The sequence below is a fragment of the Flavihumibacter solisilvae genome (genome assembly GCF_000814475.1).
Taxonomy (GTDB): domain Bacteria; phylum Bacteroidota; class Bacteroidia; order Chitinophagales; family Chitinophagaceae; genus Flavihumibacter; species Flavihumibacter solisilvae.
This window is the reverse complement of record NZ_JSVC01000045.1, coordinates 57,672-115,342: the sequence shown is the minus strand read 5'-3', so window position 1 is coordinate 115,342 and position 57,671 is coordinate 57,672. Positions and strand designations below refer to the sequence as shown.

The window sequence follows — 57,671 nt, the reverse complement described above, 5'->3', positions numbered from 1 at the left end:
AAAATGACATTTGCCTCGAGGTATTGCACCACACTGAAAACGATGATCACGCCTGCCGGGTACCATAACGAGTCCTTGGTTACCCAGGCGATGGTTATGGGCACAAATGCGGCTACAATGATACCTACATACGGGATGATGGTCATTATTGCAGTGAGGAAGCCAAACAGGATGGCATACCTTATACCTAGAGCAAGCAAGCCCAAGCTGTTCAATATCCCCACGATAATGTATACCAGGATCATTCCTTTAATGAAATGAAAGTAGGTGTGGATCGTTTCGTGCAAAATTGTGTGAAGGCGGTGCCGGAACCTTTCACCGGTAACCTTCTCTAGGAAAAGGACCAGGTTTCGCCTTCCATTCAAAAACAGAGCAGTAAAAACCGGGGTGATCAACAGCATGAGTACTCCGGATGTGGTTTTCCCAAATACTTCCGTGATCATACTGCCGGCATTAGTCGACACATTCGTCAGTGCGTTTCGCCACCAGCGGTTTTGCGCCGGTACTGTAATACCCAGGCTGTCCTGGATCCATTGCTGCAAGTCCGGAAGTGATTCATCGAATTTACGTTGCAGTTCCGGCCAGTCCCGGTGAAGAGTGCCGGCCTGAAGGATAAGCAGCCAGACCAAAAGCGCAAACAACAGGACTACAATCGAAATAGATAAGGTTATGGCAATCGTCCGGTGCACATGCCGCTTTTCCAGCCAGTGGCAGATCGGGTATAAAACGATGGCGATAAAAAGTCCGAAGAATAGAGGAATGAACAGCGTTTTCCCAAAATAGAGGATAACGGCAGAAAAGAAGATGATCTGCAGGTATCGAAGACTGTTCAGGACAAATTTCGTGGTGATAAGCAGGAGGTTTAGGCTTATCCCAATTTAATAAGAAAAGCTGTACTTCAGAGAAATACAGCTTTTGTAAACGCTTATTCCTTTTAGTATTCGTCGCATCTTTTGGATTCCGACGGTTTGTTAAAGGAAATCACCGTTTTCTTACTGCTGTATATTCCAATTCTGTGCCAACCAGCTGATAGCGGTCTTCCCGCTTGAGCCGGGCCACAGTGGGCAATTATTACCGCTGCAGTGTGGAGCAAATCCGTCAACTGCGCCGCAGACTGAGCGCCCGGGTCAGCCAGAATCCGACCAGAAGTCCCACTGCGGCAGAAGCTGCCAGGGTCTTCGAGGGTTTCGGGATGTTCCCATTGTTGCCATGTGTGCTCATTCCGAATTCCACCGTGTCAAACACATTGCCGCTCGTTTCAGCGATGAGGTTTGCCTTGTCCAGGTATTTTCGGATGATCCTGCCTGTAAAATAACTCATGAACGCTGGGCAGATGATATGTATCCACTTAAGCGGACGCGCAGTAAAACCAATATAAGTGACCGGCTTCGGAACCAGTGCCACGCGTACGCAGGCGCGGGCAACATGAACAGGATCAAAAACAGGAGGTGCGGGCTTGATCACCTTGCCCGTATAGTTCGCAGCGTGGTGGATGCCCGGTGTATTGAGAAATGCCGGGAACAGGTCACACACATGTATATGTGGCCAGTCGGCCAGTTCACCTTTCAATGCCTCAAAAAAACCCAGAACTCCGAATTTACTTGCAGAATAGCAGCTGCCATAAGGAACCGGCAGGTAGCCACCAACGGATATATTGTTTATCAGTGTTCCATATCCCTGGTCTTTAAAAATGCGCAAAACGGCGTGCGCGCCGTGCATGTAACCCAGCAGGTTTGTCCTGATCACTTTTTCATGCAATTCCATAGGGACAGCGTCAAAAACGCCAGCAGCCAGAACGCCGGCATTGTTGACCCAGACATGGATCGATCCTTTCCAGTTTTTTGCTGCCCGCGCCAGGCTCTTCACCATTTCGTAATCGCCTGTGTCAGTTCGCTGAACCAGGGTTTCAGCGCCTGCATTCCGGCATTGCTCAGCTGTTTCATTCAATGCCACCATATTGCGGCCGGCGAGAACGAGGCAGGTCTTATAACGGGCAAATTGAAGGGCAGTCATCCGGCCGGCTCCACTGGAAGCGCCTGTTATTACAATGGTTTTGCCATTTAATGGATGGTTTTGCATATACCAGTGTTTAAAGTATAGACGGCAAATGGCGTTCCGATATGGCCGTTCCTCCACACCACGTACATGTTTTTTGTTAATTCTGCTTCACCGAAGTGCTTCTGAGCCATGAATTTTTTAGTCGCTCATACGCTGTGGCAAGTCTGCTGATGTTTTCCTGGTATTGATGCAGGTCTTCATTTCCAAGGAAAGCATTCATTGAAGGAAGGTTGAGCGCATTAACTCCTTTTATCCAATCCTGCCACTCAGGCAGGTCGGCAAGCTTTCCCCCGTAGAGTGCATTGAACTGATCGATAAGGTACCAGGCAGACCTGCTTTCAACCGGCGACTTGTCGTTGCCGGTAACAAAGATGGCGAAAGGAACGATCATTTCATTGGTAAAGGAAGTATCGATGGTCTTTCTTTCACCAAACCAGACACGGGCTTCCAGCCAGTCATTGATCCCGATGACGCCAATAGAAGGGTCGGCAGGTTCCCAGTTATTGCTCTTTGAATTATAAATTTCAACCCAACGATGATCATTATGCTGGAGGCCGAACACACTGTACCTGTTTCCTTTTTCCTTCACCAATGACGCTGCGGTTTCCTGCCGCCGCGGAGTAAACGTGTGGATGTTGATCTCGGCTATACCTCTGTGCGGAATCCCGGCGGCATTGATCATGGCCATATACACTTTGGCCAGTTCAAAGCAATTTCCTCCCTGGCGGAAAATGATCTCATTTACGGTACGTGATTTATAATCAGTGGCTGTCCATTTGAAATTGCTGCTCAGCCAATATAAAAGTTTCCGGGCCTGCTCAAACGAATCGTTTTCATCGCCGTATATGGAAGCGGCAAATTTTTTCAGGTCAAGTGAAGTAGTGTCGATCGGTTTCGGGTTCGTATTCCGCGATGCGGGTTGTTGTGCATCACAGTAAGTAGCTATTGACAGCAGGCAAATTCCGCACAGGATCTTCATTGATTTCATATTCCCTTATGACGTACAAAATGGGGAATTGTTACAACTTGTTACATGCGATATTTTCCATAAGCGTATGTGTTCAGGTGTCAGTTTGTAAAGCGCCTAAAACCCGCGATGCTACTAAGTTTTGGCCGATTTTACCCTGGAGTGGCCGGGAAAAAAAAGCAACGTTAAATCGTGTACGCTTTAACGAAAAGGGGCGGACGATTTTTGCTTTCTGAAAAATTAATGAAACAACTTATTCACATTACTCATACCCTCACCTGTTGTATTACAATCGTTTATCCATGCAGAGCAGGCCCAGACAAGCTTTCAGATAAATAATATCAAGGAGATTTCTTGCTGCATTTAATTTAACATATTACATTAGCGACTGAAACTGCCAGGATCCAATCTCCACCTTGTAAGCCATTCCAATCCTTCCAAAAAGACCGCCAATTCATTTCCTAAGTAGGCCGTTTTGTTTACCCTTTAATCACTCATTATGAAAATGGCATTAACTACCCTTGTGCTGTTCGGTGGTATCGTATCCTTCTCCAGCTGTTCAAAAACAGATTACACCGAACCAACGATTACTTCCCTCGCCAAAGTAAACAGGGATCACAAAAAAAACAGGATCGCAGCTAAGTGTGTTGACATTGATGGTAACGAGTACAAGACCATCAAGATCGGGAACCAGGTGTGGATGGCCGAAAACCTGCGCGTGACGCGGTATAGAAACGGTCAACCTATTGCAAATGTCAGTTCAACGGCCGATTGGGCTAGCCTGGCAGAGAAGACTGATAAAGCAGCCTGGTGTTTTTATGGAAACAATGCTAAGAATGAAAGCATCTATGGAAAGCTGTACAATTTTTATGCAGCTAAAGATTCACGCAACATCGCTCCTCAGGGCTGGCATGTTCCAACAAATGAAGAATGGATCCAATTGGGAGACTACCTGAGAGGCGTTGCGACTGCAGCAGGTAAACTCAAGGCTACAGGAACCACACAGTGGGCAGCACCAAATACAGGGGCAACCAACAGCAGCGGATTCACTGCGTTACCAGCAGGTGAAAGACTTGCAGATGGTACATTTGGCGGTTTGAAGTTACGTACGCATTACTGGTCAACCGACCTCTATGGCGGAGATCCGTTCACCCAGTATTCACTTGCAGTATCCCTGTTCTATAATCAGCAGCTCCTTTACAACAGTGCGGATGGCAGCTTCAATGGCCTCAATGCACTGGCTGCATTGTCTGTACGTTGCGTCAAGGACAATTAATACATCGCTCTTTTCCCAACAGAAATTACCGGTTTGATAACCACCATTGATTCGTGGAGGGTGTGGTAACGTCTATGTTTACCCGCTCTCCGATCAATGGGGTAAGTATCGTGGCAGTATGATGAATGCCAGCCGCAGATAGCCTGATGATGGGATCGTCCCAGTCGTGATTGGCAAGGGCAAATTTCGACCAGTGAACCGGCAGCAATTTGCCAGCCTTCAGATCCTGTGCAGCTTTCAAAACCTCTTCAGGCATCATGTGGATGTACTTCCAGTTTTTATCATATTGGCCGTTTTCAAGTATGGCCAGGTCGAACGGTCCATACTTGTTCCCTATGTTCGCAAAATGCGAATCGTAACCCGAATCGCCGCCGAAGTAAATGCGGTGATTCGGTGTTATTAAAATGAAAGACAGCCACAAAGTTCCGTTCCGGCGAAATCCCCTTCCTGAAAAATGCCGGGTAGGAGCAGTGTGTACTACGAATCCGTCATCCAGTACCACCGTTTCGTCCCAGTCTTTTTCGATGATTGTTTCCGGTGCGAAACCCCAATGCTCCAGGTGTGCTCCCACACCTAAACCAGTTATTATCCTGCCGATCCGCGGCTTAAGTTTCATTACAGTTGTATAGTCAAGGTGATCCCAGTGGTCGTGCGTGATGAACAGGTAATCAATTGCAGGTATGTCATCGGCAGTGTACACATCGCTGCCGCCAAAACTCCTTGTCGTGAATTTTACCGGTGAGGCATGACCGCTGAGAACAGGGTCAACCAGGATTTTTTTTCCTTCCAGTTGAAGGAAGTAAGACGAGTGCCCGAACCAGACAAGTGAATTTTCATTTGGCTGGAGTCCATTCAGGTCCGTTTTCTGTGTAGGGACCAATACCTGGGGTTTTTTTCTTTTCGAAGGGGAGAAGAAGAACTCACGGAATGCCTGGTAAAAGCTTACACCTTCCGTGAGGGTGGGAGTATTGCTCAGGTTGTGGAACTGTCCCTCTTTGTAATTCGCCGACCGCTTCATCTGCTCCAGTCTTTTCCCCGTTGGCGCCCTGCCAAATTTCGGCTGCCTCAAAAAAAGGTATACTGCCAATACCGCCAGTAACACAAACAATACTATTATTACTGTCATAACAATTCCAATTTATAGTATTTTACCTGCCGAATCAGAATAAAACTGCATATGAAAAAAAGTACCGGTGCCATGCTTTCGCTTATGATGTTCCTTGAATACTTTATCTGGAGCTCCTGGTATGTGACCATGGGTACCTATATGAAGGAACAGCTGAATGCAACGGATGTTCAGATCGGCGCTGCGTTCAGTGCATTGGCCCTGGCAACGATCCTGTCCCCGATTTTTGTGGGACTGGTGGCCGACAGGTACTTTGCGGCACAACGCATTATGGGAGTGCTGCATGTTGTAGGTGGTGCTTTACTTTTCCTTGCAACAACAATTGGAAACAATACGGCATTTTATTGGGTGATCCTGGTTTATTCACTGGTGTACATGCCAACGATCGCGCTTTCGAATAACATTGCATTCAACCAGATGACCGATCCTGGCAGGCAATTCCCGTGGATCAGGGTTTTTGGAACGGCGGGGTGGATTGTTGCAGGAACGATTGTCGGCAACCTGGGTATCGAAAAATCACCCGCAACTTTTCATATTGCAGCAGCAGTTTCCGTTTTTCTCGGGTTGTATAGTTTCCTGTTACCCAATACACCGCCGAAAGGGAAAGCTGCGGAAGGCTCCGCTGCATCAGCTATCGGTGCCGAGGCTCTCGTCCTTTTTAAAAGCCGTCCGTACCTGATCTTCTTTATTTCAGCGATCCTCATCTGCATCCCTCTGGCATTTTATTACAGCTTTGCCAACCCGTTTCTTAATGAAGTAGGTATGACAAACGCAGCAGGTAAGATGATCCTGGGACAAGTATCAGAAGGTCTTTTCATCCTTGCCATTCCATTCCTGTTCAACCGGATTGGCGTAAAGAAAATGTTGTTGCTTGGAATGAGTGCCTGGGTACTCCGGTATATTCTCTTTGCATATGGCTATGGCGATCCCAACAGCTGGATGTTGTATATGGGTATCATACTGCACGGCATCTGTTATGATTTCTTCTTTGTTACCGGTTATATGTATACGGAGAAAAAAGCAGGCGAGAAGATCAAGAATGCGGCACAGGGGCTGTTCACTACGGCCACATACGGACTGGGAATGCTTATCGGAACCTGGTTCTCGGGAATCATTGCCGAAAGCTACAAGATTGAAGGCGGCCACAACTGGCAGGGCGTTTGGATAGTACCGGCGATGATCGCAGGTGCGGTACTGGTTTACTTTACCATCTTCTTTCGTGAACGAAAAGAGATCGCGGTTGCTGAAAGTCCGACTTTGTCTCAACGCTGATTACTGTTAATATTAGTGTCATGAACGAACTGGATGCACTGAAAACTTTGGTTGAAATGAGTAGACATTAATGGGAAAAATATACTTATCAGTTGATGCCTGGATGGGGTTGCAGTACTAATTTGGCGCCGCAAAACCTTATTCAATGCGATTATCGAAAATGTTCCTGGCGTTTTGTCTTGCCATCACTGTGTACTCTTGTTCAAAGGAAAGTGAAACAACACCTAAACCCCAACCAGAACCGAATCCAGAACCTCAGCTTACAGGCAAAATAGTTTTCTCAAAATCCTTCGGGGATACTGTGGGTGTTGGGATTTATGATGTGGATAAAGACAGCCTTTCTATCCATAATCTGGTTGAGCCAGCATTAAATCCTTACTACGTTGACCCAAAGTTGTTGTTTGACAAGTCGGGTTATTTTGTAACTGTACAGACAGGTAACAATCAGTTTGGACTTTTTTATGCAAGTGCAGATGCGAAAGAGAAGAAGGCTATTCAAAACACCGAGCTGTTTACGGTCGTTTCTCCCTCGCCCGATGGAAAGAAATTGGCAATCGCTCATCCTGATGCAAATGGCAATTACCAGTTGTTTCAGGCTGATATTTCCGGGTTAAACAAAAAACAACTAACGAGTTTTACCCGCCCAATAGGGAAGGTTAATGTGGCTAACCTTTGCTGGTCAAATGATGGAACTATTTTCTTTATGTCCAATGTAGATACACCGCGGGCAAATGCCTACTCCATTAATCCTGCAACCGGGCACTTGAAAAAAATTCCAAACAGTACCGGAAAAAGCATGTTTTTCACTTCAGTATCAAAGGATGGTAAAAAGATACTCTATTATCATTCGACAGGAACTGGTGCTTCAGAAGTGTTCTCCATGAATGTAGATGGATCTGGTACCCGGCAGCTTACAAACTTTGGCAGGCTAACCGGTGATGCTGCGTGGTCACCTGATGGTAATTATGTCGTTTTTTCTTCTGATTTTGAAAGTCCTAAAGAATCAGGATATGACAATCTATATATTATTACGTCTGATGGAACTCCAGTAAGAAAGATCACAAACAATACATCTGGATATTTGTGGTATGCGGACTGGAAATAATTACGCATTCTTCAGCAAGATGATCACTACCGAACCAGCCAGCATAATGACAGCGCCCACCAGCTTTTTACGGATGTCCTTTTCACCGAAATAGCGATGGCCGAAAAAAACACTCACTATTACGGACAGTTGAAATAACGCCAATGCGTAGCCGACATCCATGTATTTGAAAACATAATTAGTGCTGAACTGCATGATGCCGATGCAGGCTACCAGCCAGGCAAATTTCTTAATATCATAGGGCCGGATCTGTCTGATGCCTGGCCCTATCTTTTGCCCGTACAGGAATGCCAGCCAGAAAGAGAAGAAAGCGCCGGTCCAGCACCAGCTGAGAAACCCCACTTCGGGCGACGACAACTGGATGACGCGCTTTATAAAGATCGCTTCGATCGCGGTCAGGATCAGCGCCCATAACCTGTACTGTATCTCCTTCCTGCCGAAAAGACCCCAGGAAAATCTTTCTCCCATAGTGTCGAGTACGAAATAACTCCCGGCAATGATCAGCAGCATTCCCAGCATGCCCCACGCATTTGGGAACTCACGCAACAAAACAATTCCTACAAGCATTCCTACTACGGATTTGTAAGCATTGATCGGTCCAAGTACCGATAATTCTCCTTTTTCAAGTGCCTTCACAAGGAAACCATTTCCGCAAGCTCCCGCGATTCCTGCCTGCAACGAATACATCCACCATTCTGCAGATAAGTTGGCAAACGGTGTTCTAACGGCAATGGCTATACATACAACGCTCAATAAAAAATACGTAAGGAAATTTACCAGCAGCGGATGGTACCCGCGCGCAGTCAGCTGCTTCTGGAACACATTCGCAGCGGGATTGGAGAAGATTCGGAGTACAACACTGACCAGGAGGATCATAAGAAATGGAAAAGTAGAAATTAATAAGTAAAAACATTTGGTCTTTGGTTTTTACAATAAAAGATTTAATTTTCACTTCGTTTGCTTATTGTGCCATTTAGAAACATGACTGCTCAACTTCAATTACAATCCTATATTGAACGTGTAGCGCTTTTTGGTGACCAGGAAGCTTTTGAAAAACTGTATTATCACTTCTATAAAAAAGTGCGCGGTTTTGCGATGGCCTTGGTAAAAAGCCAGGACATCGCTGAGGAGGTCACTGCAGATCTATTCGTCAATCTCTGGAAGAGCCGCGCCCGGCTGATTGAGGTGGAGAATATTAATCTCTATGTTTATGTTGCTACAAGGAACCTGGCAGTGAAGCACCTTGAAAAAAATAACCGGAGCAGTGAATTCAGTCTCGAGGAACTTGATGCTGATAAGCTTATTTCCGGGTACCAGGATCCGGAGGAAACGCTGCTCAATGGTGAAATGATCCGGCACCTGCACGACGCGATTCAATCCCTTCCGCCACGATGCAGGGTTATTTATAAAATGGTTCGCGAAGACGGCCTGAAGTATAAGGAAATTGCAACTATACTTAATATTTCCGTCAAAACTATCGACGCCCAGATGGCAATCGCAACCCGGCGGATAAGCCAGTCCATTCGCTTCGTTTTCCCGGAACGTACCGTAAAATAAAAATCTTTTCCTCTCTTTAGGGGATTTGCCTGCGTTGTTATCTCCTTAGATAGTAACACCTAACAGCACATGGTATCCGAAAGAATCTGGCATCTCGTAGCAAGAAAACTCTCCGGAGAAGCGTCTTCCGGCGAGATAAAGGAGCTCGAAGACCTTTTAAGGCAGGATCCCGGCACCGCGAGCCAGGTAGAAATACATGAAGCATATTTCCGTCAGCAGTCTCCTGAAATAAATCCCGACGAAACTGACCGTGCTGCCTGGCAGAAACAACTGGTTCAGATGCAAAGGCATTTCCCAGGCGAGTTTGACAATGAAGCCAGCAAGCCATTCCGCCCTGCACTGAAAAAAACAAAAAAGCCCTTATTGCTGATCGTTAGCTGCACCGTAATTACATTGGCTGTTGCAGTCTGGTTTTTTGCAAACAACTATCCACGAAGCAGGCAAATTGCTACACAGGTTGACACCGGGCACGGCAACCTGTATTTCGGCAAAGGACGAAATGTGCTTCCTGACGGCACAATAGTGTGGGTAAACAGCAACAGCAGCATTACATGTAAACCAGGGTACGGGCAATCCAACCGCGATATCTTGTTATCGGGAGAAGCATACTTTGATGTTACGCATCGCGCGCTTCCGCTGGTAGTACATGCAGGCCCGGTAAATATAACTGTTAAAGGGACGGCGTTTAATGTAAGATCTTATCCCGGTGACAGTAAAGTGGAAACCGCGCTGATAAGGGGTGTGGTGGAATTATCGACACATTTTGATGCGGAGAGAAAAATCCTGCTCAAGCCAAACGAAAAGATCGTCATTTACACGAAGGAAGATTGCCGTCCTGCAAAGGCACGTGGAATTGAGTCGATAAGCAGTCAGCCCCTTGTTTACGAAGTGAATAAACTTACCCGTGAATCGCAAAGTAGGCTGATTCCTGAAATCGCCTGGCTCGACAACAAACTGGTTTTTAACAGCGAACCGCTTGCAGACCTGGCGGAAAGGATGGGTCGCTGGTACAACGTCAGCATTCATATTGAAGACGAATCAATCGCCAGGGAAAAATTCACCGGTGTGTTCCAGAACGAAAGCCTGGAAGAAGCTCTCAATGCCATGCAACTCACATACTCATTCCGCTACTCAAGGAAAGGAAACATAATTACCATTCAAAAATGAAATCGCCAATGACATAAATCAAACCAGAATAACAAAAAAGGGAGATGCGTCAACATCCCCCTCAAACCAAAGCTAACTGGGGCCAGGACTGCGAATCTTAAGCCCCTATTGTAAACTTTAATGATTGCAAAATATGCAAAAATGCGCTAAACCCCGGCATTTACCGGGAGGTCAATCCTATTTGAAACTGCTGCTGATTATGAAACTAACCGCTCTGTTTTTAACCGTATTCTGCCTGCAGGTCGCCGCAACAGGTATGGCCCAGGAAACTGTGACGGTTTCTGTCCGGAATACCAGCCTGAAAAAGCTGTTTTCCATTATCCAGCGCCAGACGAACTACCGGTTCCTTTACCACGACGGGCTGGTCAGCGGGGAAACCCGGATTGACCTCGAGGTCAGCGATATGCCCGTGGACCAGGTACTGAACCGCGTGCTGTCAAATACTTCCCTCAGCTACCGGTTGGTCAATAAAAATCTTGTAGTGATAAACCGTTCTGCGGAGATGGACAAAGACATAACGGTGAGAGGAAAGGTCACTAACGAACAGGGACAGCCGCTGGAAGGTGTATCTGTAAACATCAAAGGTTCCAAAAGCGGTACTGTAACTTCTGCAACCGGTGAGTTTGAACTCGAAGTTCCGGAGGGATCCGTGCTTGTTGTTTCCTCAATAGGCTTCGATTCAAAGGAAGTAACGGTGAACGGAAATGAACCTATCAGCCTTAAAATGATTCCATCGAGCAAGGGCCTTGAAGATGTTGTAGTGATTGGTTACGGAACATCAAAGAAGACAACCCTGACTGGTTCAGTAAGTTCAGTAAAGGGACGCGAGCTTATACAGTCTCCGGCAACCAACGTGAGCAACAGCCTGGTTGGTCGTTTACCCGGACTTACAGCGGTAACGGGTAGCGGGGAACCAGGATATGATGGATCTACGCTGCGAATCCGTGGTATGAACACGCTCAATAACAACGACGTACTTGTTGTGGTCGATGGGATTGCAGGCAGAAGCCTTGACCGGATAGATCCTAATAGTATCGAAAGCGTTACGGTACTTAAGGATGCATCAGCAGCGATCTATGGAGCGCAGGCTGCAAACGGGGTGATCCTGGTCACTACAAAAAGGGGAAAGCTTGGTAAACCTGAGATCAGTTTCAACGTGAACTTTGGTTACAACCAGCCGACCAGGATTCCCAAAATGGCTGATGCCGCAACCTACGCGACAATGCTGAATGAAATCGCAGCGTATAATGGTTCACCCGCAAAATATACAGACGAAGAGATCCGAAAGTTTAGTGATGGATCAGACCTCTGGAAATATCCGAATACCGACTGGTTCGACGAAACACTTAAAAAGCGTTCTGCACAGAATGCATACAATGTGACAGTGTCGGGTGGTACAGATGCCATGCGCTATTTTGTTTCCCTGGGAGCAAAGACACAGGAGGGAAACTATTATAATAGTGCGACAAAGTATAACCAGTATGATTTTCGCAGTAATCTCGACGGCAAGATCAATAAGTACATGTCACTTGCAGTGGATGTAGCTGGCCGGCTGGAGGACAGGAACTACCCGGTTCGTGGAGCGGGTTCCATATTCCGCATGGTCATGCGCGGTAAGCCAACTCTTCCTGCCTACTGGCCCGATGGAACTCCAGGTCCGGATATTGAATATGGCGACAACCCTGTTGTGATCAGCACAGATGCGACAGGTTACGACAAGGACAAATACTATGTACTGAATACAAACCTTAAATTGAATATTTCGGTTCCCGGTGTGAAGGGTCTTACCCTTACAGGTAATGCCTCATTCGACAAAGGTTTCGATTTCCGCAAGACCTGGCAAACTCCCTGGTACCTGTATACCTGGGACTATAATACCTACGATGCTGATGGCAATCCCGTACTGGTAAAAGGAAAGAGAGGTTTTGACGATGCGAGGCTGAATGAATACTCTCGCGATGAAATTACCAAGACGTTTTACGGGCTGGCCAATTATGACACTAAAATCGCTGGTGATCACGGCATCAGATTAATGGTTGGATCGGAATTGAGGAAAGGAAATGCCGATTATTTCAATGCATTCAGGAGATACTATGCTTCCACAGCAATTGATCAGCTATTTGCAGGCGGCGCTGCCGAAATAAATAATGGCGGATCAGGATGGGTGAATGCAAGGCTCAATTATTTCGGCCGTGTTAACTATGCATTCAGGGAAAAATACCTGGCGGAGTTCGTATGGCGCTATGATGGATCTTACATCTTCCCGGAACAAAACCGTTGGGGTTTCTTTCCCGGGGTTTCACTTGGATGGCGGGTGTCAGAGGAACCATTCTTTGCGAATAACATCAATTTTATTGATAACCTTAAGATCCGTGGATCATGGGGGCAGACAGGGAACGACAGGATCCTTGAATGGCAGTACATGACTACTTATGCATATGGCAACTTTATCAGTTCTCCATATTTCCCTTTCGTCACAAACGGATCAACAGAAAACCAGACACTTTATGAAACAAGAATACCAAACCTGGATGTTACCTGGGAAAAAGCAGACCAGGCTAATATCGGTTTCGATATGACGATGCTCAGTAACAGGTTGTCGATCGAGGCGGACTATTTCAATTACAAACGTTCCAATATCCTATATCCCCGTAACGCATCGATCCCGGCTTCGGCGGGACTGACCCTGCCTCCTGAGAACATCGGTATCGTGGTGAACAGGGGCTTTGATTTCAATATCACTTACCGTAACGGCACAAGGGACTTCAGCTATTCGGTTGGACTCAATGGCGGATATGCAAAGAATAAGATCCAGTTCTGGGATGAAGCGCCTGGTGCCCCGGAGTACCAGAGATCTACTGGTCATCCAATGAGCACCGGTTTGTATTATGAAGCCATCGGCGTATTTCATGATGCATCGGAACTGGACAAGTATCCCCACTGGTCCGGTGCTAAACCCGGGGACCTGATCTTTGCAGACCTGGATAAAAATGGGGTTATTGATCCTGACGACCGCAAGCGCGTTGATAAATCCACTGTGCCTACGTTTACCGGTGGACTTAACCTGAGCCTTCAATATAAGGGTTTTGACCTGGCCTTATTGTTCCAGGCTGCAACAGGGGCGGTTAATTATATCAACACGGAATCGGGGGAAATTGGAAACTACCTTCAAAGCTTTGCTGATGGCAGGTGGACAACCGGCAATCCGACTTCGGACAAGCCCCGGGCATTTAATCGGGGAAATGAGTACTGGGCGAGCAATAACAATACTTATTTTCTGCTTAAGACAGATTATGTAAGGCTTAAGAACCTTCAGCTCGGTTATACCTTACCGGTATCCCTGACCCAGAAGGCAGGCATGCAGCAAATGAGGCTGTACATCAGCGGGTACAACCTGCTTACTTACAGCCCGGATTACAAAGACTTCGACCCTGAAGCGTCAGCGGGAAGCGGACAAAGCTACCCGCTACAGCGCGTTTTATCAGCTGGTGCCACTTTAACCTTTTAATTGTTAGCTATGAAAAAATCAATCATCAAATACTCCATACTTGCAGTTTTACTATCGGCAACAGGTTGTAAAAAAGAATTGAACCTGACACCCGTTGACCAGTTTTCTGATGCAAGCGTATGGAATGACCCTGCACTGATACAGACCTTTGTCAACAATATATATGGCGGTGTGCCTCATGGATTTGGATGTATCATGATGGCTTCACTTGCAGATGAATCGATGTACAATGCCGATTTTGGTACCAGTAACGTTACTAAAAGCCTGATCACGCCAGGTGATATGTCCATATTCGCATATGATTTCTGGGCTTCCAATATGAAGCAATATAACTGGCGTACGGCTTATAAGTTTGTACGCTCGGCGAATCTTTTCTTTGAGAAAATAGAAACAGCTCCTGTAGAGGCATCTGCCAGGGACGCGATGAAAGGGGAAGTACATTTCCTGCGTGCATACCTATATCATAACCTGGTATCATTTTATGGTGGCGTGCCGATTATTACAAAAGCATACACCCTAAATGATGACTTCGCAGTTCCCCGAAACACATATGAGGAGTGCATTAATTTTATAACTGAAGAATGTGATAAAGCTGCCGCCTTGTTGCCCGTAACCCAGAAAGACAAGGGAAGGGTGACAAAAGGCGCAGCGCTGGCCTTGAAATCCAGGACGCTGCTGTTTGCTGCCGGTGACCTCGCCAACAGTAATGCCTCATGGGCCGGTGCTTATGCCAGCAAGGAACTCGTAGGATATGTCGGTGGTGATCGTACTGCACGTTGGCAGGCGGCAAAGAATGCAGCCAAAGCAATAATGGATATGGCAGGAGAGGCAGGCTATGGACTCTATATGCCGAACCCCGCTAATGCCCAGGAGGCTACAGCCAATTACAGTGATATATTCCTGAAGCATGAAACTTCGGAGGATATCTTCTTCAAACATTTTACAACTAAAGTGGATCAGAACTGGGATGGATACAATCCCGGGTTGTATAACACGCCGAATGGTTATCACGGCTGGGGAAGCAACTGCCCGACGCAACAGTTTGTTGACGCCTTTGAAATGGCCGATGGAAGCAAATTCAATTGGAGTAATCCAGCCCAGGCTTCGGATCCATATTCCGGCAGGGATCCAAGGTTTTATTCTACCGTACAGTATAACGGGGCGAAATGGAGACCTAGGCCTGCAGATGTGGCAACACGTGATCCGCAGGGAGTGATCCAGACTGCGTTTACCGAAAAGTGGACCAATGGAGCTATGGAAGTAATTTCCGGACTTGATACAAGGAAGAGCCCGATCGAAGACTGGAACGGTACTTACACGAGCTATTTTCTCCGCAAGTTTGTTGATCCATCCATTGACGCGCAGTTTTCAAAACAAACGCAGCCATGGCGTTATATCCGATATACTGAAATTGTATTGAACTATGTTGAAGCCTGCCTGGGGCTGGGTGAAGAAGCCGAAGCGAAAACCTACCTGAATATGATCAGGAGAAGATCCTTTATGCCCGACATCACAGAATCGGGAGCGGCCCTTGTTCAGCGTTACCGGAACGAGCGACTGGTTGAACTGGCCTACGAAGGACATCGCTATTTTGATATCCGCCGCTGGATGATTGCCGACCAGGCATATACCAACGTCAAAGGCGTGGAAATCGTTTATAAGCTGAAGCCCGATAATACAACTTCACCTACTCCTACATATACTGTAAAAGATGTGCAGAACCGAGAGTGGAATGCCCGGTTTTATTTTATGCCAATAGAACAGGATGAATTGAACAGGAATATCAACCTAGTGCAAAATCCATTGTATTAATCTATACAGGTTAAAAAATTAAGGGTCTCCCTAATGGAGACCCTTTTTATTTCATTATATCCGCTGGCACAGTTACTGCATCGTTTGACAAAACCTTCCGTAAATGAAGTTCACTGTCATTGCTTACCTGTTACTCCTGACAGGTGGTTCCATAACAATGCAGGCACAGCAACCTGTTAATAATAACAGGCCTTATGCACTTGTTGCAGGTGGTAGTAAGGGAATAGGTTTTGCTATTTCAAAAGCGCTGGCCAAACGGGGATTCAACCTCGTGCTCATCGCCAGGCATGAAGATGGACTGAAGCTTGCCAAACAAAAACTGGAAGCGGAGAACAACATCCATGTAGAGTACCTTGTGCATGATCTTGCTTTTGAATCATCAGCTACAGAAATTTCAAAATGGTGTATTGAACGGGATCTTCCACTAAAGGTGTTGTGCAATGTCGCAGGCCTTGGTGGTGCAAAGGACTACCTGGAGATTCCCCTGGATACAGTTCGTTATATGGTAAGGCTTAATGTGGAATCTGCTATGGCGTTGACTTACTTGTTGCTTCCACTGCTTGAAAAGAATACTCCGGCCTATGTGCTGAATGTTGCCAGCATGGCGGGATATGCCCCTATGCCAACGAAGAATGTTTATTCAGCTACTAAGTCTGCGGTAGTTTTTTTTAGTTATTCACTTCGATACCAGTTAAAGGATAAAGACATCAGTGTAAGTTGCCTGACGCCCGGACCGGTTTTTACTAAGCCAGAGATAGAAAAAGATACAAAAAAGACTCTGGGAGTCTTTGGTGTGTGGATGGCTGTACCACCTGAAAAAGTAGGTGAAATTGCAGTCAGAAAGACTCTCGATGGAAGAATGCTGATCATTCCCGGGTTCCTGCCATCTGTTACATCCTCCGTAATTCGTATTCTGCCACGGAGATGGGTTACTTCACTGTATAGCAAAGTTGACAAGAAAAAATAGTGCTGCTGATCCTGGCGGATAATTATCACCTTTAGGGAAAGCGTCATGTATGTCAAACACCACATTTTCCGAATCATTTCAACTGGGAGTTCATTCTGAATTTCAAAATTATACCGGAAACTGGACAGGCCGATGCCGGGTATGGTTCGGACCTGACCAACTTGCAGATGAAGCCGAGATGACCGGGACCATCCGCATAATCCTCAACGGCAGGTTCCTGGTTCATGAGTATACTGCCAGCTTTCAGGGCAAGCCATTGGAGGGCTTCATGATAATGGGATATGACCTCCATACTGACCGTTTTCAATCTGCCTGGATCGATACTTTTCATATGAATACGGGAATACTATTTTCACAGGGTGGGACTGGTAAAAAATCAAGGCCCGACGTAGTTGGTAGTTATTCAAGCGGAGGGGAGAGTCCCGAGGAATGGGGATGGCAAACTGATATGCAATTGCAGGAAAATGGTGAGCTGATCATTACAGCTTATAATATTTCACCGCAAGGAGAAAGTGTAAAAGCAACTGAAACCATTTATCGCCGGATATAAAAAAGGTTGCCTCCCTGGCAACCTCCTGATACAGATTAAAACAGGCCCTTACTTTTCTTTACCTGATCTGGCCACGAATTGCACCGTCAGGCCAAAGGTTGGTGTGCGCGTTTACATATATCGCCGCTGTTTTGATAGCAGCAAAACCGGCATCGTCAAGTGTAACTACTTTGGGTACGCCAAAATCAGCAGGACCAGCCGCAAGACCGACCAGTACACTGCCATTCGCGCCTGCCGCACCGTTATGTATATGCGCTGCTGTCCATTCATCCCCTGATTCCAAACCGTCCACATTAACTATGTAATAAAGATTTTTATCTGCTGTCATCCTGAGTCGGGCATTCCCTGTTGCAGTAGTGACAACCTGTGGAACTTCATTTTCGCCAGACAATACAACATCCTGCGCAAACTCCATCCTGCTGTTAAGCTGCCCACGGACAAGTCCGCCACCCACCTGAGTGGAATGTACATTAAAATAAAGTTGATTGGCATCGTTCTTCAGGCTGTCTACCAGTGATTGCCGGACGTTTGTAATGGTGCCGGTAGCAGTACCCCCGTTAAAAGATGGAGAGAAATCCTGTATTACGGGACCGTTAATGACCGGATCTCCCGTATGAATATGTGCTGCCTGTAATGCGTCACCACTGGCTACATTATTTACTGTAATTGTATATTTGAGCGAGTTGTCCGCCATCAGCTGAAGTGCCAGGTTCCCGGTTTCTGTTCTGCCAGGTACAGCAGGATTTTCGTTAGCGGTGCTCAGGTCAATATTCCATTCTTTTACAACTGAGGGTTCCGGATTGTTATCGTCATCATTAGAATCACAGGAAACAATAAGTAACGGCAGACTTAACATCAACATCCCTTTTAACAATAGATTTTTCATGATCTAATTTTTAGTGTTGTTAAACTTTGCCATGCTCCTCTACCATCTATCCCAACGACAAAAAGCATGCGCAGGTTGGCCGGTGTTAAAAAACTGCGGGCATGTTTTTTGAATGTCGCAACTTTTTTTGCCCGGAACGAACAGATCGATATACGATGAGTTCTTTTTGAAAAAGAAAAAAATGTTTTGACAGTTCAGAATTTTGTATTTCTTTTGTCTATATAAATAGTAGACTAGTAATTCGTCTACGGCAGAATGGTTGTTAACCACCAGCAACCAGAGGCTGCAAGCCAAAACTTTTATAAATCACCGACATGAAAAAGTTGCAAACCCGTGCTGCACAACGGAGGATGGTGGACGTCAGATACATTTGTTTCATATCCACTTATTGTTGTTAGGACAATCGCTCCCCAGTATTCCTGGTGAAATGATGCTGCCATTTATCGCTTTCCGATCCGGAGCGGCGATCACCTGTAAACATAACTCCTAGGTCAACAGCCTTGCGTAAGCCGGCCTGTCCGGTGGTTGGTCATGTGCCGGCTTACCTGCTGTTATCATAGGTACGGTTATATAACAATCGGTCAATTTCTGTAAACGAACTTTCATGCGAACAACTCTAATATATATACTGTTTTTACTTGCTAACGGTATGGTATACGCGCAGCAGGAACATCGCGATATCAGCGGTACTGTTGCAGATGCCAACAATAACAAACCACTTCCCGGGGTCAGTATCAGCATCCAGGGGATTACCGGTGAGATCATTGCCGATGAATCAGGAAAATTCAATATCCGTGTACCAAAGGGACACCGCGTCCTCACATTCAGCCTGGTTGGTTATCAAAGCAGGGATCTTGTACCGGGAACAGACGGTTTCCTTTCAGTGTCCCTTCAGCGCAGCAACCGCCAACTTGATGAAGTTGTGGTTGTCGGTTATGGCACGCAAAAGAGAAAAGACCTGGTTGGCGCTGTAACCAAAATCAATCCCGCTGATACACGGCATATCCCTGCAGGTAGCTTCGATGCGCAGCTCCAGGGTAAGGCACCTGGTGTACAGATAACAACCAATACCGGGGTTCCGGGAGAGGCAGTGAATGTCCGGCTCCGCGGTGCGACTTCAATTAATGCTGATAATACACCTTTGTACGTCGTTGATGGTGTATTCATCAACAGTAGTAGCCTTCAGACTATCAGTACCGGGGGAAAATCAACATCACCCATTGCTGATATCAATCCAAACGACATCGCTACCATCGAGATACTGAAGGATGCAGAAGCGACAGCCCTGTATGGTTCCCGTGGCGCTAATGGTGTGGTTCTCGTCACAACCAAAAGAGGAAGTTATAACCAGAAGCCAAAGATTACTTTTGATATCAGCGGGGGATCTGCCTGGGCGCCACCATTGTGGGAACTTACTACCGGTCCCGAACACGCGACGCTGGTGAATGAGTGGTGGATCAATACCGGTGTCGATAATCCATCCCTGAACAGAAATTATGCAAACCGTCCTTTCCGGCCGAAATCAGAAGTTATCAACGGTGTAGCAGGGCGTGGCTTACCCGAGGAGCAACAAACTTATGATCGGCTGTCGGAAGTATTCAGAACAGCTACACTTCAACGCTATGACATTTCAGTTGCAGGTGGCAACCAGGGAACGCGCTATTACATAGGTGGCGGTTACGACAAACAGGAATCAATATTAAAGCCCATCAGCTTTGACCGCGCCAGCCTGAAAATAAATCTCGATCAGAAGATCGGATCCCGTGCCCAGGTTGGCGTCAGCAATACCGTTACAAGAAGTTATCGTAACCAGGGACGTGCGGGCGACGGTCCTGCAGGAGGGCTCCTTCAGGCAGCGCTGCATACTCCAACGTACCTTTCTCCATATAATGATGAAGGTGTGCCGGTGGGACGGGCCGGCTTCGATAATGTCTCACTTCTGATAGACCACTATGATGTGAATTCAAGGAGTCTACGTTATATAGGAAATCTATATGCAGAACTGGAAATATTGCCCAAGCTGGTATTGCGGTCGAGCTGGGGACTTGATTATAACAACTATGACGAATCGGAATACTGGAACAACCTGTTGATAGCAGGAAGTCCCAGCGGTCTTGCCACCAGCAGCATCACGCAGAATTCAAACTGGGTAAACGAACAAACCCTGTCATACCGCCGCAGCTTTGGCAGCAAGCACGCATTTGGTGCGATCGTCGGCAATACCTTACAGCAAAGCGTTTATGACCGTACCTACCTGGAAGGACGTGGTTTTGCAAACAATTCATTCACCCAGATCGCTTCGGCATCCGCAGTAAGCGGAACACAGTCATGGAGCAAAAATTCACTCGCTTCTTTCTTCGGTAAAGTCGATTATTCATTCAACGACCGGTACCTGGTTAATTTCAGTCTTCGGGCAGATGGCTCGTCAAAGTTTGGTGATAATCATAAGTGGGGATATTTCCCTTCTGCCGGCATTGCATGGCGAATAATCGAAGAGCCATTGGTGCAGCGCATTAACGCAATCAGTGACCTTAAGTTGCGTGCAAGTTATGGTATAACAGGAAACCAGAACGGCATTGGTGACTTTGCTGCTCAGGGATTATGGAGTGGCGCAGTTTCATATGAAGGCGCAGCAGGTATTTCCCCGCAACAACTGGCAAACCAGGATCTTAAATGGGAACGTACCAGCCAGTTTAATATCGGTCTCGATCTCGGATTGTTCAATGACCGCCTTTCTTTTGAGTTCAATTTCTACAACAAGTACACGCGTGACGGACTTCTGCAATTGGCGCTGCCTTCCACAACAGGTTTTGATACATACTGGAGCAATGCCGCTGAGATCAGCAACAAAGGATTTGAGCTGGGCATAAGATCAGTGAACATTGTTGCAAAGGAATTTCGCTGGACTACGGGGATAAGTCTTGCCCAAAACATCAATAAAATAGAAAAGCTTGCGACTCCCCTGCAATATGGAAGCCGTAATCTCATCCTGCAACAGGAAGGTTCGCCATTGTATTCTTACTGGTTGTACAAGCAACTGTATGTAGATCCTGAGACTGGTAAAGCCGTGTATGAAGATGTGAATAAGGATAATGCTATTACTGCCGCAGACAGGCAGGTGATTGGAAGTGTATGGCCGAAGTTATTTGGTGGCATTTCCAATGATTTCAGCTTCCGCAATTTTGACCTTGGTATCTTCTTCTCTTTCCAGTATGGAAATGATACATACAACCATAATCGCTTCTTTGGTGAAGGGGGTGGCGCAAGGGATGCCGCAAGGGTAATATTTGCAAACAACCTGAAGCGCTGGCAGCAGCCCGGTGACAAGACCGATGTGCCCCGCTCGGATGGTGTGAACGTAAACAATTATCTCGATGGCGGAAGCCGTTGGCTTGAAGATGGCTCGTTTCTCAGATTGCGCAGCCTTTCACTGGGTTATACCATTCCGAAAAAGATTGTCAGCAGGATCCGGTTCGAAAATATCCGTTTGTACTGCCTGGCCAGCAATCTCTTCCTGTTAACCAGCTACTCCGGCCCTGATCCCGAATCAAGCGCCAACAGCAGTCAGAACCAACCGGGTATTGACCTGGGTACACCACCTCAGCCCAGGAGTGTGCAATTCGGAATTAATGTCACCCTGTAATGCAATGAACATGAAAAAATTAGTTAACAGCATATCCTTCTTTTTATTTGCAGCAGCATTATTTTCCTGCAACAAATTCCTCGATGTACAACCAAAGAATTCCGTATCGGACGAAGTGACAATTTTTAACAAAGCTTCATCTGAGCAGGCTCTGCGGGGCGTATACAATGCGCTTGCTTCCTCAAATTATTATGGCACAGGATTTCAGTCCATCGGTTACCTGTCTGGCGACAATGTTCAATGGACAGGCTCGCAGTCGCAGGTTCAGGAATTCATCAATCATGATGTCAGCGCCGAGAATTCAACAATAGCAGGCGCATGGTCTGCCATTTACCAGGTTATTAACCGGGCAAACAATGTAATTGCCAAAGTGCCTTCGGTAGTTGATCCGCAGCTGACCGACGCATTCAGGAATCAATTGATAGGCGAAGCATATTTTATCCGTGCGCTGGCCTATTTCGACCTGGTAAGGACCTGGGGCGGTGTTCCCCTTATCACCTCACCGACAACTTCACCCAAAGAAAATTCCGGAATAGCCCGTAGTACGGCAGACGCGACATATAGCCAGGTGATCAGCGATCTCGAAAATGCAGATGCCTTGCTGCCTGAAACCACAAACCGGTATCGTGCAACCCGCAAAACCGTGTATGCATTGAAGGCCAGGTATTATCTCTATCGTGGTCAATGGGCGGAAGCGGAACAGTTCGCGTCGTTAGTAATCAATGATTCCGCGTCATACCGGCTTGTTGGTCCATACAATAGTTTTTTCGCTGCTGATGCACGCGGAACTGTTGAGTCTGTATTTGAAATATTTTACAATGGAACCACGGAAGTAAATGGGCATCGTAACCAATGGCAACCACAAACAAACGGTGGAACGAGGCAGTGGGCTCCATCGCCGGCATTGCTTGCATTGCTCAGTGACCCGGTGACCGCAGGCAACAGGACATCACTGGTCGGCAAAGACAACCAGGGCCGGTGGTATGGCAATTTATATTACCGGAACCCTGCTTCCGATCCCAGCTGGGTGATACGTGTTGCCGAATTATATCTTATTAGGGCTGAAGCCCGCGCTCAATTGCAGAACACAGCCGGGGCGCTGGAAGATCTAAACCGTATTCGCTACAGGTCTGGATTGCTGCCCGCTTCGGAAAATACGAGCGACCTGTTGTTATTGGCAATCGAGCAGGAACGAAGGCTTGAATTTGCATTTGAGCCTCACCGCTGGTTCGACCTCGTTCGAACAAACAGGGCAATTACAGTACTGGGATTTACTGACGTAAACAAGTTGTTACTTCCTATTCCTTCACAGCAGATTCTTGTCGATAAGGCGCTCGTTCAAAACCCTGGTTACTGAATCAATTAATCAAATTCATATGGCAATTCGTAGAATCGCAATCCTGTTTTGCTTCACCTGGTTCGCCTTCTTATGTGTGCCGGTAACGCCCCAGTTCTGGCAGGAGTTGTTTGCCCTTAACTGGAGTGAGCCGGGTTACAGCAATCTTTTCAGGTTGGCACATTATACTCCGCGCATTTATCCGGGGCCGGACACTTTCCTGAATTGGGCAGCAGTTGCAGTGATTGCATTCGTTATCGGCATCGCCTGGGTATTGATTGGCAGGGAAAAGACGGGACAGGCAGAACTACTATACTATGGAGTCAGGGCGCTGGCCAGATACCGGCTCGCTGTGGCAATTTTCGCCTATGGGTTTTTGATGTACCATCCGTTACTGGCACCTTATCCTTCACTCAGTAACCTGAATACCGCTTACGGCGATTTTACACGATGGAAACTGTTTTCGCTAAGCCTGGGCATTGTACCTGGATACCAGTCGTTCCTCGGGCTTGTACAGGTTATATGCGGACTGCTCCTGTTGTATCGGAAAACAGCAAGTATAGGTGCGTTTATCATTTCCATTTATCTGGGGAATGTATTCATGTCCAATCTCGCTTATGAGGGCGGAGAAACAGTTTACAGCCTTTACCTTATCATTCTCTCATTATTTGTGTTGTCATACGATGCACGCAGGCTTATCGATCTGCTGATCCTGCAACGGCCCGCAAATCCGAATACCTATCAACCGGAATTCCCTTCACATTGGCTCCGGGCGGGACGTGTTGTGTTGAAAGCTTCCTTCGTACTGGTGTTTGTGTTGTTCTATGCCCTTAGTACCCGTGAGGCATTCGCCGCGGATCGATACCAGTTCCCCGCTGCTAGCGGTCTGAGCGGAGTCCATGGAATCTATAACGTCATTGAGTTTGAGCGGAATGGAACAGCAGTGCCGTATGATTCTGTTTGGACCGGACGGTGGCGGGATGTGGTATTTGAAAAGTGGCCAACGGTGAGCATCAGGTCCTCAAGAAATGTAGCGATCGATTCAAATAATACCGAGCACTTCGAAAGTGACGACAGGTTGAGAACATACGAACTTGAGGGATCAGCCGGAAGACATTACTACAGCTATATCGTTGATCCGGCGAAGCACATACTCACTCTGTCCAACAAAAATCCTCATTATAAAGGTGAGACTCTGCAGTTTGTTTACAGCCAGCCAGACGAATCAACTCTCATACTGTCAGGAAACGACTTTAATAACGACAACCTGAAAGTTGTGTTGAAGCTGCGCAATAAGAAATACCTGATAGAGGAAGCAAAGAGGACTGGTAGAAGAGGCGCCATCCGATTATAAACGTAAAAACTTTTTTATGTCATCCCTGGTTACAACAGCGAACGACCTGGTATTAAATCAGGAAATTAAGGAACGCCTTGTGGCTACACCTTCGGCATGGACTGCGTATGAGAAAATACTCTTCCGCATTGCAGTTATTTTCTTCATCTGCATTTGCATACCTAACAGCGTTGCATGGTTTGAGCATGTGATCGCTATTGACTGGACGAGCCTGCATTACCGGGATCTGTATGATATTGCCAGGTTCGGGTCAGGTATCAACATTTTTGGCAATACTATTTTTGGCAGCAATCTGCTCGGATATGCCAACTGGGTAACGACTTTATTGATTTCTATTGCGGTTGGACTGGCCTGGTCCTGGATTGTAAGGGCACGGGGCACAGAAAGAAGCGAATATCAGGTTCTTTACTACTGGCTCAGAGCCGTGGTACGTTACCGGGCAGGCATTGGAATTATTGGTTTCGGGTTTACCAAGTTACTCCCGGTGCAGATGCCTTACCCGTCACTTGGCTTGCTGAATACAGACTTTGGAGATTTTACTGCGCAGAAGATCTACTGGCTTTCAATTGGGATAGTGCCCTGGTACCAGATCTTTGCAGGCATTGTTGAAGTGCTTGCGGGATCGCTGTTGCTGTTTCGTAAAACAACTGCAATTGGTGCAGTTCTCCTGTTCGGAGCATTAGGAGATATTGTATATGTGAACTTTGCCTATGATGGCGGTGTGCATGTTTACAGCTCTTATTTTGTTTTGCTGTCGGCCTTTTTGCTGGTGCCTGAAATTCCCAGGCTGTATAACCTGCTTATCAGGGAGAGGGTAACTCAGCCTTTCGGGTTTTACCCTGTTTTGCCACAGTGGTTAAAAATAACACGTGTAGGATTGAAATCAGGCGTGCTCCTGTTGTTCCTTGTCGTCTTCTTTTACTTGCAGCTGGTTAATTTCCTTTACGATCCGTACAAACAGCCGTCGGTAGCAGGTGTACTGCAATTAAGAGGTAACTATGCAGTTGCAGAATTCAGGTTAAACAATAACGTGCTTCCCGCAAATGCCCAGGACACGTTGAGATGGCAGGAAGTGACATTTGAAAACTGGTCAACCCTGACATTCAGGGTCAATCGTCCGACACCACTTGACCTGTCGAACGGAGGTGGCGATCCGCAACGCGATGTAAACAGGACTTTTGAAGTTAGCGGTGTCGCAGGCGGTCAGCGGGTGTTTCACTATGAAGCCGATGAGAAGGAACAGACACTATACCTCGAAGATAAATACAAGCCAATTCCAGACAGGCGAAACCGGACGGCCGGGGTAGGGGGAGACGGCGGTTCTGACAAGAACCTGCAATCGCCTGCAGTAAGGAATAAACCAGCAGTCCGGACGAATGCTGTGCTCTGGAAGCCGGAAGAATGGATCTCACCTGCAGCAAGGGAAAGGATAGGAAATGAAGTGGATAAAATTGATGCAAAGGCGCAGACAACCAGGCGCAGGCGTGAGTTCGCCCAGGCTAGATCGTTAGAAAACCGGAACAGGATGATTTTGCAGTACAGTACTGCCGACAATGGCAATATTGTCGTGCTGACAGGCCTGAACGAAAATAAAGATTCAATTAAGGTCGTGCTGAACCGCGTAAACAGGAACTACGCATTGTCTGCAAGCACGTTAAACGCAGGAAAATATTGATGACCCGAATATGGATAACTGCAATACTGCTGCTGAACATTATTTGCGGCGGTTGTGACCAGTATGCTACTGAAGAACAGAACAACCCATTATTCGGATTGGGGGTTCCGGCAACGGATACCCTCATCCGGAAATGGGATGATGATGTGCGGCCAGACGGAAAAGGTTTTCCGGCAGGTGAAGGTGATGCCAGGTCGGGTAAAATTGTTTATTCGCAGAAGTGTGCGTCCTGTCATGGCGCAAACGCAGATGATAACACTTTTGGAAAACTGGTAAGTCTGCCGGGTGATACAAGCAAATCGAAATCTGTCGGTTCGTACTGGCCCTATGCCTCTACGGTATTTGACTATATCAGGCGTGCAATGCCCTTTAATGCCCCGGGCAGCCTTACTAACGATGAGGTGTACGGGCTGACAGCTTTTATTTTAGCCGGGAACAGTTTGATTCCAGATACTGTCGTACTCGATGCCTCTGTGATTCCTAAAATACAAATGCCGGCAATGAGAAAATTTGTGCCCGATGACCGAAATGGTGGTTTTGAAGTGCGGTAGACTGGCTTAAACCCTATGAGTGAAATGAACAACAAAAAAATATACAGCAGGCGGGCTATACTGGCTGCGTCCGCCGCTGCTGCGGGAATAGCGCTGGTTAAGACAACCGCTGGCCAGTTGGTCCACGCGCTTGTGCCTGGAGATAAACCACCGGCAGATCCCACTACAATACAGGGAGTGCCTTCGGGCAAGATCGGTACCCGTTCGCCCTTCGAGCAATTGGTAAAGAAACCTTCAGATATTTCTGCGCGCACACCGTTGCAGCACCTTGTTGGAACGATGACACCTTCCGATCTTCACTTTGAACGGCACCATGCGGGTGTCCCGTTTATCGATCCTGATCGTTACCAGTTGCTGGTTCATGGAATGGTAAGTCGTCCAACCGTTTTTACGCTCAGCGACCTGAAACGGCTTCCTTCATTTTCCCGGATTGCCTTCCTGGAATGTTCCGGAAATTTCAGGACTGGCAAGGAGCGGATGACTCCACAGGAGGTGTGCGGACTCACAAGCCAGAGCGAATGGACGGGAGTTTTGCTTTCCACTTTGTTCAGGGAAGTTGGAATAGATCCACGGGCAAGCTGGTTCCTTGCGGAAGGCTCGGACGCTGCAAAAATGACCCGCAGCATTCCAGTGGCAAAGGGAATACGCGATGGCATGATAGCCTACGGTCAGAATGGGGAAGCGTTAAGGCCTGAACAGGGTTATCCCGCCCGACTCTTCCTTCCCGGCTGGGAAGGTAACACTTCGGTGAAATGGATCCGCCGGATAGAAGTATCGGATCAGCCATTTATGACGCGTGAGGAAACCTCCAAGTACACTGAATCGATCAAAGGTGGAAAGATCCGTCAGTTCAGCTTCGATATGGATGCCCGCTCGATTATTACTTTTCCTGCATACCCGGTAAAGATTACAAAAGGCTGGATAGAAATAAGGGGGATAGCATGGAGCGGCCGGGGAAAGATCACTAAGGTGGAAATAAGCACGGACGCGGGCAGACACTGGGCACCAGCGCTCCTTCAAATGCCGGTACTTGACATGGCACACACATATTTCAGGTACATTTGGAAATGGAACGGCGAACCAACGGAGATTCGCAGCAGGGCTGTTGATGATACCGGATATGAACAGCCGACTCTTGACCAGTTGGTTGCTGCCCGCGGCAAAGAAATGGGTGGATACCATCTGAACCCAGTCACTTCCTGGCAGATCAAAAGAGACGGTGAGGTATTGTTGAAGCCTGAAAAATGGAAATAAAAATGGCACGTACTGATTATGATGCAATCGTCGTAGGATCCGGACCCAATGGATTGGCTGCAGCAATAACAATGCAGCAGAAAGGCCTGCGGGTGCTGCTGATAGAAGGAAAAGAAACCATAGGTGGAGGGCTTCGCACAGCTGAGATCACGCTTCCGGGATACCGTCATGACATCTGCTCTGCCATTCATCCTCTTGCCGTCAGCTCGCCTTTTTTCCGTCAGTTGCCGCTTGAGAAATATGGTTTAAAGTTTGTACAGCCACCTGTGTGTGCAGCTCATCCTTTTGATGACGGTACTGTCGCAGCATTATTCCGTTCTGTCGACGAAACGGCTGACCGACTGGGTGTCGACCGCCAGGCTTATCACTCTGCCTTGAGCTGGCTGGCAAAAGAATGGCCGGAGATCTCAGCCGATGTGCTTGGTCCATTGACTTTCCCTCGTAATCCTTTCGCTTTGGCACGTTTTGGAATTCAGGCACTGCGCCCGGCCAGCGGCTTTAGCAAGAGATTTCGTTCCGAACAGGCAAGGGGCCTGTGGGCTGGCATGGCTGCTCACAGCATGTTACCGCTTTCAGACCTGACAACCAGCGCAATCGGGCTTGTCCTGATGGCCGCTGGGCACAATTATGGCTGGCCGATACCGGTCGGCGGATCCCAATCGATCGCGAATGCGCTTGCCGCATATTTCACGGAATCAGGTGGCACGATCAGGACGGGTTGTATGATTAAAAACCTGGATCAGCTGCCATCATCAAAAGTTATTTTGTTTGACTGTACACCAAAACAGCTCCTGGATATCGCCGGTGACCGGTTCACATCGTTTTACCGTCGGCAGCTGAGCAGGTTCAGGTATGGAATGGGCGTTTTTAAAGTTGATTGGGCACTTAGCGGACCTGTTCCATTCAGGTCGGAAGAATGCAGGCAGGCAGGTACCGTACACCTTGGCGGAACAATAAAGGAGATAATGCATTCGGAAAGTGAAATCGCGGCCGGCAGGCATCCCGAAAAACCATTTGTTCTGTTGGCGCAGCAAAGTGTATTTGACCCATGCAGGGTGCCTCTCGGAAAGCAGGCCGTTTGGGCCTACTGTCATGTTCCCAATGGCTCGGAAAATGATATGACGGCTGCCATTGAACATCAGGTAGAAAGGTTTGCTCCAGGCTTTCGCGATCTTATACTTGCCCGCAGTACAATGAATACAACAGAAATGAATCAATATAATCCCAATTACATCGGCGGTGATATTAACGGTGGCAGGCTCGACATCGGCCAGTTGTATTCCCGCCCGGCATTGCGGATTTCGCCTTACCGCACAAGTGCAAAGGGAATATATATTTGTTCTTCCTCCACGCCTCCCGGGGGCGGAGTGCATGGTATGTGTGGTTATCATGCTGCGCAGACCGCATTGAAAGATTTTTTTAATTTGAATTAAATAACAGATCCGTAAAACATGGCAGCAGAAAATAAAATGCCCCTAGTTACCGAAGATTGGACAGCAGTGATTCTTGGTTTCCTGATCATTTTTGTAACTGTCGCCGGTTTGCATATCGTGTTTCCTGCATTCAGTTGGAGTGACAGCTCAGTGCTGGCGGGAAAAATATTCAGCGGCGACAATCTTACAAATATTCTCCTGCTCCTTGCAGGGATAATGATTGTTGCAGCATTGGGTGCGCTGTTACTGAAGCGATCGTTGAAAGCATTCCTGCTGACCTTCCCGGTTGTGTTCCTGATATCAATGATTGCCCTCCTTTTCGCGGGAAACAGTCAGGTGCGTTCACTTAATCTTGAAGCAGTGATTTTCAGTCTCGCACTTGGCCTCCTTATCAGCAACCTGTTCAGACTGCCGGACTGGTTCAGGCAGGCCTTGTCAACAGAACTTTATGTCAAGATTGGCCTTGTGCTGCTGGGTACCAGTGTGATCTTTTCAGATATTCTGAAGGCGGGGTCTTTCGGACTACTGCAGGCGTTGATTGTCGTTGTGTCTGTCTGGTATTTCGCCTACTGGGTTTGTAAAAAATTGAAGGTTGACGAGGAGCTGCGCATCATGATTGCGAGTGCCGTTTCCATCTGCGGAGTTTCTGCTGCCATTGCAACAGCCGGGGCTATTAAGGGCGATACAAAAAAACTTTCCTACGTCATTTCACTGGTTCTTGTTACTGCTATTCCGATGATGATAGGCATGCCTTACCTGGCAAAGCTTATGCATCTTCCTGAAGCAGTTACAGGGGCATGGCTAGGTGGCAGCATCGATACTACCGGAGCTGTCGTTGCATCTGGAACACTTGTGGGAGAAGAGGCGCTCAAAATCAGCACGATCGTGAAGTTCGCACAGAATGTACTGCTGGGCATTGCTGCGTTTGCCATTTCAGTATACTGGACCTATACCAATAACCAGGAGGCACTTGGTCAAAATGGGAAGCCAACACTTGGGGTCATCTGGGAGCGGTTCCCAAAATTCGTAATCGGTTTTCTCGCTGCATCACTTCTGTTTTCCTTTGGCCTGGAAAAGCAGACAATCGACCTGGTGAAAGAGCCCCTCAAACATGTACAAACTCTTTGGTTCGTGCTCGCGTTCACCAGCATCGGCCTGGAAACAAGGTTTGCTGATCTTTTTCACCACGACAACAGGAAACCGCTGTACGGTTTCCTTATTGCGCAGGGATTTAATATTATTGTTACGCTGATCGTTGCTGCGGTGCTGTTCAGATAATACCGGCAAGTTCAAGACTCTTTTTCTTCAGCTGTTTGATCGCGATATCCTCAATGACAGGATCAGGCGTGAGTATTAAAGAGGTTGCGTTTGTCTTCCACCAGTCTGATTGCAACAGTTCGTTAACGGGCAGTACACCAACGAGATACTTTCTTTCTTCGCGGGCGTGCCATTCTTCGATCCATTCGAATTTTTCACGCGGAATGTGTTTCCAGTCGGTAAAGCTTACGTAAACCCTCAGGTAATAATCGTTGGTGAGCTTGTTGGGCTGGTGGTGGTATAGTTTCTTGTATTCATATTTGTAATCGTATCGCAATGCTGAAAGATCACTCAATACCGCAGACGCAGTTGGGAAACTTCCTGCGCCCTTGCCATAGAAGAATTGTTTGTCTGAAAAGCCGCTTTCGATAACCACTCCATTGTATTCATGCTTCACGAATGCGAGGTGGTCGTCCTGGGGAACAAATTGCGGGATAACAAAACTAGCAACCTGGCCATTATGAAGTTTTTGTGCCTGTGCAACGAGCTTGATCTGTTGTCCTTTTTCAGCTGCAACCCGGGCATCCATGGAATGGATATTCTGGATGCCGGTGAACAGCAGGTTGTTCGGGTGCTCGATTATGCCATACGCATGCGTCAACAGGAAGGCCCACTTGTTCACAGCATCATAACCCTCAACGTCAAGACTCGGGTCAGACTCTGCAAAGCCTAGTTGCTGTGCAAGCAGCAGGGCCTGCTGAAAGTCGAGTTTGTCTTCGAATATCTTAGTCAGGATGAAGTTTGTTGATCCGTTTACAATTGCTTTAATCCCGTGAAGGAGATCATTATCATAGTATTCTTCAAGGTTACGGATTACCGGGATGGACGCGCACGCGGCAGATTCATAAAGGAAGCTCTGCCCGGTTACTTCCTGCAGCTGGAGGAGTTCCGGCAGGTGCTCGGCAATCATCTTCTTGCTCGCACTGACTACCGACTTGCCATTCTTAAGAGCGGTTGATACGATTTCAAAAGCCGGCCCGGCTTCGTTAATCACTTCAACGATCACATTGATATCCGGATCATTCAGCAGTTCGTCTCTTTCCGTCGTAAAAAGCGACACGGGCGCATTTCTTTTCTTCGCAGGATCTTTGATGCAGACTTTTTTGATGGAAGCACTCAGGGAAGGGGTTTGTTGTAATACTTTGTACAATCCTTCACCTACTACTCCAAATCCGAATAACCCAATGGTTAGTTGCTTGTGATAACTCATCGTTCGTTTGTTTGCTTGCTTTATTAACAGTTTTCGGGAACAGCTTGTTTTCGCTTTTCCCCGGTCTTTTGAATTGTGGCTCCGGTTATTGCCAGGGCAGTTTCAATATCGCTGATCAGGTCGCGCGCATCTTCCAGTCCCACACTTAATCGGATGAGGCTGTCTGTTACGCCCGCCTTCTTTCTTACTTCTGCATCTATACTCTTATGTGTCATGCTGGCAGGGTGGCTTACCAGGCTCTTCACGCCTCCGAGACTTTCTGCCAGGTGAAACAGGCGTGTATTGGTCACGAAACTTGTTGCTGCCTCTTCTGTATCAGTTTTAAGACTGAAAGACACGATGCCGCCAAAGTCCTTTTGTTGTTTCCGTGCAGTTTCATAGTTCGGGTGATCCGGGAGGCCAGGATAGTAAACTTTGTCCACCAGCGGATGTGCTGTGAGGTAGCGGGCAAGAAGGTCTGCGTTACGGCAATGTTGCGTAATTCTAAGATGCAGGGTTTCAAGGCCGCGGATCAGCAGGAAGCTGTCGAACGGTCCCAGCACAGCACCGCAGGCGTTCTGGTAGAATTTTATTTGTGCTCCCAAGTCTTCGTCTTTGGTGATCACCAGTCCTGCGATCACATCACTGTGCCCGCCGATATACTTTGTTGCGCTGTGTACAACGATATCTGCGCCTGCAAGTAATGGTTGCTGGAGGACAGGGGAAGCAAATGTATTGTCAACACACAGCAGGATCCGGTAGCGGTTTGCTATTGCTGCAATGGCTTCGATGTCAGAAATCTTGAGAGTTGGATTTGTTGGACTTTCAATCCAGATCAGTTTTGTTTTGGATGTGATTGCGCGGTTGATGGCACCCAGGTCTGTAGTGTCGACATAAGTTACCCTGATCCCAAACTTTTTGTATACTTTTTCAAACAGTCGGTACGCGCCTCCGTAAATGTCGTCCACGGCGATGATCTCATCTCCTGATTCCAGCAACTTGATCACGGCATCGATAGCTGCTAGTCCGCTGGCAAAGGCTGCAGCAACTTTTCCTCCTTCGAGTTTGGCTACGATCTTTTCCAGCACCTGGCGGGTAGGGTTATTGGTCCTGCTGTAGTCGAAACCCTTGTTAACGCCTGGGGCGTCCTGCACGAAAGTGCTTGTCTGGTAAATAGGAACGGCGATTGCGCCGGTTTGTGCATCCACCGGGATGCTGTGCAATAATTGTGTTGTCGCTTGCATTGTTAAACAGTTTTTTGTTGTTGCAAAACAGGTTATCAGCGACACCACCTACCAAGTTCAGATCGAAAGAGCAGTGCTATAAAATAAAAAAGCTCTTCCGATAAATCATCAGAAGAGCTGTATGTAGAAGTTTTATTCTGCAGAAGCTTTCATCCGACTTATCTGTCCCGTAATCACGGGCTGGATTTGGCACCTTACTTCATATGCCCGGGGGCATACAAAACAGGTTGTCAAGGCTTCATCGGGCCATTTCCCTCTGCCTTTCTTGATAAGCGATGCTGTAAAGAACTGGCGCAAAGATATATGCGAACTGCCTGAATCTCCAAAAAATATTTTTTGGCAATCAGAAACGGTAGCCTACTGACAGGCCGAATCCGGTGTTTTTGAACTTCTGGTCATCAAATTCGGAGGGTGCATTATTCAGTTTTGTCGCATTGTTGGAAAGACCCAGCTGAGCATTCAGTTGCAGAACTACACCCATAGCCAGTTCGTAGCCCACTGTGAAGTTGGCTCCGAAATCTGTTCTTTTCAGGTAGGCTTTTTCTGAGGAGAATACGTCTTCAAAATTGACTTCGTTTTTAAATTCTACATCAACATCATCCTCGCCATCTTCTTTGATTTTACCGCCTACGCCAACGCCAACATAAGGGCCAACACCCAATATAAGCCTGCCCTCTCCCAGCACAGGTTTGTACATGAAGGAAACGGGTACCTCGATGTAGGAGAGATTAATGTCTCCGTTGTCGGTATTTTTCGCCTTAGCGCCTTTGGTACTGAATAGAAGTCCGGGTTGTAAATAAAACTCATCAGCAATCGGTATCTCAACATCTGCGCCGATGTGAAATCCCGTTTTGATTTTGTAATCGTAATCTGAACTGTAAGCCGTTACAGTTGCATTGGTAAAGTTTACTCCTACACGTGGTATGAAATGTATACCGGTTGTAGTTTGCTGCGCTTTGGCAGACATCAAAATGCCTGCAGCAGCGATCATAGTCAGAATTGTCCTTTTCATAAGTGTCGATTGAATTATTATTCTTGTAGCGCCGGCTTATTGCTGGCCTGCTTCTTTTTTGGCTTCTGCTTTCATTTTTTCGTTAGCAGTGATCAGGAATTCAACACGCCTGTTTTTTGCCATGTTAGCATCTGAATCATTAGGATATTTGGGAGCAGTTTCGCCGTAACCTTTAGGCTTGACGCGGTTTCCTGTCACTCCGTGGGAAGTAACATACTGTGAAACTGATTGCGCTCTTTTTTCTGAAAGCATCTGGTTGTATTCATCAGACCCTTTGCTATCAGTATGCCCCGCAACTTCGAGGTCGGTATCGGGGTATTTGTTCAATATCTTAACCAGTTTGTCCAGTTCTGTCTTGGATTCACTACTCAGGTCGAACCTGTCAAACCCGAAAAGGATTGCACTGTTGAACTCCACAACGATCCCTTCTTCCACACGTTCTACTTTGGCATCAGGGATTTCCTGTTCAATTTCCTTAGCCTGCTTATCCATATTTTTACCGATTAAGGTGCCGGCTGTTCCACCAACTACTGCTCCGATGATTGCACCAAGGCCTGCATTACCTGCAGCCTTACCGATAACGGCACCAACTGCTGCTCCGCCACCGGCCCCGATGACAGCGCCTTTTTGCGTTTTGTTCATTGATTTACAACCACTCAGCAGGGTAATTCCGGCTGCGATAACTAATAATGGTTTTGCGATCTTTTTCATTTTCCTGGTGTTTTTAGGTTATATCTGTCTGTATAGGCTACGCGCCGCAAATTTATATAATTGCCATCCTATAGGCAAAAACCATTCCTTTCTGTGCTTGTTGTATTTTTGCATATTCTGAAACTCAAATGAAGAAAAAGAAATCAGCCGGAAAATCCGAACAATACATTGAAACAATAGAAGTAGTAGGTGCGCGTGAACATAACCTGAAAAATATTGATATAACCATTCCCAAAAACAAGCTGGTTGTATTCACAGGCGTTAGTGGCAGTGGTAAGTCTTCACTTGCATTTGATACCATTTACAATGAAGGACAGCGCCGTTATATGGAAAGCTTCAGCGCTTATGCACGGCAGTTTGTGGGCGATATGGAAAGGCCTGATGTTGATAAGATCTCCGGACTTTCACCTGTGATTTCCATTGAACAAAAGACGACGAACAAAAACCCGCGGTCGACTGTTGGCACGATAACCGAAGTGTATGATTTTCTCCGGTTACTGTTTGCCCGCGCAGCGGATGCATTTAGCTACAATACGGGGAAACTGATGACAAAATTCTCCGAAGAAGAGATCGTTGAGAATATTTTTGAGCGTTATAGTGGAAAGAAGATAAGCTTGCTCGCACCGTTGGTACGAGGCCGGAAAGGTCATTACCGCGAGCTTTTTGAGGATATCCGTAAAAAAGGGTACGTCAAAGTTCGGGTCGATGGTGAAATAAAAGATCTTGTTCCGAAGATGCAGGTGGACCGCTACAAGATCCACGATATTGAGGTGGTAATTGACAGGATGCCGGTTACACCTGACATGAAAGTCCGGCTCAGCCAGAGTGTACAGAAGAGTATGCAGGCAGGCAAGGGGCTGATGTTTCTTTTACTGAATGATAATGACAAAGTGATTCAGTACAGCCGGCAGTTGATGTGCGAAGACACAGGAATCAGTTATGAAGAGCCCTCCCCGAACAGTTTTTCTTTCAACTCTCCTTATGGGGCATGTCCGAACTGTAAAGGTTTAGGCACCGTGTACCAGATCAGCATGGAGAAGATCATCCCAGACTGGGATCTCAGTATAAAAGAAGGAGCGATCGCTCCGCTCGGGGAAGAGAGGGATGCCTATTCATACCGCCAGGTGCAACAAGTGGCAAAGAAGTATAAAGTAGACCTGAAGAAACCCGTCAATGAACTTTCCGCTTCAGCATTGAACATGGTATTGTATGGTAATGAGGCAGGCAGTGATGATGATACCGTTGTAAATTTCGAAGATGGAGCCGTATCGGGACAGTTATATTCGGAAGAATTTGAAGGGGTTATCCCGCAGTTGAAAAGATGGTTTACTTCAGCTTCTTCCGAAGGCATCCGGGAGTGGGTGGAAGGATATATGGAACTCAGTACCTGCTCCACATGCAATGGTGCGAGGTTAAGGAAGGAAAGCCTGTGGTTCCGTGTTGACGGAAAAAATATTTCTGAGTTAAGTGAACTGAATCTTGATAAGCTGCTGGAATGGTTCACCGGGCTGGAAAGCCGCCTGTCTAACAAGCAAAAGCTGATTTCTAAAGACATCCTGAAAGAGATTCGCGAAAGGCTGCAGTTTCTGATTGATGTAGGGTTGACTTACCTGACACTTAACAGGTCATCCAAAACACTCAGCGGTGGAGAATCGCAGCGCATCCGGCTTGCAACACAGATCGGCTCGCAGTTGCAGGGAATCACCTATGTGCTTGATGAACCCAGTATCGGTTTGCATCAGCGCGATAATCACCGCCTCATTACCGCATTACAGAATCTCAGGAATATAGGAAACAGTGTACTGGTCGTAGAGCATGATAAGGATATTATGATGGCTGCTGATCACTTGGTAGATATTGGTCCGCGCGCGGGAAAGTTCGGGGGTAGCATCGTAGCGCAGGGAACACCGCAGGAAGTACTTGCTTCGGATTCTGAAACTGCAATGTATCTGAATGGCCAAAAGCGTATACCCGTTCCCGGTGAACGCAGGAAGGGGAGCGGAAAGACGCTTGAACTAAAAGGTGCTTCAGGGAACAATCTGAAGAATGTCAGTGTAAAGTTTCCTCTGGGTAAGCTGATCCTGGTGACAGGGGTAAGTGGCAGTGGGAAATCAACGCTTATAAACGAAACTCTTTATCCAATCCTGTCGCAACACTGTTATGATTCAAAAACAAAGCCTCTTCCATATAAATCGGTAAAGGGCCTGGAACACGTAGATAAAGTAATTGAGATCGATCAGTCACCAATCGGGCGTACCCCGAGAAGTAATCCTGCTACCTATTGCGGTTTCTTTACCGAGATCAGGCAGTTGTTTGCAGCGGTTCCGGAAGCAAAGATCCGTGGATATGCTGCAGGCAGATTTTCCTTTAATGTGAAAGGAGGCAGGTGTGATCTCTGTGAAGGTGGTGGAATGCGGGTGATTGAAATGAATTTCCTTCCTGATGTGTATGTTCATTGTGAAAAATGCAATGGCAAACGATACAATCGTGAAACGCTTGAAATCAGGTATAAAGGGAAGTCAATCAGTGATGTGCTGGATATGACCGTTGATGATGCAGTAGAATTTTTCCAGGCAGTGCCGTACCTCCACAGGAAAATAAAAGTGCTTCAGGAGGTTGGGCTGGGGTACATCACGCTTGGCCAGTCGGCAGTAACACTCAGCGGTGGAGAAGCACAAAGGGTGAAGCTCGCTACTGAATTATCCAAGAAAGATACCGGCAAAACATTTTATATCCTCGATGAGCCAACTACAGGCCTTCATTTCCAGGATATTCAACACCTGCTTGATGTGATAAACAAATTGGTCGACCGTGGTAATTCCGTACTGGTGATCGAACATAATCTAGATGTAATCAAAGTAGCTGATCATATCATCGATATCGGGCCGGAAGGAGGGGATGGCGGTGGCTGCGTCCTGTTCGAAGGAACGCCTGAAAATATGATTGCGGTTAAAGAAAGCCATACCGCAAGGTTTGTGAAAGAAGAATTGAGATCCCAATAAGCGATGGCAGGGAGTGATTAATAAAATCGTTTCATAAAGGGTACTATAGATAGGGAACGGATCAGGTTTTCTTTCAAACCGGATATTGAGATTTTACCAATTTCCCTGCCGCTTATTGGTTAGAACTTAAAGAACTTATATGACGGTTATGGTGCCGCTTTCAACGTGCTCGTCGTCCATCAGGACTTCATAAAAATAAATACCTTTTTCAGGTTTGATTACAACAGTGGTTTCCCTGTTCCGGACCTTGCTTTGTTTGATCAGTCTGCCTTCCTTACGGAACAGCAGGAGCTTGTAGACCCTGTTATTTTCGCCGCTGGCAGAAAAGAACAGTACTTTCTGGGAGGTGTTTGTGTAAATGTTTACCTGATGTTTGTTGTTGTTATTGTTATTAATTGTTTTCTGAATAATGATGCTGTCTTGTTTTTCAGTACCTGCTGCCTGGAGGGCATTTTGCTGTTTCGGTAACAAAATGCCTGAAATCGCAACAATAGTCGCGATCAGGCGCAGGCCGATGGCGCGCTTCATGTGATTCGGATTTCGGGTTTAAGGAAAAAAGGGTACGGATCATCCGAAATACAGGGTTTAGAAGCGTAATGTGGGGCATTGTAATGAACGGTAATTGTAACCGTCATCACGGCGACCAAGTCTGAAATTTAGTTTTATTCCAACTGAATAGTAAGCATCCATATTGTCAGGAGTTCCGCGCTTATCACCGGGGCCAAACGCTGCACTTGCACCACTGGTCTGGTCTGTCTTGTTTGCCATCCTTCGCGCAAGTCTTGCTTTCTGGGATCCTACTCCATAATATTTATCGAACAGGTCTGGATCAATATACTGCGTACTAACGTCATCAATATAGTCAGTGAATGTTTTTCTGTGCACTATCTCCAATCCAACACTTGTGTTTTCAGACACAAAGTATTTTACACCAAGTCCCATTGGAATATTCATCTGCGTAAGCTTGTAAGGTTTGCGGTCCGGGTATTCCGCAAAACCCTGTCCCTCAGTGTTCAATGGTTTCAGCGGTACCCATTCTCCTGTAGAAGGATCAGATCCAAGCGGGTTGTAATGGAATACACCCACACCTATGAGACCGTAGGGACGGATCTTATGCCATACATCTTCCGGGTCATATTCAAAGAATACAGTAGGATATACTTCCGCCACCAGGAAGGCTTCAGCCAGTTTCGATTTGAAATCTGAGTTGCGGAACTTCCGTGCTTCCTCGTATCCGCCCTTGCCTTTGATGATCTTGTCATCACCTGCGAGCGTACCATAGTTTACTGCAAGCCTTAGTGCAAAATATTGTGCAGGTATTGCCGTAATGTGCGCACCTACAATAAGTTTTGTTTTGGAAAAGTTGTTATCCTTCAGGAATCCCCTTCCGATTCCCGGTGTTCCGCCAAGGTCACCCAGGAAATTAGATGGCCCTATGGTAATACCAGCTTCGAGTTCATTAAATAGACCAATCTGGCTGTAGGAGGATTGTGTAAATGTAAGCGCCAGCAATGGGATGGCACATTTACGCATAAGATAGGATAATCGCTGTTTCATGAATATCAGATTTCGTTTTCTAACGGTTACATGGATAATGGGATAAACGCCCAATAGGAATACTCTCGTATAATAATTGGGAAGTTTTTTTTAACCGAGTAAAACTACCTGATACAATTACGAAGGCTGGTATAGCATCTCTACGTGTTTGATTCCGTCTTCGAGATACACGTCGCCGTCGGTGTGGAAACCGAGTGACTGGTAGAATTTTTCCAGGTATAGTTGTGCTCCGATGCGAATGTTATTTTTTCCAAAAAGTTCGTGCGCAGCTTTGATCGATTCGAGCATAAGTTCACGCCCAATTCCCTTTCCACGCAACTGTGGAGAACTTACCACACGCCCGATAGACATCTCCGCATAGGCCATTCCGGGAGGAACAAGCCGGGTTGAGGCTGCCAGCAGGTCACCGTCCCATCCCAGCAGGTGCCAGCACTGCTGGTCTTTGTTATCCATATCAAGGAAAACGCAGTTCTGCTCAACCACAAATACTTCGCTTCTGAGGCGTAGCAACTGGTACAGTTCAAAAGGAGTTAGCTCATCAAATCTTTTTAATATCCAGTTCAGGTTCATTGTCTTCTGTTTTTTTGGCGGTCCGGATCAGTAACCATACTTCTCTTTCCAGCGTTGTTGCAGGAATTTACGGAGTTCCTCTTCCCGCACATTCTTTCCAGGCTTGTAAAAACTGCGGCCTTTTATTGCCTCAGGCAGGTATTCCTGCGAGGCAAAATTGAGATCATAATCGTGCGCATACTGGTAATCCTTGCCGTAGCCCAGGTTTTTCATCAGGTTTGTAGGTGCATTGCGGATATGCAGCGGTACCGGCAGATCTCCTGTCTGCTGCACTAAGGCCAGCGCCTCATCTATCGCCAGGTAACTCGAATTGCTTTTTGGTGAAGTCGCAAGATAGATTGCACATTGTGAGAGGATGATCCTTGATTCCGGGTTGCCTATCTTGTTGACAGCGTCAAATGCAGCATTTGCCAGTAATAATGCATTGGGATTAGCATTGCCGATATCTTCACTGGCCAGGATCACCAGTCTCCGTGCGATGAACTTAATATCTTCCCCGCCTGCGATCATTCGGGCGAGCCAATATACTGCGGCATTCGGGTCGCTTCCGCGAATTGATTTGATGAAGGCGGAGATGATATCGTAGTGTTGCTCACCCTGCTTGTCGTACATGGCGAGTTTCTGTTGCGCGACCGCCATTACCAGTTCATCTTCGATAAGTACCGCTTCCTCTTGTGATACAGATTGTACTACCAGTTCAAGAAGGTTAAGCAGTTTTCGTGCGTCACCGCCGGAAAGACGTACCAGGGCTTCAGTTTCCTTCAACTGAATTTTAAATTGGCTGAGCCATTCATCTGTATCTATTGCCTGTTGTGCCAGCTGAATGAGTTGGGGTGTGTCAAGGGATTTGAGAACATACACCTGGCACCTGCTTAGCAAGGCGCTGTTTACCTCGAAGGAAGGATTCTCAGTTGTAGCCCCGATCAGGGTAATTGTCCCTTTTTCTACAGCCCCAAGTAAAGCGTCCTGTTGCGACTTATTGAACCGGTGAATTTCATCAATGAACAGAATTGCCTTATCCTGCTTTTTTGCAATCTCGATTACTTCCCGAACATCTTTGACCCCCGCGGAAATGGCGCTTAATGTGTAAAAAGGACTATCAAGTGTATGTGCGATGATGTTGGCAATGGTCGTTTTGCCGACGCCCGGAGGACCCCACAGGATCATCGAAGGAACTTTCCCCTGGTCAATTGAAGTGCGTAAAATGCTGCCCTTTCCGGTCAGGTGTTCCTGTCCGACCAGTTCTTCCAATGATTTGGGGCGGAGACGTTCTGCAAGTGGAGCCGGCATAAAGCAAAAATAGGAATACTCTCCTTACTTATGCTTAATGTGCATGGAACGCATCCGCATGCGTCCTTAACAATCGGAACGTTATAATGATATGAGTCAGTAACAATACACTGTATACCAACAGGAATTTGAGGACAATATTCATGCTTCTACGCATGCTGTCTTCCATTCCTTCTACAGCTGCCTGTTGCATGCTGATTGCGTTTTCCAGGGCCGCTTCCATCAACTGTGGATTGGTCAGCACTGTGAAACTGGCGAATCCGAACAGGATGGAGAATGCGATGCTTCCATACCCATTAACTTTTATAAGGTCGCGCAATGAGGGTTTGCAGTACAGGTGAGCGTCAATTCCTCGTTTTAGAAAACGCCAGCTGCAATAGGTGTAGATGATTACACATGCTATGATAAAAACAAGGAATAATAAAGCCGGATTGGCCAGGGCAGCCATGATAGTGGCAAGCAGCGTGAAGCTCATCAGGCCGGCTACCGCAAACAACAGGTAGGTCAGTACCCTGTACAGGATCAGATTTTTCATGTTTTAGTTATTGGGTCGGTTGCAGCTGGATGCACAATTCTGTCAGTTGTTTTTCGTCTATGCTGCCAGGAGCATCCAACATCGTGTCCCTTCCACTGTTGTTTTTCGGGAATGCAATAAAATCGCGGATGCTTTCGCTTCCACCGAGGATTGCACAGAGACGGTCAAACCCAAAGGCAATGCCACCATGAGGCGGAGCGCCGTATTCGAACGCACCAAGGAGAAAGCCAAATTTGTGCAGGGCTTCTTCGCGACTCATTCCCAAGGCATCAAACATTTTTTCCTGAAGCTCGCGTTGATATATCCGGATGGATCCGCCACCTATCTCATTTCCATTCAGGACCATATCATAAGCATTTGCTTTAATGTTCGCGTATGGATGGCTGAGATACTCTGCCGGATTGTTGATTGTGGGATCGTTACCGATCATAACCGGAATATGATCCGGCTTTGGCGCGGTAAACGGATGGTGTCGGGCTACCCAGCGATTTTCATCCTCAGCATATTCAAACAGCGGAAAGTCGAGTACCCAGAGCAGTTTGAATTCATCCTTTCTGCGCAATCCAAGACGCTCGCCCATTTCCAGCCGCAGTTCGCTGGTAGCCTTCCTGGTCCTTTCTTCACGACCGGCAAGGATAAGTATGAGATCACCGACTTTTGCACCGCAGATGTCTGCAAGTGTTTTCAGGCTGGATTCATCAAAGAATTTATCTACGCTGCTTTTATAGGTGCCGTCGGTATTGCACCTGATATACACAAGCCCATTCATTCCAATTTGGGGACGCTTAACCCACTCCGTCAGTTCATCCGTCTGTTTGCGCGTGTACTCGCTGCAGCCGGGAACGGAAATGGCAAGAACGGTTTCTGCATCATTGAAAACCTTGAAGCCGCTATTTTCGAAGAGGGAAGTCGCAGCCGCATTACCGGTTTCGCCTTCGAAAACGGTTTTCAGATTTGCCACTTTCATCTCGAAACGGATATCAGGCTTGTCGTTTCCATAATGCAGCATGGCATCATTCCACGTCATCCGCTCTATCGTCTGGTTATAGTCGATGTTTTTTACATCAAGGAAAATCTGTTTGATCAGTCCCTCAAACATGTTGAGGATGTCTTCCTGAGCCACAAAACTCATTTCACAGTCAATCTGCGTGAACTCCGGCTGGCGGTCGGCCCGCAGGTCTTCATCACGGAAGCATTTTACGACCTGGTAATAACGGTCGTAACCGCTGACCATCAGGAGCTGCTTAAAAGTTTGCGGACTTTGCGGCAGGGCATAGAATTGGCCCGGGTTCATTCTTGAGGGTACTACAAAGTCACGGGCGCCTTCCGGCGTTGACTTGATCAGGAAGGGAGTTTCAATGTCCATGAAGTTGTTTTCATGGAGGTAATTACGTGCCGACCGGTTAACGGCATAACGTAACTGCAGATTACGTTTCACTGCATTCCTGCGAAGGTCAAGGTACCGGTATTTCATCCTCAGGTCGTCCCCCCCGTCTGTGTCATCCTGGATGGTGAAAGGTGGGGTAACGGCTTTATTTAATATTGCGAAGGTTTGAATTTCAATTTCGATGTCGCCCGTAAGCATGTTCGGGTTCTTATTAGTCCGCTCCACAACGGTTCCTGTTGCCTGTATAACATATTCCCTTCCAAGCGGTTGCTCGTCCAGCAGCGAAATCAAAGACTCCCCGAACAGCAATTGGGTGATGCCATAACGGTCCCGCAGGTCCACAAAAGTGATACTGCCGAATTTCCGGATGGTCTGTACCCAGCCGGCAAGTGTAACTACCTGGTTTACGTTTGTTGCTCTTAATTCTCCACAGGTATGCGTTCTATACATAGAGATTTATATTTTCGGTCTTCTCGAATGAGGGGCAAAGGTAATCTATAGCGGGTGTCCGGCAAATGGAAATGATGATCACATGTTCACAACTTTAATGATAATAAGTAGCAGCAGCCTCCTGGTAGTGGTTTTGTGGGGGTGGCACTATGTCCGTTATGACATAAGAAGGATGAAAAGGGACCGCTTTTTGCCTCCAGTGCTTTATTCAGAAGCCGGAAAAGATAGCCAGGATCAACAGCATAAATGGTTGCTGGCGCATAACCTGTATTACCGCTCTCTTCATCCGGATAGTCAGCAGGTGTTCCTGGAACGAACGCGGATTTTCATGTATTATAAGAAGTTCGAATATCAGGGGTTGGAGCCGGACCCATTTATCCCGTTAATGATAAGTTCGGCTGCAATCCAGCTTACCTTTGGGCTGGACGATTTCCGGCTCGATTATTTTGACCGCATTTATGTTTTCCGAACTGCATACCGGATGACCCTCAGGCAGCATTATTTCCAGGGGCATGTCAGCAGCAAAGGAATATATCTGAGCTGGGAACATTTCATGAAGGGGTACCAGGATTACAACGATGCACATAATGTTGGTATTCATGAAATGGCACATGCGCTTTCATTTGGCTTTTTTTCAGATCCATATACAATGCCAAGGCAACTAAGGAAACGATTCAATGAATATGTTGAAAACGTCAGACCGATCTACAGAAAGATGAAAGATGGTGAAATTGCCCTTCTCGACACATATGCAGGAACCAACTTCAATGAATTCTGGGCAGTGTCTGCGGAATCCTTTTTTGAAAAGCCTATGATGATGAAGCTTGCGGAGCCGGAACTGTATCAAAGTATGTGTAAACTGCTGAACCAGGATCCTCTTGAAATCATGTACAGTGAGCGGCCGGTTCATAGTATTTCTACGAAGTTGTAAATGAAAAAACTGCAAAGGCTTTTAAAGTTCAAATTGTCTTTATATCTTGTTTCCGGATTTATACCCTCAATTGCAACCTCCAGTTAATCCGTACAATCTCCTACTCTGAAAGGCCGTTGATCATCCATACACTGTGTAGAACCAGCATTAACAGTATCGATTTTCTTACCACAAAAAGAAGACTTTATGGAAATCGTTTTCGTTTGTTTGCTGGTGTTCTGTATCATCTTTGCATTTGATGTAATGCACGGTCGCCTGCAAAGGTTTCTGCTGTACCGTCGCCGGAAAGGCTTTGAGCAGCATGAAACTTACTTTCGTTCTCTTATTTCTTCCAACATCCGGTATTTTAACAAGGTTGATCTTGAAACGCAGCAGAAATGGCTGATCAGGACCTATTTATTCTACAGGTCAAAAAAATTTCATTACGTAGGTGTTGAAAAATCGGATGAAATGCCGGTTCTCATCAGCGCAACAGCCGCACAGCTTACTCTTGGCCTGGAGAATTTTTCACTTAATTATTTCCGTGATATCTACGTACTTCAGCATGACTACCATTATGGTTATTATTCCCTTCCATTTATGGGGCATGTTGACAGTTCTGGAATCTACCTGTCATGGGATAATTTTCTCCAGGGTATAAGAAGTGCGCAAGACAGCAGTAATGTGGGACTTCATGAAATGGCGCATGCGCTGGCTTATGTTAACTTCATAACCAAAACAGATGAGGATCGTCACTTTAAGAAGGAATTCCAGCATTATTCGAAAGTAGCACGCCCGGTGTTCCAGGAAATGCAGAAAGGGCGTAAGACATTGTTAGGCGACTATGCTGCCACGAACTATCATGAATTCTGGGCTGTAAGCGTGGAAGTCTTTTTCGAGAACCCTGTACGCTTCCACAATGAACTGCCGGAATTATATGATGCGATGACGAGGTTGTTGAAGCAGGATCCTTATGCAGTGCTGATTAGCAGGCTGGCTGCCGCTTAGCCAGGCATTTCCGCAAGCTGGCTTAACTGGTTTATGTCAATCAGGCGATAGTGTTTGCCGTTCGTTTCTATCCAGTTGTTTAAAGAGAATTCCTGCAGGATACGAAATACTGTTTCGTAAGTAGTGCCGGCATAGGATGCTATGTCCTGCCGTGTGAGTTGAAGATTTATAAAACCGTTTTCCCCGGTTCCGAACTTCGCTTCTAATTGAATCAAAGCGGAAGCGAGGCGTCCTTTCACGGGCATATGCGCCATGTTGCGCATTTTCTTTTCTGATTGCTGTAATTCGCGGGCGTAAAATAACATCAGCTCATATGTGAAGTCATGATTCACTTTCAATGTCGTGTGGAAAAATGACATTGGGATGAAACAGACAGTTCCGTTTTCAAGCGCTGTGGCGGTCACGGGGAATACGTTTTCACTGCCGAGTCCCCTATGGCCAATAATATCGCCGTCCTTTGCAAACCGCATGATAAGTTCTTTAGTGTCGCCCCACTTCCTGTGCACTTTTACCAATCCTCTTTCCAGAAAATAAATGCCGGTAACGGAATCTCCTTCCCGGAATATGTCCTCACCCTTTTTGATACGAAAGGTCGTCTTGTTTGCGGCGATGGCAGGATGCCATTCCTTAAGGCATCCCCGGCAAAAGAAGCAGCTGTTAAGATTACATGAATTCTTGCTGGATTTCATAATTCCTGGATTGAAGCGAAAGGGCGGCCTGGCATCTAATATTAAATTATAATAATGTGAATGAGGCGCTGGATTAGTTATGCAATTTAAGGCTGCCTTCACACAAGATGAAAGATTAAATAAAATAATATATATAATAATTTGTCGTCTGTTTGTTGCAAAAGTGGAAAAACATCAATAATTTCATGATGCCAGTCATGTTTGAAGCACTTAATTTAGTTTTTTGTGAATTTTTTTATTATATATAATATATAACAATACGATTGCTTGCCATAATTACCGGTATCATCGATTGATTCAGTATTTAAAAAAATCGTCGTATGCGGATTGTAATTATTGGCAACGGTATGGTAGGGTATAAATTCTGCGAAAAGCTGGTTTCCCGTACTCATCCTGCGCAATTCCAGATCACTGTTTTTGGGGAGGAGGTCCGCCCGGCATATGACCGGGTTCACCTCAGTGAATTTTTCAACGGAAAATCGGCTGATGATCTTTCACTGGCGCCCAGTTCATGGTACGCCGACAATAACATTACCCTCTATCTTTCCGATCCTGTTCACCGGATCGACCGGCACAGCAAGACGGTAATTTCCCATTTCGGCTTAGTTGTGCCTTACGATTTCCTCATTATTGCGACCGGATCAGCGGCTTTTGTGCCGGCTATAAGTGGCGTGGAAAAACAAGGCGTTTTTCTTTACCGCACTATAGAAGATCTGCAGATGATGCGCGACTGGGCACCACAAGCCCGTACGGGGGCCGTGATTGGGGGCGGACTGTTGGGGCTCGAAGCAGCGAAAGCTTTGATTGACCTGGGTGTTTTAGAAACTCATGTGATCGAATTTGCTCCCCGTCTCATGCCACGCCAGATTGATTCCAACGGATCCAGTGTCCTGGAAACGCGCTTACGGCAGCTGGGAATCTCCATCCATACAAATAAAGGCACGGAAGCGATCGAAGGAGGGCAGGCGATAAGCGGCCTGCGATTCAGTGATGGCTCACGGTTGTCAGTTGATATGCTTGTCATCTCAGCCGGCATCAGGCCCAGGGATGAACTGGCCGGCGCTGCAGGAATTAAAACCGGAACAAGAGGTGGTATCGTTGTTAATAAGCATATGCAGACCTCCGATCCTGAAATATATGCAATCGGAGAGTGTGCCCTGTTCGATGAAATGATCTATGGATTGGTGGCACCAGGCTACGATATGGCCGAGGTCGCCATCAGTCACATCCTGCAGGGAGAAAAGATTTTCACGGGCTTTGATATGAGTACAAAACTGAAGCTGATCGGCAATGATGTTGCCAGTTTCGGAGATCCATTTGCTTCCGGTGAGAATGTTCGGACGATTGTTATGGAAGACTCCCTCCAGGGTATTTACAAACGCCTCAATATTTCGGCCGACGGAAAGACATTGCTTGGCGGTATCCTCGTAGGGGAAGCAGGCAGCTACAATATGTTACTGCAGACTTGCAAAAACAAACTCGTCCTTCCTCCGGATGCAGGTGAACTGATATTTGGTTCCCGCGTCGCAGGTGGTGATCAGGGCGCCGGCGTAACGGCATTGCCGGAAGATGCAGTGATCTGCAGTTGCGAAGGAATTACAAAAGCGCAGATTTGTTCTTCGGTTACCGGCAACGGTTGTGAAACCGTGGAAGCGATCAGGAAGTGCACGAAAGCAGGCACCGGTTGTGGCGGGTGCATCCCGATGATCAAGGACCTGATGGTCCATGCCATGCATGCAGAAGGAAAATATATCAGGAATATACTTTGTGAACACTTTCAATACAGCCGCCAGGAATTGTATGACCTGGTAAAAATCCACAGTTACAAAACATATGATGAAGTTCTCGATAACCTCGGGACCGGTCATGGATGCGAGGCCTGCAAACCGGCAGTAGCTTCAGTGCTCGCCAGCCTGTGGGGAGAGATGATTCTCAAGAAGGGAAACGACACTGCACAGGACAGCAACGACCGCTTTCTGGCAAATATTCAGAAAGGTGGCACCTACTCAGTTGTGCCACGGATACCGGGCGGCGAAATAACGCCGGACAAACTGATAGTAATAGGCAGCATTGCAAAAAAATACAATCTCTATACCAAGATCACCGGTGGTCAGCGGATCGATATGTTTGGTGCGCACCTTTCAGATCTTCCTCTGATTTGGGAAGAACTTATCGAAGCAGGTTTCGAAAGCGGCCACGCTTATGGTAAAGCGCTCCGCACGGTGAAGAGTTGCGTTGGTAGCACCTGGTGCCGGTTCGGTCTTCATGATTCAGTAAGTTATGCTATCCGGGTTGAAGAAAGATATAGGGGACTGCGTGCTCCACATAAAATAAAGTCGGCAGTCAGCGGGTGTGTCCGGGAGTGTGCGGAAGCACAGTCGAAGGATTTCGGGATAATCGCAACAGAAAAGGGATGGAACCTCTATGTATGTGGCAACGGCGGATCAAAACCACAGCACGCAAAGTTACTTGCCTCTGACCTGGACAGTGACACCTGCATCAGGTACATCGACCGCTTCCTTATGTTTTACATCAGAACTGCTGATCCATTAACAAGGACTGCAACATGGCTCAACAAAATGGACGGTGGCATAGACTATCTCCGGAATGTAGTGGTTAACGACAGTCTTGGTATGGCGCAGCAGTGGGAAGCAGAAATGCAGTCGCTCGTCGATAGTTACGAATGCGAATGGAAGGTAGCTGTTGAAAATCCTGAAGTAAGGAAGCGTTTCAATCACTTTATTAACGCCCCGGAAGAAAAAGATCCTACCGTTCAATTTACGGCTTTGCGCGAACAGAAGCGCGCTGCTGAATGGAAGTAAATTTCATCAACTCCCGATTGTTTGCCAGGGTCGGGCGGGGATTTTTATGTCCCGCCGGCCCAAAATTTAAAATGTTCAATCATGATAGTAACAACAACTATTAACTGGCTTTTTGCCTGCCATGTTTCGGATGTGCCGGAGAATGGCGGCGTTTGCGTAAAGTTCGAAAATGAGCAGGTGGCATTGTTTCATTTCACCCGCAGAAATGAATGGTTTGCAACACAGAATGAATGTCCGCACCGTAGACAAATGGTCTTAAGCAGGGGCATGATCGGTGCACAGGGCGAAGAACCAAAAGTGGCGTGTCCCTTTCACAAGAAGACTTTTTCATTGAAAACCGGTGAATGCCTGAACGGTGACGAATGTGCGATAAAGACGTTCCCGGTAAAGCTTGTAGGGGAGAAGGTATTCATCGGAATGGAAGCCGGGTAAGTCCGCTTAATATCCGGAATAATAAGACCCCGTTAGAATTGGAGCTCTGGACGGGGTCGCATTTTAAATTGTTTGACAACCTAAAACTGCACAAATTTATGAAGAAAGTCCCACCCGAAAAGTACTTCTTCACCTGCCTGCTTTGTGTTACTTCAGGCCTGGCAACAAAAGCTCAGATCTCGCTTTCCGCACAGTTGAGAACCCGTACTGAAATCAGAAGTGGATTTGGTAACCTCGTACCAAAAGGATCAAAGCCTGCGGTCTTTACATCCCAGCGGACCAGGATTAACTTCGGCTACAAATGGAACCGACTGGTATTCGGAGCAGCTATCCAGGATGTGCGTGTTTGGGGACAGGATGCCTCTACAATTACAACCGCAGACGGAAACCGGCTTAGCCTCCATGAGGGCTGGGTTGATTTCACGTTGTTAAATAAAGCGGACAGCACCATAAAGATCCGGCTGATAGATCTGCTTTCCCTGAAAATCGGTCGACAGGAGTTGAATTATGACGATGCGCGGTTGATCGGTAACCTCGACTGGGCGCAACAAGGCCGACGTCATGATATGGCTTTGCTGAAAGCGATGCACCATGGCTGGCAGGTCGATCTCGGTTATGCATTCAATCAGAATACAGATGCATTTAATTATACTGGTACGGGATACGTGCCGGGAAACCTGCCACCAACCATCAGGAATTCAAAGGGGATGCTGGTGCCAACCCCGGCAGGCATTGTTCCTTTGACTGCGGGTGGAAGCATAGCAAATAACAGTTCACGCACAGGTATGGTTGCTTATGCCAATCCACCTGGAACCAATGCAGCAAACCAGCAGTATAAATCGTTCTGGAGCCTGTATGTGAATAAGACGTTCAATCGAACGAAGATTTCCGCACTCTTCTTTAACGACCGCTTCAGCCGGTACCGGATCGATTCTGTAGGAAACGATAATGAAGGCTTCGTGTATGGACGACGATTTGTTTCAGGAAATGTTACGGATTCTTTTGATTACTCGGGAAGCAATAGTCGCACAACTTATGGCCTCATGGTAAATCATGCGTTTGGAAATGTATCTGCCAAAAATAAATTTTCCCTCCAGGCGGCATACTATGCACAAACAGGGAATAATCGCGACGGTGTTCGGCTAAAGGCTTATCACTTCGCGGTGTCCGGAATTTATCAGTCAGGCGGATGGAGCTTTACACCCGGGTTCGAATTGTTGTCGGGGAATGATGCAACGAAACTAACGTCAAAGGATAACCGTTTTGATCCGTTGTATGGAACGCCACACCGCCATTGGGGGTATATGGATTATTTCTATGTGGGTACCGGCTCAACGACCGGAGGACTTAATAATTTATTCGTAAAGACCAGGTTTGCAACCAGCAAATTTTCTGCGGTATTTGATGTTCATCATTTCGGTCTACATCAGCCCATGAAAAAAGCTGATGGAAAGCAGGTCGGAAAAAAATTGGGAAACGAATTTGACTTGCTGGCCAACTATTATGTGAACCGGTTCACCTTTATTGAGCTGGGGTATTCGTTCATGTTTGCAACAGATAACATGCCTTTTGCAAAGGGGCAGGCATCAAGTGACCTGGCGGCAGCTAACTTCCGGAAAACAGGTACCTGGTTTTATGCCATGCTTCGTTTCACGCCTGATTTTTTTTATAAAGAACCGCAACAGGTAAAATAATCACCCACCTAAAAGAGATTACAATATGTCAACAATTCATACGCATAGCAATCATTTGCCGCTGGAGCGGTTAAAGATTTTCAGTCTCAGGGGAGTTCAGATGAGAACATTTCACATTACGTGGCTGACATTTTTTGTTTGTTTCTTTGCCTGGTTCGGCATTGCACCACTTATGCCACTAGTGAGTGAACAACTCCATCTTACAAAGGCACAGAAAGGAAATATTGGAATAGCGGCTGTTTCAGCAACCATCCTGGCCAGGCTGATTGTCGGCCGGCTCTGCGATATATGGGGTCCACGAAAAACGTATACCGCATTGCTGGTAATCTGTTCTCTTCCCGTGATGTTGATCGGTTTGAGTAACAGTTATTTATCCTTCCTGATATTTCGTTTGGCCATAGGTGTGATAGGCGCTTCGTTTGTATTGACACAATATCACACGTCTGTTATGTTTGCCTCCAACATTAAAGGTACTGCAAATGCAGTGACTGGTGGATGGGGAAATACTGGTGGTGGCGCAACCCAGATCATTATGCCACTTATTGCAGCGGGAATGGTGACAATGGGATGGGTAAGCAACGAGAACAGCTGGCGCGTTGCCATGATCATCCCTGGTTTTCTGCTACTGGTAATGGCCTTTATTTATTTCCGGTACACGAAAGACACACCTGCAGGAAATCTCGACGAACTACCTGCAGATCCAAAGGCAAAAAAAGAAAATACATTTTTGGTTGCTTTGAAGGATTATCGCACATGGGTACTTACGATAGCCTATGCTGCCTGTTTCGGTGTAGAAATAACGGTGGATAATTATGCAGCCACTTTCTTTCACGATGACTATAAGGCAAGCCTGATCATCGCAGGACTCCTGGCCAGTATTTTCGGGTGGATAAATGTATTTGCACGTGCGTTAGGCGGGATTGTGTCCGACAAAGTCGGGAAACGATTTGGCTTCGGCGGTAAACTAAACCTGCTTACTGTATTGCTGCTGCTGGAAGGCCTCGGGATCATCTGTTTCGCTAAAGCAGGTGCGTTGGGTATGGCTATTGTTCTCATGTTTTTCTTTGGTCTCTGCCTGAAAATGGCTAACGGTGCCACGTACAGCATGGTGCCATTTATAAATCCTAAAGCTATAGGTAGTGTTGCCGGCATAGTCGGTGCGGGGGGGAATATCGGTGCTATGCTGATCGGTTTCCTGTTCAAAGCCTATCCCTATGCTGATGCATTCTTCTATCTCGGTGGAAGTGTATTCGCGGTAGGTGTAATTGTGTTTGTTTTCAAACTGGCTTCTAAAGAAGCTGCAGCCGTTGAGCTCAGCACCGACACCGAGGCTGCCCGTGCCTGACCGGCCTTTTATTTTTTACTATTTACGTTCTGATATGACTTTTAAAACAACCTGTTGTTATTGTGGCGTTGGATGTGGGATCCTTGTAGACCAGGACCGCCAGGGCAGGCTCACCGTTAAAGGCGATCCTGAACATCCTGTTAACAAAGGCATGCTCTGTTCAAAAGGCATGAACCTGCACCATACACTGATCGACCAGTCCGACAGGTTGCTTTATCCCGAAATGCGTTATGCCCGTAATCTGCCAAAACACCGGGTCACCTGGAACACCGCACTGGAAAGGACAGCAGCAGTATTTACAACATTGATAAAAAAATATGGTCCGGATTCCGTTGCGTTTTACGCGTCCGGACAGTGCCTGACTGAAGAATATTACGTGGTGAACAAGCTCATGAAAGGATTTATCGGCAGTAATAACTTAGATACAAACTCCCGGCTTTGCATGAGTTCTGCAGTAGCCGCATATAAAATGAGCCTGGGTGAGGATACGGTACCTGTCGCATATGATGATATCGAATTGGCCGAATGTATTTTCGTTGCCGGTGCAAACCCGGCATGGTGCCATCCGATCATCTGGAGAAGAGTGGAAGCCGCCAGGCTTGCCAACCCGGACCTTCGCATCATTGTCAGTGATCCGCGCATTACCCAAACAGCCACCATGGCTGACCTGCACCTCCAGTTAAATCCAGGAACAGATATTACACTTCACCATGCTATAGGCCGATGTCTTATTGAAAATGGCGACATTGATCGCTCGTTTATAGAAAACCATTCGGAAGGGTTCGAAGAATACCGCGAAAACGTTTTCGCCCGCACTGTCGAAGAAGCTGCAGCAATCTGCGGGCTTGGTACTGACGAGATCCGGGAGGCCGCAGCAATGATTGGTAAAGCCAGGTCATTTCTAACTATGTGGACAATGGGACTGAACCAAAGTTCGGTCGGTGTGCAAAAGAACCTTTCTCTTATTAACTTAAACCTGGTTACAGGCCAGATCGGGAAACCGGGTTCAGGACCATTTTCTCTTACAGGTCAGCCAAACGCTATGGGGGGAAGGGAGGTTGGCGGACTTAGTAACCTCTTACCCGCACATCGTGACCTTTCCAATGCCCGTCACCGTGAGTATGTTGAGAAATTCTGGGGCGGTGGTAAAATCGCTTCCACACCCGGACTTACTGCAACGGAAATGTTTGATGCTTTACATGACGGTAGACTCAAAGCAATATGGATCATGTGCACAAACCCACTCGTGAGTCTGCCAGACGCAAGATTTGCAGAAGAGGCGTTGCGCCGGGCGAAGTTTGTTGTAGTACAGGACATCAGTAATAAACCGCAAAGCCTCGGATTCGCTGATGTCATATTGCCTGCCGCGGGATGGACAGAAAAGACAGGGACCATGACCAATGCCGAAAGGCGGATCAGTCTGCTGGAAAAAGTTATGGAACCACCGGGTGAAGCGTTGCCTGATTCGGAGATCATTTGCAGGTTTGCCGCAAAAATGGGTTTTGAGGGATTTGACTACACTTCTCCCGCTGAGATCTACCGTGAACACGCAGCCCTCACTAAAGGAACCAATATCGACATCAGTGCCGTTGATCATGAATTGCTGCGTGAAAAAAGATCTGTCCAGTGGCCATATCTCAGGCACCTGGATGGTTATGGAACAGCTAGGATATTTCTGGATAAAAAGTTCTCTACTCCTTCTGCAAAAGCTGTCATACACAGCTTTCCTGATCATAATAAAAGTGAAACACTCACAACTGAATACCCGCTCGTATTAACGACCGGCAGGATCCGTGATCAATGGCATACCATGTCGAAAACAGGAAAGGTGAGCAGGCTGAAGCAGCATGTCAGGGATGCTTTCCTGGAAATACACCCGGATGATGCGGCTGAAAGAGGAATACTGGATAATAATATAGTTGAAGTGACAAGCAGGCGGGGAAATGTTCGTGTTAAGGCAAAGCTCACGCATTCAATAAAAAAGGGAGTGGTATTTATGCCCATGCATTGGGGCCAGGTATTGAACAGCGATCTGAACAGGGCGAATAACCTGACCAATAACCTGGTTGACCCCATCAGCAAAGAGCCTGATTTTAAATACAGTGCGGTACAAATTTGCAGATTCGCAAAACAAATTCAAAAGATTGTCGTGATCGGTGCCGGCGCCGGCGCCTGCGGGTTTGTTAAAAGCTACCGGGCGCTGAACTCAGATGATGAGATTGAGGTCTTCAGCAAGGAAAATTATCCTTTTTACAACCGGGTATTGTTACCGGACTACATAAGTGGCGTATTGCATTGGGACGGCCTGGTAAAGATGACCGAAAAGGAAGAAGCAGATTATAAGGTCAGGCTTCATCGTGGTGTTAGCATAGAAACTATCGATCGTGCAAATAAAACGGTAACTGACAGTAATGGTGAAACGCACTGTTACGATCTCCTGGTAATAGCTACAGGAAGCAGGGCTGCGACGCTTCGTGATCTTCCCGACATGAAAGGAATATTCAGTATGCGAAGCCGAAGTGATGCAGATGCGTTCAGGTCCCACCTCGAAATGTCAAAAGGGAATGTGGTTATTGTCGGCGGGGGCTTATTGGGAATTGAACTCGCGGCTTCTTTAAGGGAGACAGGTATGCAGGTTACCATTATCCAGCGGATATCCCGGCTAATGGATCGACAGCTTGATCCGCTAGGCAGTCAGCTGCTTCATGAGGAACTTACTGCAAAAGGCATCGATATCTATTATAACGATGAAATTGAAAGGTGCCTGGGATCGGGAAGGATAGAAGGCATCAGGTTAAAAAGCGGACTGCTTATCAGTTGCCAGGCACTGGTCATTGCGATAGGTACGGTTCCCAACATCGATCTCGCCAGGAATTCAGGGATCGATTGTAAAAGAGGTGTTGTAGTGAATGAATACCTCCAGACCAACGATTCGTCTGTTTTTGCAATAGGAGAGATCGCCGAGTTCAATGGGTTTTTATATGGGATTACAGCCGCGGCCGAACAGCAGGCAGAAACAGTTGCCAGGTTTGTAAATGGAGATATTTCCGGTTACTATGATGGTTCGTTGCTGATGAATATCCTTAAAATGCATGGTACCGATCTTTGTTCGCTGGGCATGGCTGAATGTCCTGATGATCCCGCGTTTGAAGAAGTGGTTTTCATTGACCGGGCGCTCCGGTATTATAAGAAATGTATAGTGCACAACAACAGGCTCGTTGGTGCCATCCTTATCGGTGATAAATCAGAATTCCTGGAATTCAGGGACCTGATTCAACAGAAGACAGAATTAAGTGAAAAGAGACTTCAACTGCTGCGCTCAGGAAAATCCGCAGAGCCCGTATTGGGAAAGTTGGTGTGCAGTTGCAGTAATGTGGGTGAAGGCAACCTGGCAGCAAAAATTGAGCAGGGATGCCGCGACCTGGTTCAGTTGTGCCAGTTAACCGGGGCGGGAATGGGCTGCGGAAGCTGCAGGCCTGAAGTGAAATCAATACTTGAAAATTTTAAAAGCTGACCGATATGAATACAATGGAATATTTCCGGTTTGAGTCTGATTTTGTCGAAGAGAATATTCGTTGCATACCCATGACCGTTCGGCTCAAACTAGACCTGGCTGGTATCAAATTGTCGCTGGCCGCGTGGAGCAGGTGTACCGTAGAAGAACGTTACGCTTTGGCTACCCTGCAATGTTATCTGCCTGCAGAAAAACGTTTTTACAGGCAATTATTGGTTACCATTATTTTGCGGACGACCGGTGAAGCTCCTGTGGAAATTCCTGTTGACACAGATCCGCCATGGGATAATTGCCAGGTGATTCCTTCTTCGCTCCAGGATCATGTGAAGCTCTACGGCCTGGTAATCGATAAAAGATCATGGAGCCGGCTTACCAGGCTTCAAAGATTTGCATTGCTGAAATTGTGCAGGCCAGGTCATGAGAACAGGAATTTTCCACTTGCCATAAAGGAATTTGGACTTATTAATTATCTCCCGGAAAAACTCGCATTATGAAAAGCACCGGTATAATTGCGATCAATTTTCGTGGTGGCATCATTTCGCCTGGGGATCTATATAACATTCTCGTGGCATGCAGGAATGCCGGTGTGACTTTTGTCAGGTTCGGGCTCCGGCAGCAACTGGTCATTGAAGTGGTAAAAGAAAATTATATTGAGTTCTGCAGGCAGTTATCCATGTTAAATGTTCCGTATTTCCGTGGGCTGGACAGCCATCCGAATATTATGAGCTCTTACCCTGCGGAGGAAGTGTTTATTCATGATACATGGCTGAGTGAAGGGGTGTACAGGGATATTTTGGATTCCTTCGACTACTTGCCGGAGCTTAAGATAAATGTGTCTGACAGCAATCAAAGCTTTACTCCCATGCTTACCGGCAACATCAATTGGGTTGCTGCAGGTGATTCCCCTCATTACTGGTATTGCTTCATTCGTTTTCCCAAGACAAATATTGTCTATGAATCGAACGAACTGGTGTACACGAACGATCTCGCCCGGATGAGCCGCCACATCGAACAGCTGATTTTTAAACATGCTGATAAGTTTATTCACCATGCGTCTCCCGATGGTGACTTGCTGTTTTCTTATCTCGCATCCTCTGCCTTTCTTACCCGTAAAGCTTCGCGGGCAGCAGTGCTGCCGGCATTCAATCTTCCCTATTACGAAGGGTTTAACCGGTACAACAACAAATACTGGCTCGGTATTTATCAGCGTGATGAAACTTTCCCGGTCGATTTTCTCCAGGCGGTTTGCCGGTTGTGTCTCGATACCAAAACAGGCCAGATCTGTTCAACGCCATGGAAATCTCTCATCATTAAAAATATTGATAAGAAAGATCGTGAATGGTGGAATGACCTTCTCGGCAGGTACCAGGTCAACGTGCGGCATGCGGCTAATGAGCTCAATTTCCAGGTGGAAGATAACTGTGCGGATGGACTTAAGCTGAAGCATTACCTCGTGAGGCGCCTTAACGAAGATGATATCAGGACATTTGGTCTGT

44 protein-coding genes and 1 riboswitch (2 of these 45 cut by a window edge) are annotated in these 57,671 nt (G+C 46.8%); of the genes, 27 read left to right on the top strand and 17 right to left on the bottom strand.

The features are described 5' to 3' along the window. From OI18_RS22970 to OI18_RS22960, 3 genes are all read right to left on the bottom strand, one after another. Positions 1-806 carry the 5' portion of an AI-2E family transporter gene (locus tag OI18_RS22970; protein ID WP_338030057.1) on the bottom strand. The gene continues 211 nt to the left of window position 1, outside the view, so 806 of the gene's 1,017 nt are visible here — the first part of the coding sequence; the start codon lies at positions 804-806; its stop codon lies beyond the left edge, outside the window. Between the two features lie 292 nt (positions 807-1,098). Further along, a complete protein-coding gene (locus OI18_RS22965) occupies positions 1,099-2,079 on the bottom strand; it encodes an SDR family oxidoreductase (RefSeq protein WP_039144492.1) in 981 nt (326 codons plus the stop codon). 76 nt (positions 2,080-2,155) lie between these two features. Then, positions 2,156-3,046, bottom strand: coding sequence for a transglutaminase-like domain-containing protein (locus OI18_RS22960; protein WP_052273510.1), 891 nt, complete (start codon positions 3,044-3,046; stop codon positions 2,156-2,158). Positions 3,047-3,524: 478 nt separating this feature from the next. Here OI18_RS22960 and OI18_RS22955 point away from each other — a divergent pair, with 478 nt between their 5' ends. Then, positions 3,525-4,301, top strand: a complete 777-nt coding sequence (locus OI18_RS22955; RefSeq protein ID WP_052273509.1) for a fibrobacter succinogenes major paralogous domain-containing protein — start codon at positions 3,525-3,527, stop codon at positions 4,299-4,301. 25 nt (positions 4,302-4,326) lie between these two features. Here the strand turns inward: OI18_RS22955 and OI18_RS22950 are convergent, their stop codons facing one another. Continuing rightward, positions 4,327-5,427, bottom strand: coding sequence for an MBL fold metallo-hydrolase (locus OI18_RS22950; protein WP_039144491.1), 1,101 nt, complete (start codon positions 5,425-5,427; stop codon positions 4,327-4,329). A 51-nt stretch (positions 5,428-5,478) separates the two neighbouring features. On the opposite strand from OI18_RS22950, the gene OI18_RS22945 reads away from it, so the two are divergent. Together OI18_RS22945 and OI18_RS22940 are read left to right on the top strand one after the other, a co-directional pair. Further along, on the top strand, positions 5,479-6,699 hold the full coding sequence (locus tag OI18_RS22945) for a nucleoside permease (RefSeq protein WP_039144488.1): 1,221 nt from the start codon (positions 5,479-5,481) through the stop codon (positions 6,697-6,699). A gap of 145 nt (positions 6,700-6,844) precedes the next feature. Then, positions 6,845-7,804 (top strand): TolB family protein, encoded by a 960-nt coding sequence (locus OI18_RS22940; protein WP_039144485.1) that lies wholly within the window; start codon positions 6,845-6,847, stop codon positions 7,802-7,804. On the opposite strand, the gene OI18_RS22935 is transcribed toward OI18_RS22940, so the two are convergent. After that, positions 7,805-8,680 (bottom strand): DMT family transporter, encoded by an 876-nt coding sequence (locus OI18_RS22935; protein ID WP_039144484.1) that lies wholly within the window; start codon positions 8,678-8,680, stop codon positions 7,805-7,807. A gap of 105 nt (positions 8,681-8,785) precedes the next feature. On the opposite strand from OI18_RS22935, the gene OI18_RS22930 reads away from it, so the two are divergent. The 6 genes from OI18_RS22930 (at position 8,786) to OI18_RS22905 (ending at position 17,365) form a co-directional block, all read left to right on the top strand. Next, positions 8,786-9,361 carry an RNA polymerase sigma-70 factor gene (locus OI18_RS22930; RefSeq protein ID WP_052273508.1) on the top strand — a complete coding sequence of 192 codons (576 nt, stop codon included), beginning with the start codon at positions 8,786-8,788 and terminating at the stop codon, positions 9,359-9,361. A 69-nt stretch (positions 9,362-9,430) separates the two neighbouring features. Beyond that, a complete protein-coding gene (locus OI18_RS22925) occupies positions 9,431-10,528 on the top strand; it encodes a FecR family protein (protein WP_039144482.1) in 1,098 nt (365 codons plus the stop codon). A gap of 199 nt (positions 10,529-10,727) precedes the next feature. After that, positions 10,728-14,036 (top strand): TonB-dependent receptor, encoded by a 3,309-nt coding sequence (locus OI18_RS22920; protein ID WP_240312827.1) that lies wholly within the window; start codon positions 10,728-10,730, stop codon positions 14,034-14,036. Positions 14,037-14,045: 9 nt separating this feature from the next. Then, on the top strand, positions 14,046-15,848 hold the full coding sequence (locus OI18_RS22915; RefSeq protein WP_039144480.1) for a RagB/SusD family nutrient uptake outer membrane protein: 1,803 nt from the start codon (positions 14,046-14,048) through the stop codon (positions 15,846-15,848). A gap of 103 nt (positions 15,849-15,951) precedes the next feature. Beyond that, entirely contained in the window at positions 15,952-16,815 is an 864-nt protein-coding gene (locus OI18_RS24095) for an SDR family NAD(P)-dependent oxidoreductase (RefSeq protein ID WP_052273507.1), read from the top strand. Between the two features lie 49 nt (positions 16,816-16,864). After that, positions 16,865-17,365, top strand: a complete 501-nt coding sequence (locus OI18_RS22905) for a DUF1579 domain-containing protein (RefSeq protein WP_039144478.1) — start codon at positions 16,865-16,867, stop codon at positions 17,363-17,365. A gap of 58 nt (positions 17,366-17,423) precedes the next feature. On the opposite strand, the gene OI18_RS22900 is transcribed toward OI18_RS22905, so the two are convergent. Continuing rightward, complete coding sequence (locus tag OI18_RS22900) at positions 17,424-18,251, bottom strand: CHRD domain-containing protein (protein WP_082038102.1); 828 nt, start codon at positions 18,249-18,251, stop codon at positions 17,424-17,426. Positions 18,252-18,855: 604 nt separating this feature from the next. Here OI18_RS22900 and OI18_RS22895 point away from each other — a divergent pair. The 8 genes from OI18_RS22895 to OI18_RS22860 are packed head-to-tail and all read left to right on the top strand — an operon-like array spanning position 18,856 to position 30,775. Further along, entirely contained in the window at positions 18,856-21,894 is a 3,039-nt protein-coding gene (locus tag OI18_RS22895) for a SusC/RagA family TonB-linked outer membrane protein (RefSeq protein ID WP_039144471.1), read from the top strand. A 10-nt stretch (positions 21,895-21,904) separates the two neighbouring features. Next, positions 21,905-23,251 (top strand): RagB/SusD family nutrient uptake outer membrane protein, encoded by a 1,347-nt coding sequence (locus OI18_RS22890; RefSeq protein WP_205410098.1) that lies wholly within the window; start codon positions 21,905-21,907, stop codon positions 23,249-23,251. Positions 23,252-23,270: 19 nt separating this feature from the next. After that, the gene (locus tag OI18_RS22885) at positions 23,271-24,584 is read left to right on the top strand and encodes a DoxX family protein (protein ID WP_152616947.1); all 1,314 of its coding nucleotides are present in this window, start codon (positions 23,271-23,273) and stop codon (positions 24,582-24,584) included. 16 nt (positions 24,585-24,600) lie between these two features. Next, complete coding sequence (locus OI18_RS22880; RefSeq protein WP_039144467.1) at positions 24,601-26,259, top strand: hypothetical protein; 1,659 nt, start codon at positions 24,601-24,603, stop codon at positions 26,257-26,259. Further along, positions 26,259-26,810, top strand: a complete 552-nt coding sequence (locus tag OI18_RS22875) for a c-type cytochrome (RefSeq protein ID WP_082038101.1) — start codon at positions 26,259-26,261, stop codon at positions 26,808-26,810. The genes OI18_RS22880 and OI18_RS22875 overlap by 1 nt, the downstream gene beginning before the upstream one ends. A 24-nt stretch (positions 26,811-26,834) precedes the next feature. Continuing rightward, the gene (gene soxC / locus OI18_RS22870; protein ID WP_072039069.1) at positions 26,835-28,064 is read left to right on the top strand and encodes a sulfite dehydrogenase; all 1,230 of its coding nucleotides are present in this window, start codon (positions 26,835-26,837) and stop codon (positions 28,062-28,064) included. Positions 28,065-28,066: 2 nt separating this feature from the next. Further along, the gene (locus OI18_RS22865; RefSeq protein ID WP_039144611.1) at positions 28,067-29,497 is read left to right on the top strand and encodes a phytoene desaturase family protein; all 1,431 of its coding nucleotides are present in this window, start codon (positions 28,067-28,069) and stop codon (positions 29,495-29,497) included. An 18-nt stretch (positions 29,498-29,515) separates the two neighbouring features. Next, positions 29,516-30,775: a YeiH family protein gene (locus OI18_RS22860; RefSeq protein ID WP_039144464.1), complete on the top strand. Its 1,260-nt coding sequence runs from the start codon at positions 29,516-29,518 to the stop codon at positions 30,773-30,775. Here the strand turns inward: OI18_RS22860 and OI18_RS22855 are convergent. The 4 genes from OI18_RS22855 to OI18_RS22840 form a co-directional block, all read right to left on the bottom strand. Next, positions 30,768-32,024 (bottom strand): homoserine dehydrogenase, encoded by a 1,257-nt coding sequence (locus OI18_RS22855; RefSeq protein WP_039144461.1) that lies wholly within the window; start codon positions 32,022-32,024, stop codon positions 30,768-30,770. The genes OI18_RS22860 and OI18_RS22855 overlap by 8 nt on opposite strands. A 23-nt stretch (positions 32,025-32,047) precedes the next feature. Then, complete coding sequence (locus OI18_RS22850; protein ID WP_039144459.1) at positions 32,048-33,247, bottom strand: trans-sulfuration enzyme family protein; 1,200 nt, start codon at positions 33,245-33,247, stop codon at positions 32,048-32,050. Positions 33,248-33,402: 155 nt separating this feature from the next. Then, positions 33,403-33,522: riboswitch (SAM riboswitch) on the bottom strand. Positions 33,523-33,590: 68 nt separating this feature from the next. After that, positions 33,591-34,259, bottom strand: a complete 669-nt coding sequence (locus OI18_RS22845) for an outer membrane beta-barrel protein (protein WP_039144456.1) — start codon at positions 34,257-34,259, stop codon at positions 33,591-33,593. Positions 34,260-34,295: 36 nt separating this feature from the next. Continuing rightward, a complete protein-coding gene (locus tag OI18_RS22840) occupies positions 34,296-34,970 on the bottom strand; it encodes a YiaD family glycine zipper/OmpA-like lipoprotein (protein WP_039144454.1) in 675 nt (224 codons plus the stop codon). A 128-nt stretch (positions 34,971-35,098) separates the two neighbouring features. Between OI18_RS22840 and uvrA the strand changes: the two genes are divergently transcribed. Then, positions 35,099-37,972, top strand: a complete 2,874-nt coding sequence (uvrA, locus tag OI18_RS22835) for an excinuclease ABC subunit UvrA (protein ID WP_039144452.1) — start codon at positions 35,099-35,101, stop codon at positions 37,970-37,972. 135 nt (positions 37,973-38,107) lie between these two features. Here uvrA and OI18_RS22830 read toward each other — a convergent pair whose 3' ends face one another. From OI18_RS22830 to aspS, 6 genes are all read right to left on the bottom strand, one after another. Beyond that, entirely contained in the window at positions 38,108-38,500 is a 393-nt protein-coding gene (locus tag OI18_RS22830; protein WP_039144451.1) for a hypothetical protein, read from the bottom strand. 57 nt (positions 38,501-38,557) lie between these two features. Further along, positions 38,558-39,529 carry a hypothetical protein gene (locus OI18_RS24090; protein ID WP_152616946.1) on the bottom strand — a complete coding sequence of 324 codons (972 nt, stop codon included), beginning with the start codon at positions 39,527-39,529 and terminating at the stop codon, positions 38,558-38,560. Between the two features lie 117 nt (positions 39,530-39,646). Then, entirely contained in the window at positions 39,647-40,099 is a 453-nt protein-coding gene (locus OI18_RS22820; protein ID WP_039144449.1) for a GNAT family N-acetyltransferase, read from the bottom strand. A 27-nt stretch (positions 40,100-40,126) separates the two neighbouring features. After that, on the bottom strand, positions 40,127-41,389 hold the full coding sequence (locus OI18_RS22815) for a replication-associated recombination protein A (protein WP_039144446.1): 1,263 nt from the start codon (positions 41,387-41,389) through the stop codon (positions 40,127-40,129). A 34-nt stretch (positions 41,390-41,423) separates the two neighbouring features. Continuing rightward, complete coding sequence (locus tag OI18_RS22810; protein ID WP_039144443.1) at positions 41,424-41,924, bottom strand: hypothetical protein; 501 nt, start codon at positions 41,922-41,924, stop codon at positions 41,424-41,426. A 7-nt stretch (positions 41,925-41,931) separates the two neighbouring features. Continuing rightward, complete coding sequence (gene aspS / locus OI18_RS22805) at positions 41,932-43,761, bottom strand: aspartate--tRNA ligase (RefSeq protein ID WP_039144441.1); 1,830 nt, start codon at positions 43,759-43,761, stop codon at positions 41,932-41,934. An 82-nt stretch (positions 43,762-43,843) separates the two neighbouring features. On the opposite strand from aspS, the gene OI18_RS22800 reads away from it, so the two are divergent. Together OI18_RS22800 and OI18_RS22795 are read left to right on the top strand one after the other, a co-directional pair. Then, entirely contained in the window at positions 43,844-44,692 is an 849-nt protein-coding gene (locus tag OI18_RS22800; RefSeq protein ID WP_082038100.1) for a zinc-dependent peptidase, read from the top strand. Between the two features lie 186 nt (positions 44,693-44,878). Further along, positions 44,879-45,679: a zinc-dependent peptidase gene (locus OI18_RS22795; protein WP_039144435.1), complete on the top strand. Its 801-nt coding sequence runs from the start codon at positions 44,879-44,881 to the stop codon at positions 45,677-45,679. On the opposite strand, the gene OI18_RS22790 is transcribed toward OI18_RS22795, so the two are convergent. Next, positions 45,676-46,368 carry a Crp/Fnr family transcriptional regulator gene (locus OI18_RS22790; RefSeq protein WP_039144434.1) on the bottom strand — a complete coding sequence of 231 codons (693 nt, stop codon included), beginning with the start codon at positions 46,366-46,368 and terminating at the stop codon, positions 45,676-45,678. The two genes, OI18_RS22795 and OI18_RS22790, sit on opposite strands and share 4 nt — an antisense overlap. 320 nt (positions 46,369-46,688) lie before the next feature. On the opposite strand from OI18_RS22790, the gene nirB reads away from it, so the two are divergent. The 7 genes from nirB to OI18_RS22755 all read left to right on the top strand — a co-directional run. Then, positions 46,689-49,190 (top strand): nitrite reductase large subunit NirB, encoded by a 2,502-nt coding sequence (nirB, locus tag OI18_RS22785; RefSeq protein ID WP_039144431.1) that lies wholly within the window; start codon positions 46,689-46,691, stop codon positions 49,188-49,190. Positions 49,191-49,271: 81 nt separating this feature from the next. Next, complete coding sequence (gene nirD, locus OI18_RS22780; RefSeq protein WP_039144428.1) at positions 49,272-49,622, top strand: nitrite reductase small subunit NirD; 351 nt, start codon at positions 49,272-49,274, stop codon at positions 49,620-49,622. Between the two features lie 98 nt (positions 49,623-49,720). Further along, positions 49,721-51,316 carry an alginate export family protein gene (locus OI18_RS22775; protein WP_052273518.1) on the top strand — a complete coding sequence of 532 codons (1,596 nt, stop codon included), beginning with the start codon at positions 49,721-49,723 and terminating at the stop codon, positions 51,314-51,316. A 25-nt stretch (positions 51,317-51,341) separates the two neighbouring features. Next, positions 51,342-52,661 carry a NarK family nitrate/nitrite MFS transporter gene (locus OI18_RS22770; RefSeq protein ID WP_039144425.1) on the top strand — a complete coding sequence of 440 codons (1,320 nt, stop codon included), beginning with the start codon at positions 51,342-51,344 and terminating at the stop codon, positions 52,659-52,661. 34 nt (positions 52,662-52,695) lie between these two features. Next, a complete protein-coding gene (locus OI18_RS22765) occupies positions 52,696-56,175 on the top strand; it encodes a nitrate reductase (protein WP_039144423.1) in 3,480 nt (1,159 codons plus the stop codon). 5 nt (positions 56,176-56,180) lie between these two features. Beyond that, entirely contained in the window at positions 56,181-56,669 is a 489-nt protein-coding gene (locus OI18_RS22760) for a nitrate reductase associated protein (RefSeq protein WP_052273503.1), read from the top strand. Further along, positions 56,666-57,671 carry the 5' portion of a hypothetical protein gene (locus OI18_RS22755; RefSeq protein ID WP_039144421.1) on the top strand. The gene runs 446 nt beyond the window's last position, so the window shows 1,006 of its 1,452 coding nt (coding positions 1-1,006); its start codon is at positions 56,666-56,668; its stop codon lies beyond the right edge, outside the window. Before OI18_RS22760 ends, OI18_RS22755 begins: the two co-directional genes overlap by 4 nt.

Coding starts and splice junctions, on each gene's coding strand:
- OI18_RS22965 (WP_039144492.1), bottom strand. CDS start 2,079: ATGCAAAACCATCCATTAAATGGCAAAACCATTGTAATAACAGGCGCT.
- OI18_RS22960 (WP_052273510.1), bottom strand. CDS start 3,046: ATGAAATCAATGAAGATCCTGTGCGGAATTTGCCTGCTGTCAATAGCT.
- OI18_RS22955 (WP_052273509.1), top strand. CDS start 3,525: ATGAAAATGGCATTAACTACCCTTGTGCTGTTCGGTGGTATCGTATCC.
- OI18_RS22950 (WP_039144491.1), bottom strand. CDS start 5,427: ATGACAGTAATAATAGTATTGTTTGTGTTACTGGCGGTATTGGCAGTA.
- OI18_RS22945 (WP_039144488.1), top strand. CDS start 5,479: ATGAAAAAAAGTACCGGTGCCATGCTTTCGCTTATGATGTTCCTTGAA.
- OI18_RS22940 (WP_039144485.1), top strand. CDS start 6,845: ATGCGATTATCGAAAATGTTCCTGGCGTTTTGTCTTGCCATCACTGTG.
- OI18_RS22935 (WP_039144484.1), bottom strand. CDS start 8,680: ATGATCCTCCTGGTCAGTGTTGTACTCCGAATCTTCTCCAATCCCGCT.
- OI18_RS22930 (WP_052273508.1), top strand. CDS start 8,786: ATGACTGCTCAACTTCAATTACAATCCTATATTGAACGTGTAGCGCTT.
- OI18_RS22925 (WP_039144482.1), top strand. CDS start 9,431: ATGGTATCCGAAAGAATCTGGCATCTCGTAGCAAGAAAACTCTCCGGA.
- OI18_RS22920 (WP_240312827.1), top strand. CDS start 10,728: ATGAAACTAACCGCTCTGTTTTTAACCGTATTCTGCCTGCAGGTCGCC.
- OI18_RS22915 (WP_039144480.1), top strand. CDS start 14,046: ATGAAAAAATCAATCATCAAATACTCCATACTTGCAGTTTTACTATCG.
- OI18_RS24095 (WP_052273507.1), top strand. CDS start 15,952: ATGAAGTTCACTGTCATTGCTTACCTGTTACTCCTGACAGGTGGTTCC.
- OI18_RS22905 (WP_039144478.1), top strand. CDS start 16,865: ATGTCAAACACCACATTTTCCGAATCATTTCAACTGGGAGTTCATTCT.
- OI18_RS22900 (WP_082038102.1), bottom strand. CDS start 18,251: ATGAAAAATCTATTGTTAAAAGGGATGTTGATGTTAAGTCTGCCGTTA.
- OI18_RS22895 (WP_039144471.1), top strand. CDS start 18,856: ATGCGAACAACTCTAATATATATACTGTTTTTACTTGCTAACGGTATG.
- OI18_RS22890 (WP_205410098.1), top strand. CDS start 21,905: ATGAAAAAATTAGTTAACAGCATATCCTTCTTTTTATTTGCAGCAGCA.
- OI18_RS22885 (WP_152616947.1), top strand. CDS start 23,271: ATGGCAATTCGTAGAATCGCAATCCTGTTTTGCTTCACCTGGTTCGCC.
- OI18_RS22880 (WP_039144467.1), top strand. CDS start 24,601: ATGTCATCCCTGGTTACAACAGCGAACGACCTGGTATTAAATCAGGAA.
- OI18_RS22875 (WP_082038101.1), top strand. CDS start 26,259: ATGACCCGAATATGGATAACTGCAATACTGCTGCTGAACATTATTTGC.
- soxC (WP_072039069.1), top strand. CDS start 26,835: ATGAACAACAAAAAAATATACAGCAGGCGGGCTATACTGGCTGCGTCC.
- OI18_RS22865 (WP_039144611.1), top strand. CDS start 28,067: ATGGCACGTACTGATTATGATGCAATCGTCGTAGGATCCGGACCCAAT.
- OI18_RS22860 (WP_039144464.1), top strand. CDS start 29,516: ATGGCAGCAGAAAATAAAATGCCCCTAGTTACCGAAGATTGGACAGCA.
- OI18_RS22855 (WP_039144461.1), bottom strand. CDS start 32,024: ATGAGTTATCACAAGCAACTAACCATTGGGTTATTCGGATTTGGAGTA.
- OI18_RS22850 (WP_039144459.1), bottom strand. CDS start 33,247: ATGCAAGCGACAACACAATTATTGCACAGCATCCCGGTGGATGCACAA.
- OI18_RS22845 (WP_039144456.1), bottom strand. CDS start 34,259: ATGAAAAGGACAATTCTGACTATGATCGCTGCTGCAGGCATTTTGATG.
- OI18_RS22840 (WP_039144454.1), bottom strand. CDS start 34,970: ATGAAAAAGATCGCAAAACCATTATTAGTTATCGCAGCCGGAATTACC.
- uvrA (WP_039144452.1), top strand. CDS start 35,099: ATGAAGAAAAAGAAATCAGCCGGAAAATCCGAACAATACATTGAAACA.
- OI18_RS22830 (WP_039144451.1), bottom strand. CDS start 38,500: ATGAAGCGCGCCATCGGCCTGCGCCTGATCGCGACTATTGTTGCGATT.
- OI18_RS24090 (WP_152616946.1), bottom strand. CDS start 39,529: ATGAAACAGCGATTATCCTATCTTATGCGTAAATGTGCCATCCCATTG.
- OI18_RS22820 (WP_039144449.1), bottom strand. CDS start 40,099: ATGAACCTGAACTGGATATTAAAAAGATTTGATGAGCTAACTCCTTTT.
- OI18_RS22815 (WP_039144446.1), bottom strand. CDS start 41,389: ATGCCGGCTCCACTTGCAGAACGTCTCCGCCCCAAATCATTGGAAGAA.
- OI18_RS22810 (WP_039144443.1), bottom strand. CDS start 41,924: ATGAAAAATCTGATCCTGTACAGGGTACTGACCTACCTGTTGTTTGCG.
- aspS (WP_039144441.1), bottom strand. CDS start 43,761: ATGTATAGAACGCATACCTGTGGAGAATTAAGAGCAACAAACGTAAAC.
- OI18_RS22800 (WP_082038100.1), top strand. CDS start 43,844: ATGTTCACAACTTTAATGATAATAAGTAGCAGCAGCCTCCTGGTAGTG.
- OI18_RS22795 (WP_039144435.1), top strand. CDS start 44,879: ATGGAAATCGTTTTCGTTTGTTTGCTGGTGTTCTGTATCATCTTTGCA.
- OI18_RS22790 (WP_039144434.1), bottom strand. CDS start 46,368: ATGAAATCCAGCAAGAATTCATGTAATCTTAACAGCTGCTTCTTTTGC.
- nirB (WP_039144431.1), top strand. CDS start 46,689: ATGCGGATTGTAATTATTGGCAACGGTATGGTAGGGTATAAATTCTGC.
- nirD (WP_039144428.1), top strand. CDS start 49,272: ATGATAGTAACAACAACTATTAACTGGCTTTTTGCCTGCCATGTTTCG.
- OI18_RS22775 (WP_052273518.1), top strand. CDS start 49,721: ATGAAGAAAGTCCCACCCGAAAAGTACTTCTTCACCTGCCTGCTTTGT.
- OI18_RS22770 (WP_039144425.1), top strand. CDS start 51,342: ATGTCAACAATTCATACGCATAGCAATCATTTGCCGCTGGAGCGGTTA.
- OI18_RS22765 (WP_039144423.1), top strand. CDS start 52,696: ATGACTTTTAAAACAACCTGTTGTTATTGTGGCGTTGGATGTGGGATC.
- OI18_RS22760 (WP_052273503.1), top strand. CDS start 56,181: ATGAATACAATGGAATATTTCCGGTTTGAGTCTGATTTTGTCGAAGAG.